The sequence below is a fragment of the Sphingomonas crusticola genome (assembly GCF_003391115.1).
GTDB lineage: Bacteria > Pseudomonadota > Alphaproteobacteria > Sphingomonadales > Sphingomonadaceae > Sphingomonas_I > Sphingomonas_I crusticola.
In genome coordinates this window covers 2307844-2362646 of record NZ_QTJP01000001.1, presented here as the reverse complement: position 1 = coordinate 2362646, position 54803 = coordinate 2307844, and the positions used below count along the sequence as shown (strand labels likewise).

The following is a 54803-nucleotide window of genomic DNA, read 5'->3' as shown; positions in this document are numbered from 1 at the left end:
GATGTCGCGGCGCTTGTGTTGGGCGCGGCCAAGGAGGGTGGACCCGGCCTGCTTGTCGCCCATTTCGCCGGCGCGGATGCCGGCAAGATGAGCTGCCCGGTGATGATCATCCCCGGCTCGCTCAGCGACGAGGCGATCGACCGGCTGAGCTGAACGGGATAATGGCCATGCTAGCCTTTGCGCGCTTGTAGGCGGAACATCCCTTCCATATGCCGGAGCCAATATGGCGCCCGGCTTCGACCCCCTTGAACTGCTTAAATCCGCCAAAGGCGGGCATATCGTCGCGCTTGGGCTGCGCCACGTCGCCCATGGTGACGATTGGTGCGAATTCGCACTCGATTATGACCGCCGCCTGGTGTCCGACGCGACCAGCGGGATCCTTGCCTCCGGGCCCATCGTATCGTTGATGGACACAGCCGCGGGCTTTGCGGTGTGGACGCGCCGCGGCACGTTCGCACCACAAGCCACGCTCGATCTGCGGCTCGATTATCTGCGGCCCTCGCATGTCGGCGAAGCGGTGATCGGCCGCGCCGAATGCTATCGGATCACGCGCCGCATCGCGTTCGTGCGCGGCGTCGCCCACGATGGCGACCCGTCCGATCCGGTGGCGCACCTTGCCGGCACCTTCATGCTGTTGGGCGATCCGGCATGAGCGCCGTGACCCTGCTGCCTTATGCGGATTTCCTGGGCATTCAGGTCCATGGCGAGCGCGATGGCGCACCCTTGCTGGTCATGCCCTTCTCGGAAGGGCTGTTGAACCTGCAGGGCAGCCTGCATGGCGGCGCCGTCTCCGGACTGCTCGAAATCGCCGCGATCGCGGCCATCGACGCGACGCTGGAGGATCGCGAGCAGGCGCGCGCGATCTTCAAGCCGATCACGGTTACCGTAGATTTCATGCGCCCCGGAGTGCCAGCCGACGTCTATGCCTGCGGGGAGGTTGTGCGTGTCGGCGGCCGGATCGCCAATGTCGCGGTGACCGCCTGGCAGGGCGATCCGGAACGCATCATCGCGGCCGCGCGCATGAACCTCGCGATCGGCGCTCCGGGAGGACAATGATGCGATATTGGATGCTGCGGTCCGAACCCGATTCTTATGGGTGGGACAATCTCGTGCGCGACGGCGCCACCGAATGGAACGGCGTCCGCAATTATACGGCGCGCAATTTCCTGAAGGAGATGCAGCCGGGCGACCAAGCGCTGTTCTACCATAGCAACACCGAAAAGGCGGCGGTCGGCATCATGGAGATCACCCGCGCCTGGCAGCCCGATGGTGACGACGGCAAATGGGCAAGCGTGGCGGTCAAGCCGGTGCGCAAGCTCGCCCCGCCGGTGACGCTGGAAACGATCAAGGCGACACCGGGTTTGAAGTCGCTCGAGATGCTGCGCCAGTCGCGTCTGTCGGTAACGCCGGTACGGGATGACGAGTGGGCGGTCCTGCTCGATCTAGGCAGCTGAAGTTGCTGCCGCACGAAGGCGTGTGGGCACGGATCGGCCCTTCCCGGATTCACGGCGTGGGCGCGATCGCGATCCGCGCCATCGCCCGCGGCACCAATGTCTTCGCCAACGACCAGCGCGACATCATCTGGTTGCCTATGGAGGCAATCGCCGCCCTGCCCGCCAACTCGCCCGAGCGCCGCTTCTACGAGGATTTCGGGATACGCGCGGGCGCGCTGATCGGCTGCCCGGCCCATTTCGATCTGCTCAGCGTCGGCTGGTATTGCAACGAGCCCGCACCTGGCGAAGATGCCAATCTTGAGGTGACGGGCGATTTTCAGATGATCGCCGCGCGTGACATTGCAGCGGGCGAGGAACTGACGGTGCTCTATGCGAGCTTCAGCCGGGCAGACTAGATGACGCCCGGCATGAAGCGCTTAACGCGCGCAGCATAGGCCTCATAAGCCGCACCGAAATGCGCGCGCAGCAGCTTTTCCTCTTCGCCCACGCGCAAGGCAGTGCCGATCCAGTAGAGCGGTACCGCAAGCACCAAACCCCAATAATGGCCCAACGCCGCTGCCACCGCGAGCAACCAGGTAAACAAGGCGCTGTAGATGGGATGGCGGATGTAGGCGAACGGCCCCCAAGTCACCAATTCGTGATCGGACCGGGTCCTCGCAACCAGGCTCCAATTCCGTCCCATCGCCCGCTTGGACGCGTAGAACAGGCCACAGGTAGTCGCCATCAGCAAAAGAACGAACGCTGCCTGCTCTACTGCAGCAACCGAAGTAGCGGGCAACGTTGGTTTAACTGGGCCGAAGCCGACTGCGACAAAAGCCAGAATCTGAACGGCGATACCCAGGATCGAGCGCCGCGATCGGCCGCTCTCGTCGGCGGATGATGGTCGCTTATCCCGCACCAGCAGGAGCAGCAGGAACAGGAGCCCGCCCACCAACAGGATGACGATCGCGGGGATGCCAATCGGCTGCTGGTGGACGTTGATCATTGAAGACCTCCCCGGACGCCGCATCAGAGCCGGCGCCCGGGGTCAGGTCAATATCTTAGGCGGAGGTCGTCGCGCCGCTTTGCTCCGAGCCCGCGCCGCCAAATTTGCCGGCGAGGTCCTTGGCGGAATTGAGCACCTTGTCGCGCCGGTCCTTGCTGCTGAGCAAAGCCGCCGCCACGCCGCCCAGCGCCAGCCAGCCGAATGTCGTCAAACCACGCTTCTGAGTTACGTTATTAGCCATGATACGCCTCCATACTTGCCGCCAATAAACGGCGGTGCCCGCGGGGGCGTTCCGCAGGAAGGGCTAAACGCCTAGAAATTCCAGACCACCCGAAAGCGGCTCAGCCGCATAATCGACTTGCAGCACGCGCCGCCGCGCCGGCTTAACCGCGGCGGCGGAGGCGTGAAGGATTAAGGTAGCATATAGCCAGACGTCGCCCCGCTCTGCCAGGCACGTGCTTATGACGGATCGGGAAACCGCCGACTCGATATCAGCTTCGAGTATTGCCCCCTGCCGATGGCTGCCCCGCGCGATGAGCAATGGCGCGTTGGTGTCGGGCACGGGGTCCAAGTGAACGCGAAGCGTGACCATGTTCGCGAGCACCGAGGGCGGGGGTGCCACGTGGATCATTCCCTCTTTGTGGGTCCATGCACTGTATCCGGGCATCTCGCGGCGCTCGCGCACCACGATCGTGCGATCCTGATGCCAGCCGAGTGCCCAATTGGTCTTCTCGGTCTTATCGAAGAGGATGGCACGCACCGGAAAGCTGCCCAGACCCAATATCGACGCGGCAATGCTGCCGATCGGCCTATCGGCACGGAGGCATTGCCCGAGCGCATCGCGGTCCCGCAGTCTTACGCCGGCACGCTCGTCCGGCAATCCCGCCAATGCGGCCTCGATCTGCTCCAGGGCAGGTTCGGACAGCGCGCGGCGAAACAGCAGCGCGCCGTCTTGGTCGAACGTCAGGTTGCCGGAAGCGCTCAGGCGGCCTGCTTGGCCCGGCTCGCGCGCTTGCGCTCGTGCGGATCGAGATAGCGCTTGCGCAGACGGATGTTCTTGGGCGTGACCTCGACCAGCTCGTCGTCGTCGATATAGGCGATCGCCTGCTCCAGCGTCAGGCGGCGCGGCGGCGTCAGCCGGATCGCGTCGTCCTTGCCGCCGCTGGCGCGGAAGTTCGTCAGCTGCTTGGCCTTCATCGGATTGACTTCGAGATCGTCATTCTTGGCGTTCTCGCCGATGATCATGCCCTCATAGAGCTGCTCGCCGGGGGCCACCATCATGATGCCGCGTTCCTCGAGCGGGCCGAGCGCATAAGCGTTGGCCTCGCCCGAGCCGTTGGAGATCAGCACGCCGTTCTTCCGCCCTTCGATATTGCCCTTGTAGGGGCCGTATTTCTCGAACAGCCGGTTCATGATGCCGGTGCCGCGCGTGTCCGACAGGAACTCGCCATGATAGCCGATCAGGCCGCGCGACGGCGCCGAGAAGGTAATGCGGGTCTTGCCGCCGCCCGACGGACGCAGGTCGGTCATCTCGCCCTTGCGGTTGGCCATCTTCTCCACGACCGTGCCCGAATATTCCTCGTCCACGTCGATCACGACCGTCTCGTACGGCTCCTCGCGGCCATTCTCGCCATCCCGGAACAGCACGCGCGGGCGGCTGATGCTGAGCTCGAAGCCCTCGCGGCGCATCGTCTCGATCAGCACGCCGAGCTGGAGTTCGCCGCGACCGGCGACTTCGTAGCTGTCCTTGTCGTCCGATTCGGTGACCTTGATCGCGACGTTGGACTCGCCTTCGCGCAGCAACCGGTCGCGGATCATGCGCGACGTGACCTTCGTCCCCTCGCGGCCCGCCATGGGCGAATCGTTGACGGCGAAACGCATCGACAGCGTCGGCGGATCGATCGGCTGCGCATGCAGCGGCTCGGTCACGCTCGGATCGGCGATGGTGTTGGCGACGGTCGCCGTGGTGAGGCCGGCGATCGAGATGATATCGCCCGCTTCCGCTTCGTCGACCGGTACGCGCTCGAGCCCGCGGAACGCCATGATCTTGGACGCGCGGCCGGTCTCGACGACCTTGCCGTCGTTATCGAGCGCGTGGATCGGCATGTTCGTCTTGACCGAGCCGGAGAAGACCAGGCCGGTCAGAATGCGGCCGAGGAAATTGTCGCGGTCGAGCAGCGTCACGAGGAACTTGAAGGGACCATCGGGATCGGCGCTCGGCGGCGGCACATGCTCGACGATCTTCTCGAACAGCGGGGCCAGTGTGCCTTCGCGCGCTTCGGGATCGTCGCTGGCATAGCCGTTGCGGCCGGACGCGAACAATACCGGGAAATCGAGTTGCTCGTCGGTTGCTTCCAGGCTGACGAACAGATCGAACACCTCGTCCAGCACTTCCTGGGTACGGGCGTCCGAACGATCGATCTTGTTGACCACCACGATCGGCCGCAGGCCGAGCGCCAGCGCCTTGCCGGTCACGAACTTGGTCTGCGGCATCGCGCCTTCGGACGAATCGACCAGCAGGATCACCCCGTCGACCATCGACAGGATGCGCTCCACCTCTCCGCCGAAATCGGCGTGGCCGGGCGTGTCGACGATGTTGATGCGGGTGTCGCCATCCTTGCCGTGCCACTCGACCGAAGTGCACTTGGCAAGGATCGTGATGCCACGCTCCTTCTCGAGGTCGTTCGAGTCCATCGCGCGCTCTTCAACGCGCTGATTGTCGCGGAAAGTACCGGACTGACGGAAGAGCTGGTCGACCAGAGTAGTCTTGCCATGATCGACGTGCGCGATGATGGCCACGTTGCGAAGGCGCATGGTGGTCTTTCGTTTTTGGTTTTCGAAGTCGGCGCGCCTGTAGCCGAATTGCGGCGCTGCAACAACCCGCACCGCCGAAAGGATCGCGTGAAAGCGGTTGGCGTTACCAAGCGGAGGCAAGAAAGGCGGCTGTCAGACGTCGATCTGAAGCGTGTCGCTTGAATAATACAGTGATTGCCCCCTATCTTGTCGCCAACGGGAGATTTCACTTGGCCACGACCGCGACCGATACGAAGACCGACGAGCTTGTGCTGACGCCACCCGCGCCGGTGCAGGCAATTGCGCCGGCCAAGGCGGCCGGGCTGGTCCCCCTCGACGATTCCACCAGGACCGAGCTCGACAAACGCGTCGGCGCATTCGTCGAGGAGCTCGCGCAACTCGATTCGAACTCGCCCGAATTCGGCAAACGCGTCGATACGATCTCCAATCTTGGCCAGAAGGAGATTCGCGACGCGGCGAGCCACTCCAACCGCTTCCTCGACCGGCCGGTGCGCGCAATGGACGGCGAAAACGGCGTCGGTGCCGACCTGGCCGAGCTCCGCCGCACGATCGTGGATCTCGATCCGGCCAAGAAGGGCAATTTGCTCGCCCCGCGCAAATTGTTCGGCGTCATCCCGTTCGGCAACAAGCTGCGCAATTATTTCGACAGCTATAAAAGCTCGCAAAACCACATCTCGGCGATCCTCGTCTCCTTGAAGAACGGCAAGGACGAGCTGCTCAAGGACAATGCCGCGATCGATACCGAGCGCCAGGCATTGTGGGCGGCGATGGGCCGGCTGGAGCAGATGATCCACTACGCCCAGACGGCGGATAGCCTGCTGGAGGACAAGGCCAGCGAGCTCGACGCAAGCGATCCCGCCAAGGCAAAGGCGATCCGGGAGAGCGCACTGTTCTACGTCCGCCAGCGCCATCAGGATCTGCTGACCCAGATGGCGGTGACGGTGCAGGGTTATCTGGCGCTCGATCTGGTCAAGAAGAACAATGTCGAGCTGATGAAGGGCGTGGATCGCGCGTCCACGACCACGGTGGCCGCGCTCAAGACCGCGGTAACCGTGGCGCAGGCGCTGGTCGGGCAGAAGCTGGTGCTGGAGCAGATCACCCAGCTCAACACCACCACCGCCAACATCATCGATTCGACCGGAGACATGCTGCGCAACCAGACCGCGCAGATCCACCAGCAGGCGGCTTCCGCGACGATCCCGATCGAGACGCTCAAGCGTGCTTTCCAGAACATCTACGACACGATGGACGCCGTCGACCGCTTCAAGCTGGAGGCGCTCGATTCGATGAAGACCACCGTGACCAGCCTGTCGTCGGAGGTCGAGAAATCGCGCGGCTATATCGCCCGGGCGGAAGGTGCGGCACAGGCGCGGCTCACCTCCGGCGGCGGCACGCCCGCCGAAGACCCGTTCAAGGCGATCTGATGCCCGATCCGAATCGTGTGATGGCCGATGCGGAAGCGCTGCTGCAGCGCGTTTCCCCCGAAGGTCGCAGGCTTGCCCAGCGCGCCCGCCAGCGCCGCCGCCGTGCGCTGATGAAGGCGCTCGGTCGCGCGATCGCCGCTTCGGTGGTAATCATCCTCGCGGCAATTGCGGTCGGCTTCGTTTTTCCGATTGGGCAGATGGGCTTCCTCGCCGCCCTGATCGCGCTGGCGATTGCATGGGTCGCGATCTTTGCGATGAGCCACGAGCCGGAGGAAACCGCGCAGAGCCTGGCGGTGAGCGACATCACGTTGCTGCCGCAAAAGACCGAGGCATGGCTGCAGCGTCAGCGCCCGGCATTGCCCGCGCCGGCGCAGCGGCTGGCTGACGGCATCGGCCTCAAGCTTGAAGCTTTGGCGCCCCAGCTGATCAATCTCGATCCGCGCGAGCCGGCCGCCGCCGAGGTGCGCAAATTGCTCGCCACGGAGCTGCCCGAGTTGATCGACGGCTATACCCGCGTACCGGTCGGGCTACGGACCGACGACCGGCATGGCGTTGCGCCCGACAAGCAGCTGATCGAGGCACTTGGCGTGGTCGACAGCGAGCTCGCGCGCATGAGCGCGGACCTTGCGACCGGCGATCTCCAGAAACTGGCCACACAAGGCCGTTATCTCGAACTCAAATATAAGGACGATCAGAGCCTCTGAGCCGCCGCGCCGCCGGCCTTAGATGATCGCCTGCACCAAGCCGAGTTCCAGGGCCTCCTGCGCGCTCAGATACCAGTTCGACGGTGTCTTCTGGAGCAATTGCTCCATCGTCAGCTGCGACCCCTTGATCAGGTTCTCGAAGCCTTCGTTCTGGATCGAGATCGATGCTTCGATTTCATGGAGTGACGCGCGCACGATCTCGATCGCGCTGGTCAAAGGACCTTCGATGGCGAGCTCCTTATGCATTTGACGCTCGTGAATCATGAGCCGTGTGCCGCGGGCGAGGTAGCGGTTCTCGCGTGCAAAGAAACTCATGAGCGTGACGCCGGCCGAATAGACCGCCGTCTTGCCGAGGAAAACGAAGCTTCGCGCGTCGTCATGCTCGCTATGGTAACGCATGTCCTCGCCGATCATGCGGGCAATTTCCGGATCGCCGCCGAGCGTGGACAGCTCGATCGCGATCACGCCTTCCGCGGGAGCCTTGTCGAGTTGCTCGCGGAACTGCGCATACATCTGGTCATCGACCGTGCCGGCGAGCAGGATGGCCGGATTGAGGAAGCTCTTGGGATCGAGGGTATCAGTCATTTTCTTCAGCCTGAGGGATTGGGTGGCGGACGTGAGCGCGTCCAACCCCTAGCCGCTGGAATGGTTGCTAACGCCGCCGCGCCGCAAACCGGGTAATCGCCATTATCTCCTCCTCGACCAGCGCACTGCCTGGGTAGCCGGGAGATTTTACCTGGCGTTCCGCTTCGGCGAGCCGAGTCAACGCGGTAGCGAGCCCATCCGGCGTCCACCGGGTGAGCTGCCCCTGAATGATCGGCTTTTCCTTCCAGAAGATCGCCCGGCCAGCGGTTTCCATCACCCGATCGATACTTTCACCTTCGGCCATCTGGCCGCGCAGCTGCGCCAGCTGCAGGGCGCGGCGGGCAAGCGCGCGGATGACCGGGATATCCTCGATCCCTTCGCTGGCAAGACGCGCGAGTTCGTCGTCGGCATGCTGCGGCTGGCCCGAGAATACGGCGTTGGCGAGCTTGGACAGATCGCCTTCCTCCATCGCCGCGCCGACCGCTTCCAGCGCCTCATGCTCCAGCGGCTTGGGCCGATCCGGCGCGGCATCGACATAAAGTGCCATCTTTTCCAGCTCGCGGCTGATCAATGCACGATCGCCGTTACAGGCGGCGGCGATACGTCCGGCGACGTCGTTGCGGATCTGCAGGCCCAGTTCGCGCCCTATCTCGCTGACCAGTGTCGCCGCGTTGCGCCCCTCCGGGACGTAGCTCAAATGCGCCAACGCTGCCGGACTGCTCTGGACAAGCTTCACCAGCTTGGAATCCTTGCGCAATGCGCCTGCGATCGCCGCTACCGGATTGCCGGCGGCAGGCGCTTCCAGCAGCGCCTGAACTGCCTCGACCGCATCATCGGTCGCGGGATCGAGCCGGATCCAGTTCTTGCCGCCGAACAGGCTGATCGCCGCCGCCTCATCCGCCAGTCGTGCCGGATCGCTCTTGAGCGCCGACGACGTGAGGTCGATCCGCTCCGCGTCCGGCCCCACGGCAGCGCCCAGCCGGTCAGCAAGCGCACGCGATCCGGCCTCGTCCGGGCCGTACATCAGATAGAAACGGATGCTCGGATCGGCGCTGTCGAGCGCGTGGCGGAACCGGGCTTCTTCCGGCTTCATTCCGCGGGCGGATGGCGCCGGGCATAGAGCGCGACCTGAGCCACGATCTGCTCGGCGACTTCGCCCGACAGGCGTTCGAGCGCGGTCTGTTCAGCCGCGATCACCGCATATTCGGATGTCACGACATCGATCCCGGCATCCGACTGCGCCGTGTTATCCAGCAGCACCGTCTGGTTCGATGCGTCGATCAGTTTGAAGCGCGCGCGCAACGTGCGCCGCTCGCGCGTCACCGTATTGTTGCTACGGATGCCGAAGCCGGTGATCTGATCATCGAGCAGCACGTCCAGCCGGTAACGCGAGGCACCATGGCCGCTGGCGCCGAGCCGATCGACCAGCGCGTTACGCATCAGCCAGCCCTGCTGACCCGCAATCTGCCCGACCTCGATCCCGCTGAGTGTGCGCGCGACCGACCCATGGCTGCCGCCGGCATACATCGGCTGTAGCCCGCACCCGGCCAAGGTCAGGCCGATCGGCAGCAGGAAACCAAGGCGCGCGAGCCGTTTCATGCGACGATGTTGACCAGCCGGTCGGGCACGACAATCACTTTCTTCGGCGCCGCCCCGGCGAGGAACGCCTGGACCTTGGGCGAAGCCAGCGCTGTGTCCTCCATCGCGCCTCTTTCCAGGCCCTTGGCAACGGTGAGCGTGTCGCGCAGCTTGCCGTTGACCTGGATCGCGACCGTAACCTCGTCCTCGACCAGCATCGCCGGATCGACCTCCGGCCATGGCGCATCCGCCACCAACCCGTCGCCGCCGATTCGCGCCCACGCTTCCTCCGCGAAATGCGGCACCATCGGCGCCGTGAGCCGGATCAGCGCCCGCGCGGCATCGTCGCGCGCGGCCGAGGGCTTGGCCTTCTCGATCGCGCCCACCAGTTCGTAAAGCTTGGCCACCGCCTTGTTGAACGAGAGCGATTCTACGTCGGCAGCAACGCCTGCGATCGCCTGATGGAGCTTGCGGGTCAGCGCGGCATCTTCGCCCGCACCGCCCCCCACAGCCGTCGCGCGCCACAGCCGCTGGACGAAGCGCGCGCAGCCTTCAATGCCCGACACGCTCCACGGCAAGTCGCGCTCGGGCGGGCTGTCCGACAGCATGAACCAGCGCACCGCGTCGGCGCCATAATGATCGAGAATCGGCGCCGGATCGACGGTGTTCTTCTTCGACTTCGACATCTTCTCGACGCGGCCGATCTTGATCTCCGGTCCGCCATCCTTGAGGAAGACTGCGTTTTCTCGCCGGTCGATTTCTTCGGGGCTGAACCAAACAACCCGTTCCCCAACGCCGTCTTCGATAGTCGTATAATAGGTTTCGTGCGTTACCATACCCTGCGTGAACAGGCCGGTGAACGGCTCAGCAATGTCGAGCCGGCCGATATGTTTGAGCGCGCGCGTCCAGAAGCGGGCATAGAGCAGATGCAGGATCGCATGCTCGACGCCGCCAATATATTGGCCGACCGGCAGCCATTGTTCGGCCACCGCGCGGTCGAACGGCTGGTCCTTGGGCTGGCTGGCGAAGCGGATGAAATACCAGCTGGAATCGACGAAAGTATCGAGGGTGTCGGTCTCGCGCCGCGCCGGCTTGCCGCAGTTCGGGCAGTCGACATGCTTCCAGGTCGCGTGGCGGTCGAGCGGATTGCCCGGAATGTCGAAGCTGACATCCTCCGGCAGCACGACCGGCAACTGATCCTTCGGCACCGCGACCGGGCCGCAGCCTTCGCAATGGACGATCGGGATGGGTGTGCCCCAATAACGCTGGCGGCTGACGCCCCAGTCGCGCAGGCGATAGACGGTCGTGCCGACGCCCCAGCCCTCGCTTTCGGCACGCGCGACGATCGCGCTCTTGGCCTCTTCCGAGCCTAGACCGTCGAGGAAGCGCGAATTCACGATCACGCCGGGATCGGTGTCCGCCTCGTCGGCAATTGGATCATTGGCATGATCCGCCGACTTCGCCACGACGCGCGTCACCGGCAGCATATATTTGCGCGCGAAATCGAGGTCGCGCTGATCGTGCGCGGGCACGCCGAACACTGCGCCGGTGCCATATTCCATCAGCACGAAGTTCGCCACGAACACCGGCAGCTTCCACGCCGGGTCGAGCGGATGTGCCGCGCTCAAGCCGGTGTCGAAGCCCTTCTTCTCGGCGGTCTCGATCTCGGCGGCGGCGGTGCCGGTATGACGGCAATCGTCGATGAATTCGTTGAGGCCGGGGGTGCTGTCCTTCAGCGCCTGCGCCAGCGGATGATCGATCGACACCGCGACAAAGGACGCACCGAAGATGGTGTCGGGCCGGGTGGTGAACACCTCGACCTGTGGCAATGGACCGCCGTCCAGTTCGAACTTGAAGCGCAGCCCCCTGGATCGGCCGATCCAATTGGCCTGCATCAGCTTCACCTTGTCGGGCCAATGCTCCAGGCTATCCAGCCCATCGAGCAGTTCGTCGGCAAAGTCCGTAATCTTGAGGAACCACTGGCTGAGCTTGCGCCGCTCGACCAATGCACCCGAGCGCCAGCCACGCCCGTCAATGACCTGCTCGTTGGCGAGCACGGTCATATCGACCGGATCCCAATTGACCGCGCTTTCCTTGCGATAGACCAGGCCCGCCGCATACAGGTCAAGGAACAGCGCCTGTTCCTGCCCGTAATAATCCGGCTCGCAGGTGGCCAGTTCACGGCTCCAGTCGAGCGCGAAGCCGAGCCGTTTCAGCTGCGCCTTCATCGCCTCGATATTGGCACGCGTCCAGGCGCCGGGATGGACGTTCTTCTCCATCGCCGCATTCTCGGCGGGCATGCCGAACGCGTCCCACCCCATCGGATGCAGCACTTCCATACCGCGCATCCGGCGATAGCGCGCGAGCACGTCGCCCATCGTGTAATTGCGCACATGCCCCATGTGGATGCGCCCCGACGGATAGGGGAACATCTCCAGCACGTAGCTTTTTGGCTTGGGGGACGCGTCGTCGGCGTGGAAGGTGCCGCGCGTCTCCCACTCCCGCTGCCAGCGTGCGTCGCTGTCGCGGGGTTCGAACCGCTCACTCACGATATTATCAGCCGTTCGCGGCGGCGTTGCGTCTCAGGTCGCGCGCCTTCTGGAGAATGATCTCCTCAAGCTTGGCGTTAGTCGCCGCCTGGACCGCCGCGTCGACCCACTGGCCATTCTGGTACACCTGGCGCGCGGTGGCGACGCGGACCACGTCGGCGCGCAATGCGGCATCGAGGATCGAGACCGAAACCTTCATTCGCTCGGTCGGCACCGCCGGATTCAGGTACCAATCCGTAACAATCACGCCGCCGTTGCTGTCGGTTTGCGCGATCGCCATGAACGACAGCGTCTCGAGCGCGGCCCGCCAGAGATAGGCGTTGACGCCAATGGTGGTGACATTGACCGGCGCCATCTGTGGCTGTTTCGGCTTCTTGCGGGCATCGGCCGCGCCGGCGAGGCTGGCGATCATCAGAAGGCCGATCAGGGGGCGGGAGGAAGGGATCATACGCGGGGAAAACCTTTGCGGTCGGGCTGGCGGCGCCGTTATAGAAGCTCGTCGCGTACCCGCAAGCCGCGTGCGGCGGGCTGCGCATGCCTGGATTTGCGGCAGCTGCGCCATAAAATGTGGAGCCTCTGCAACATACCGAAATGAATCGGCAATCAAACCGGAACAGAGTTGCGCGTGAGGGGTAGCGGCTTCCTGTAACGCGACCCATATGGACCGGAAATGAAAACGAATCGCGGGAGATTTGGAAAGTGGGGAAGCGCCGTGGCGCTTTTCGCCCTGCTTGCCGTGCCCGCAACATCCGCCGACGCCAAGGTCCGCAAGCATAGCCGCGCCCCTGCGGCGGCGCTTGCGCCGGGTTTCAGCGCCTTCACCCCGGCCGCCGCCGATCCGCGCCTCGCGGCTTTGTTCGCGCGCAGCGGCCTTGGCGCTACCAATTTCAATGAGGGCGCATTCCGCTTCACGCCGTCGGGTACGGGCGCCAGCAAGCGTGCGATCACGGTCGCAGTCCGCTCGCGCTCTTTCACGCGCCAACAGGCGGCCAAGAGCATGGCGCTGCCGAGCGACGGCCTTGCCCCCTCCGCTTACAGCCTGGGCGCCTCGATCGGCTGGAAGCGCTTCGCTTTGTCGGGCGACGTTCAGAAGGTCGATGGCGGCCTGTTACCCAATGGGCATGAGTCCGCCGATCTGGGCCTGATCTTTTCGGGCAAGCGCTGGGCCACCGAGCTTCAGGTCGCCGGCGAACGCGCCTCCGGCGCGCGCATCCCTGCAGCCACCGGGCTCGACGAAAGCTGGTCGGTCGGTGTCGGCGGTTCCTACGCGCTTACCCGCCGCTTCAACGTGACCGGCGGCGTGCGTTACAAGACGCAGCGCGACCAGTTGCAGAGCCTCACCGACGACCGCCGCGACAGCCAGGCCGTCTATCTCGGCACGACCTTCAAATTCTGATCCGGCGAAAGCCGGTTTGACATCATGAACGCGTCGATACCGGCCCAGCCATAAGCCCCTAATTGCGCCAGCCTGCGGAAGGCGTGACCGTTCATCCCGCCGAGCGCGATTACCGGCACGCGCGCCCCCCTCGCCCATAATCCGAACCGTACGGCGCCCAGCCCCTTCGCGGCGGGATGTGAGCGGGTTGCGAACACGGGCGACAACAAGGTCGCATGCGCGCGCGCCGCTGCCACTTCGCGCGGGTCATGCGCGGGTGCGGTGCGCATAAGCGGCCGGGACGCACGCAAATGCCGCGATCTCCCATGTGCCCCGTCCGCGCGCCACGCCGCTGCTTCGCGCGGGGTTCCGGCCAGGATCAGGACCAGATGCCGTTTTCGCACGATCTTGCGCACGCGCTCGAACAATGCCCTGCGTTCACCCGCGCCATAATGGCGAAAGATCACGCCGCTCCCGCGCGGCAGTCGACCAAGCGCTTCCCACAGGCCTTCGCCCATACGTTCGTCGGTCATCAGCCACAGGCGCGGGAGAGGCTGGCGGGAGCGCATCGCGCTCGCCTATAGCGCCGCCATGCTCCCGACCGATACTCCCGCCACGCGCCTTGCCGCGGTTCGCGAAAAACTGGCGCGCGCCGCCGCTTTGGCCGGGCGCGGGTCAGGCGCGATCGAACTGATCGCAATTTCGAAGACACACGGCGTGGAAGAGATCACACCGCTGATCGAGGCCGGCCAGCGCAGCTTCGGCGAGAATCGCGTGCAGGAAGCGCAGGGTAAATGGCCCGCGCTCAAGGCGGCCCACCCCGATGTCCGCCTTCATCTCGTTGGCCAGCTTCAGTCGAACAAGGCGGATGACGCCGTCGCCCTGTTCGACGCGATCCACGCGCTCGACCGGCCGAGCCTCGCCAATGCGTTGGCCAGGGCGATGGAAAAGGCGAACCGCACCCCCACCCTGTTCGTCCAGGTCAATATCGGCGGCGAGGAGCAGAAGGGCGGCTGCGCGATCGGTGACCTGCCCGCGCTGCTGGCGCATTGCCGCGCGCTCGGTTTAAATATTGCCGGGTTGATGTGCGTCCCGCCGGCCGGCACCGAAGCCGCACCCTATTTTGCGTTGCTGGCCAAATTGGCGCGCGACCATGGCCTGAGCCAGCTCAGCATGGGTATGTCCGGAGATTATGAAACGGCAGCGATGCTGGGTGCGACCTGCGTCCGCGTCGGCACGGCCCTGTTCGGCGCCCGCACCTAACGCAATGCGCTAGCGGATCTCGAGCGCATCACCCGGCGCCAGCGCCGGCAGCAACTTCAGCAGCTCGGCGCGCGCAACCGCGACACAGCCTTCGGTTGGCGCACCGTCGCGCCAGCAATGCCAGAAGATCGCGCTGCCCGCAGCGGGAACCGGCGGCGCGTCGTTATGACCCAGCACGACGATGACGTCGTAGAGCCCGTCCTCGCGCCACAGCCGCTCGGCCGAGAAAGGATGGGGGTGACGCACCGGCCGATTGTAGGCCGGGTCGGAAACCCCGTCGGACCAGCCGTCGTCGGGCCGCAACCAGCGCCACGGCAGACGCAACCCAGCGGGCAGAGCTACCCGGTCGGGTCGCAGCAATAGGCCCCGGATCGGCCAGAGCCCGATAGGGCTGGCGCCGTCACCTTCGCGCTTGGCTGCCGCCGCCACCAGGCCGCTTTTGCCGATACTGCATGGGATGGACTGCCCTTCGACATGCAGAAGCCCGGCCGTGCCGTCGGCTACCAGCTTCACAGCAGATGGCCGGTGCGATCCCGCTTCACGTCCAGATAATGGGCATTATGCGGATTGGGCGGGAGTTTGTGCGGCACGCGCTCGACGACCGTCACCCCCGCCGCTTCCAGCGCCGATACCTTGGCGGGATTGTTGGTGAGCAGCCGGATCCGGTCCTGTCCCAGCAGGCGCAGCATCGCGGCGGCAATGCTGAAATCGCGCGCATCGACGGCGAAGCCCAACCGCAGATTGGATTCGACCGTGTCGAAACCCTGATCCTGCAAGGCATAAGCGCGCAGCTTGTTGATCAGCCCGATCCCGCGCCCTTCCTGGCGCAGGTACAGCAATATGCCCCAGCCGCTCTGCGCAATCGCCTCGATCGCGGCGTGAAGCTGCGGCCCGCAATCGCATTTCAGGCTGCCGAGCACGTCGCCCGTGAGACATTCGCTGTGAAGGCGTACCAGCGGCGGCGTGCCATCGGACGCGCCGATCACCAAAGCCACATGCTCCGCAGCGTCGGCCGGCGAGCGGAAGGCGATGATCTCGCTATTCTCCGCGCCCCCCACCGGAAGGCGGGCACGCGCGACGATGGCAAGATCGTCCTCACGCTCGTGTGCCGCAATGTCGGCAGCGGTCACCTGCGCGGCGGCCTCTCCCGCCGCCCGCACGAAGAACGCCGGCAGCAGCCCGGAAACGCGCGCCAGGGTCAACGCGGCCGACGCGGCCTCGACAGCCGCAACGGCTCGCGTGCGATATGGACCCTTGAAGGGATTGGCGAGATCATTGGCGGGATCGGCCAGCGCCAGCGCCGCGGGCAGATCGAGCCACGGCACGCGTTCGATCAATACCGGCTGACCCGGCGTGGCGGCATCGCGCTGGTTGGCGAGCTTGAGGATCGCGCCGCGCTCGGCCGAAAGCAGCAGCTCGGCCGTACCATCCGGATCGAACGCCGCCAGGCGAGCATCGTCGGCGCGCTCGACTGCCAACAGCACCAGGCCGCCGTCGCTACCATCGATCCGAACCGGCCAGCCGCGCCGCAGCGCGTCGATCGCCCGGGCCGCATCGCGCGGATCGCTCACACCGCGAACTCCGTCACGAGCGGCACATGGTCCGATGGTTTCAGCCAGTTGCGGCACGCCTCGTGCACCACGTGCTTCGTCGCCTTGGCCGCAACTTCTCGGCTTGCCCACATATGGTCGAGCCGGCGCCCGCGATCGTTTACGGTCCAGTCGGGTGAGCGATAGCTCCACCAGGTGTGCAGTCGTGCCGGCGCCGGGTAGAAATGGCGGCCGAGATCGACCCAGTCATGCGCCGCTTGCAGCCGGCCCAATGCATCGACCTCGACCGGCGTGTGGCTGACGACATCGAGCAACTGCTTGTGGCTCCAGACATCTTCCGGCAGCGGCGCGACATTGAAATCGCCCACCAGCAAGGTCGGCTCGCTCAGGCAATCCGCCCATTGCGTCATCCGCTCGAGGAAGGCGAGCTTCTGCGCGAATTTGGGGTTTACCGCCGGATCGGGGATGTCGCCGCCGGCGGGAACATAGACATTCTCCAGCCGGAAGCCCGCCTCCAGCCAGACACCGACATGCCGCGCCTCACCATTGTCCTGCCAGTCGAACCGCCAGCAATCATTGTGCGCGTCGCGGAAGGGCTGTCGCGACAGGATCGCGACGCCGTGATGCATGCGCTGGCCATGGAGTCGCTGGTGGACATAACCCATCCGCTTGAAATCGTCGGCCGGGAAGACGTCGTCCGCCGCCTTGGTCTCTTGCAGGCACAATATGTCGATCTGCTCTTCCTTGAGGAAGCGTTCGACGATGCCGATCCGCGCCCGCACCGAATTGATGTTCCACGATGCGATCTTGAGAGCTGCCATGCTCGGCATGTAGCGAGCGGGAGGCGGGGATGGAAGATTGACGGCGTGGGGCTGGATGGAGACGGTGGCGACGCGCGACGGGCCGAGGGACTTAAGCTCCGGACGCGCGTTGCTACCCGACGCCCACGGTGGGCTTCATTCGAAAGATTGCGATGGCCAATTTCATGTTCGCGACCGGGATCGAGAATAGCATCCCGACCATTAACAATGGCCGCACCCGGGTCGATCAGATGGAAGTCTGCGGCCATTACCGGCGGTGGCGCGAGGATTTCGACCTCGTCGAGGATATGGGGATCCAGTATCTCCGCTTCGGGCCGCCGCTGCACAAAGCCTTCCTCGGCCCCGGCCGCTACGACTGGGAGTTCGCGGATCTCACTCTGTGCGACCTCAAGTCACGCGACATCACGCCGATCGTCGACCTCTGCCATTTCGGCGTGCCGGACTGGATCGGCAATTTCCAGAACCCCGATTTCCCGATGCTGTTCGCGCGTTATGCCGCCGATTTCGCCGAGCGCTATCATTGGGTCCAGCTCTACACGCCAGTGAACGAGATGTTCGTCTGCGCGGTCTTCTCGGCGCAATATGGCTGGTGGAACGAGCAGCTCTCCAGCGATCAGGCGTTCGTCACCGCGCTCAAGCATATCGTCAAAGCGAATGTTCTGGCGATGCAGGAAATCCTCAAGCGCCGCCCCGACGCGATCTTCATCCAGAGCGAATCCTCGGAATATTTTCATGCAGACAGCCCCGCTGCGATCGGCCCGGCCGAGATCATGAACGCCAAACGCTTCCTCAGCCTCGATCTCAACTATGGCGTCCGGGTCGACAGCGAGATGTACGAATATCTGCTCGATAGCGGCATGACCAAGGAAGAATATCATTTCTTCCTCAACAACCGCCTCAAGCAGCACTGCATTCTCGGCAACGATTATTATTGCACCAACGAGCATCGCGTGCATCAGGACGGGCGGACCTGGGCCTCAGGCGAGGTGTTCGGCTATAGCGAGATCACGCGCCAATATTACGGCCGCTATGGTTTGCCGGTGATGCACACCGAGACCAACTTTCGGCAAGGGCCCAATGGTGACGAGGCGGTCAATTGGCTGTGGAAGGAATGGGCCAATGTGCTGAGGCTGCGCAATGTGGGCATCCCGACCGTCGGCTTCACTTGGTATTCGCTGACAGATCAGGTGGATTGGGACAGCGCGCTGCGGGAGCAGAATGGCAACGTCAATCCGCTCGGCCTCTATGACCTCGATCGCAATATTCGTCCGGTCGGCAAAGCGTATCGGCAGCTCATTCAAGACTGGCGCGATGTGCTGCCCGCGCAGAGCGTTTGCCTAACCGTACCGGTCGTGCCGCCGTCCCATGCCGGACGCATCGATGCGCGCGAGCAGGAACGGCGCGCGGACCGCATGCTCCATCGCACCCCGGCGGCGCCGCAGCGGGAAGAGATCGGACGCTGACACCGGCTTGAAAACGCACAGACCGGCAAGCCTGCGCTAATCTACCGCAACGACGCCGGGGCGGCGCCAGGCCAGCACGCGCGCATGGCCCAGTCGCATAAACTCTTGCTCATCCTGCTACCGATCATCATCCTCGGCATCGGCCTGGTAGGTCGCGCAGTGTCTCACCGATTGCGCGAGCAAATCCGGCAGAGGCGGGAGGACGGCTCCCCGGGGCCGCACTAAGCGGCGAGGCTTAACTTGGGATCGCCGGCCTGGTGAGACGGAGGAACATTGCTCGTCCCCCCTTCGCCCGGCTGATGCGGATGTGCCTGCGCGTAGCGCGCATCGCATGCCGCCTCGTCCGCCGTCTGCGGACGCAGATAGGAAATGGAGAAGTGCCGGCCGAATGTTTCATCGCCCTGCATACGTAAAGTTGCCTGACTGTCCGCGGGAAGTCGGTCGCGCAAGGCAATGAGCGTCTCGATCATCGCGTCGAGCGACGAATGATCGGGAACGTGGATGAAGTCGCGCACTCTTCTGGTCATATCGAACCCCCCCGGGTTTCCTATGCGGGTGGATGGTAAGTCAGGGTCTATAAGGGCGCAACATTGTATTTTTCCTGAATGCCGCGGTTAGGCGGCAGACAGATTCTTGAGGGGCGTCAGGCGGCCATCGGCTGAGCGCAGGCGTCGCAATCGATCATCTTGTCCAGCAGCGCGTCGGCCGATTTGCAGCTCGAGCCATCGACGATCGTGATGCCGCGCTCGGCACAATCTCCGACGAGCAGTCCGTACGCGTCACCCGACGCGATAACTGCCCATGGCCCCTCCGCCAACACCGCCGTCGCGCCAGCTTCATCGGCTGGATCCGCCAGGCGGTAGGCTAGGCCGCGGTGGCGGCAGACGGTCGCGAGCTCGTCGAGATCCTTTCCGGCTAGCAGCAGGGACGGCGTGAACCTCTCGACCCGCGGAATATGGCGATCCCGCATGGGAGCCGGCCGTGCGACCGACGGGTGGAGCAGCCGCGATTTGCGCCGCCACCATCCGGCACCTCTCGCGGCAGGGTGCGTCTCCTGCTGCGCCACCAGCGTCTTCAGCAGCGCTGCAAGCGCGGTGGGGTGCGGCATCCCCCCGCTGACGTCAAATACACCCGGCTCATACTCGCCGGACGCGGTCAACAGCGTGTTCCAGCCACGGTTTCCGAACATTGCCCAACTTGTGACTGCGCCGATCTCGATGCCCTCGGCGCGCAGCTCGCGGGCGGTCTGCCACGCATCGGCCACCCAGCGCATCTGCTCTTCGCGCGTGCAGCCATTATGCACCTCGGTCACCGCCAGCGGGATGCCATAGCGTGCCCACGCTTCCCGCAATACGCCGCGCAACCCGGGCGGGGGCGGGTCAAGCACGCGTACGGCCTCGGTGTCGGCGAACGTCTTTGCTCCGTTGCCGCCGCGCAGGTGCGCCGGATAGCGCTGTATCCGATGATCGAGAAAGCGATCGCTGGTTAGATAATGGTTCACGCCGATGACGTCGGGCGGACACGGCGCCTCCGCGATCGAACGCAGGCGCGGTTCAAAACCGTATGTGCAAAGCCGCCGCCACAGCGGGTGGCCGGGCACAACGCGGCCGCATAGCAGATCCCAACTCATCCAGCGCCGCACGTTGTCAAATGCGGCCTGATCACCCATCGCGGCGGTCGCATAGGTCCTGCCCAGATCGTCCGTCTGTATCAGCCTCGCTGCCGGATTGACGGCGCGTACCGCCGTCATCGCCAGCCGTACGCCATCGATCTGGTTGAGCAAGGCGAGCCAGAAGCTGCGTTCGTCGCAATGATGCGGGTACCACAGGCCGTACAGGGCGGAGAAGCGAGCGGTCGTCACCGGTTCGTTGACCGGCGTCCAGTCCTCGATCCAGGGGTAGCGGGCGGCCACCGCCCCCGCGAACTGCGCGAGCCCAGGCGCGAAATTGTCGGCCAGAAGGTTCGTGTAGGCGGGTCCGCTGCCATGGTGGACCAGACCGGCGATCGGCCGCATGCCAAGCTCGCATATCCGGGCAAGTCGGGCATCCGACCAGCTCCAGTCGAAGCTATCCGGCCGGTGCGGCGAAACACGCTCCCACAACACCGGATAGCGCAGCGCCGAGATGCCAAGCTCCGCGAAAAGGTCGAGGTCAGGCAGCCGGTCGTGATGACCCGTCTCGCGCAGCTGATCCCGGAAATGGTCTCCGACACGATTGACCGTACATTCCGGTCCGCCCCAAAGTTCGAGCGTGTCCATTGACGTCTCCGATCCCTGGTTGTCCGTAACGGAACAACGAGAGCAAAGTTGCGCAATTCTTGAATTTGCGGAGAACATTGATCTACATTAATAAATACATGTTAAATCAGCACTTTATTACTTGTTGCTGCGGAACCCCCGTCGGATCGCACCGTTAAGTTGGTTCATTCCCCAGCAAGGTGTCCGACACATGCAGCCTACGCCAATCTCCGCCCAACCCGGCCCCGACAGGGGGAGCGGGAACGCCGGAGTGGTAGGTGCAACCATCCTCTGCTTCAGCCATTTGCGATGGGATTTCGTGTTCCAGCGGCCCCAGCATCTGATGGGCCGCTTCGCGCGGGAAAACCGGGTGATCTTTTGGGAAGAACCGCGGTTTCGTGCGGATCTCGCCGAGGCGCGGCTGGATATTCGGCGTTGCGAACAGACCAATGTCACGGTGGTAGCGCCCGAACTTCCGGAAGGCTCCGGCCATGAGGACACCCTGCGCCGCCTGCTGGACAGCTTTCTCGCCGGCGAGGATGGCCCTGTCGTCCGTTGGTATTACACTCCCATGATGCTCCCATTCTCGGAGCATGTGGCAGCCGATTGCGTCGTCTATGATTGCATGGACGAGCTCGCTAACTTCAAGGGAGCGCCGCCCGAATTGCTGCCGCTGGAGCAGAAGTTGCTATCGCAGGCAGACCTGGTCTTTACCGGAGGCTATAGCCTCTATGAGGCCAAACGGGACCGTCATCCCAGCATCCATCCCTTCCCCTCCAGCGTTGAGGTCGACCATTTCGCCCAGGCGCGAGGTAAGTTGATCGAGCCCGACGACCTGGCGGATCTGCCGCACCCGCGCTTCGGCTTTTACGGCGTCGTGGACGAACGGATGGACCTCGCGCTGCTCGAAGCGATGGCAGACGCGCGACCGGAATGGTCGATCGCGATCGTCGGACCGGTGGTCAAGATTAGCGAGGGCGATCTGCCCCGTCGCCCGAACCTCTATTATCTCGGCGGCAAATCCTATGCCGAGCTGCCCGCTTACCTGCGCGGCTGGGACGTGGCGCTGATGCCGTTCGCGATCAACGAGGCAACGCGTTTCATCAGCCCGACCAAGACGCCCGAATATCTCGCCGGGGGATTGCCGGTCGTGTCCACGCCGATCACCGACGTCGTGCGCCATTATGGCGATGTCGACGCGGTAAAGATCGCGGGCACGGCGGACGAATTCGTTGCCGCTTGCGACGCCGCCTTGGCACTTCGCCAGGACGATGGCGCTTGGCGCGTCCAGGTTGACGCGCTGCTGGCGCAGATTTCCTGGGATCGCACCTATCGCCAGATGGCGGAACTGATCGGCGACAGGGTGGCTCGGGCCCAGCATGTCCAGCCGATCGTGTCTCCCACGGTTTGGCCGGCCGAGCGGCCCAAGGCTTATGACGTAATGGTGGTTGGCGCCGGCTTTGCGGGCGCCGTCATGGCGGAACGGCTGGCGGCGGGATCGAACAAGAAGGTCCTGGTGGTCGATCGACGCCCGCACATCGCTGGCAATGCATTCGACCTACTCAACGAAGATGGCCTGCTGATCCACCAATATGGGCCGCACATCTTCCATACGAACAGCCAGGATATCGTCGATTATCTATCGCGCTTTACCGATTGGCGGCCGTACGAGCATCGTGTCCTGGCAAGCGTCGATGGCATGTTGGTGCCGATCCCGATCAATCGCACGACGCTCAACATGCTCTACAAGCTTGAGTTGAAAACCGACGAAGAAGCCGCGGCCTATCTCGCCTCACGCGCCGAGCCGGTCGACGTTGTCCGTACGTCGGCCGACGTGGTCATCTCGGCAGTGGGCCAGGAGCTCTATGAGAAATTCTTCCGTGGCTATACGCGCAAGCAATGGGGCATGGATCCGTCCGAGCTCGACAAGGCGGTAACGGCGCGCGTGCCGACCCGCACGAACACCGATGATCGCTATTTCAACGACAGCTTCCAGGCGATGCCGCTTGAGGGTTACACGGCGATGTTCGAGCGCATGCTGGATCATCCCAACATCGATCTGCTGCTCGGCGTCGATTATTCGGAAACACGCGCAGCCTATCCGCACGATCACCTCGTCTTTACCGGCCCGATCGACGAATATTTCGGCTATCGCTTCGGCAAGTTGCCGTACCGCTCGCTCCACTTCCGCCACGAAACCTTGGACCAGGAGTGGCTGCAACCCGTGGCGGTGGTCAATTATCCTGCCGAGGATGTGCCCTACACCCGCATCACCGAATATAAATATCTGACGGGTCAAACTGCGCCAAAGACGAGCATCACCTACGAATATCCGGCAGCGGAAGGTGATCCTTATTATCCCATCCCGCGCGAGGAGAATCAGGCGCTGTTCAAGCGCTATGAGGCACTCGCGATCGCCCAGCCCGACGTGACCTTCGTTGGAAGGTTGGCGACCTATCGATATTATAATATGGATCAGGTCGTGGGCCAGGCGCTCGCCACTTATCGGCGCATGACGGCCGAGGATCGTCGCACGGCAGCGCGCGTCTCGGACCAAGTGGCTGCCTGACGATAACAAGGCTTGGGAAGGCCGGATCGGGGAACGAGGATGGACAGGCCAACGCAACTGCTCGCGGGGCGGGTCCTTCTCTTGTCCCCACCTGACAGCTTCAACGCTGCTTATATCCGCCGCTCGCTGCAGCTTTGCGGCGTTCCTGTACTCACGCCACCTGGACCTCCGACCGAGGCGTTCGCCAACTTGTCGCCTGACGACTGGGCTTCGATCACCGCTTGCGTGGTGGTCGACCTCGGGCGTGCGATGTTTGCAGACGTCTCTCCGAAACAGCGCGATGTGCCGTTTCTGTTCGTCGGCTATGAACAGGGTTCGTGGTTTCCTGGCCCTTATTCATGGTTATGCCCGCCTTTCGCTTCCTATCAGGTGGTCGACGCGTTGACCGCTATGGTCAAAGCCGCGGGATCGACCATGGAAGCTATGATGGACCTGGCTACCCTGCCCATCGCTCCCCTAGCCAAGCCTGACGGCGGCGGCGCCGCTCCCAAGAAAGCACGGCAAAAAAAGCCGGCTGCCTGACGTCGGAAAGGCGGCTGCTGCGGCGTGAGCCGCTCCAATCCAGCGATCTAAAAAGGAAGGGCCCCCGCTCCGGGGGCTGGAGCGAGGGCCGACCTGGCGTTCGTCACGCAGGTGGGGTGCGACGCTCGTCCCGAGCAACAGGGGGGAATCCCGGGAGCAGCGTCGCAGCCGCAAACTTCATTTAGGCCAGCATTCCTGTCCCGAAAATGAATGAACCACTCAACGACCGCGGCTTACCGGGCGCGGGTCGCGCCAGAGGAACGTTTTATCGCTGACGACGCCGCCAAATTGCTGTCCGGACAGGATTGTGGTGGTGCGGTTGCCCTGCGCATCGAGCACCTGCCAGCCGGCGAGCGTGAGTCCGCCGGGCGCGCCGGCCTTCTCGGCAAAGCCGATCGTGATCGTTCCAAATTCGGGGTGTTTCGGGTCGCGCCCTTCGATGACGATCCGGCCGTCCTGCATACCAGGTACAATATGCGCGTAACGCGATATGTCCTTGGAGGGATCGAGCAACAAAGCGAGCGGCGAATCCCCCACCTTCCAGCGCGAGACCTGATTGACCTTGTAATCGATGAAGGTGAACGCCTTGCCGTCGCTGACAATGAGTAGCGGCACGCCTTTCTGATATTGAAAGCGGATCTTGCCCGGCTGCTTCAGCGTGATCGTCCCCGTCAAGGTGCGGCCGGTGCGATCCGTCTGCGCGAAGCTCGCGGTCATTGTGGACACCGCGCGCAGATGCGCCTGCACTTGGGCGAGGCCGCCGGTGGCAGCCGAGGCGGGTGCGGTAGCGACAAGCGCCATGACGAGGGCAATGCGAAACATGATGTCTTCCTGATGGGCCAGCCTTGAACTCGGGCTGAATTATTTCTTGCGCGGTTTGGGCTTCGGCCGGGCCATGGCCCAATCGCGCGAGGCCGCGATCTGATCCAATACCATATCCGGATTATCCGTCGCGTAGCGGACGAGCAGCGCCGCATAGCCCTCATAATGCGGCGTCTGCCAGAAGGTGTCGGGATCGATCTGTTTCAGCATCTCGATCTTGTCGCGATCCATATGCAGGCAAAAGCTGCCGGGATCGTGGCTTGGCGAGAGGATCGGCCGATCGTTCGCCTTGACCGCCGGCGCGCCATAATAAGTTGTGAGCGTCGTGTCCGGCAGCGCCAGCGCGTGCGCGACCACCGCCTCCCAATCGAGGCTCACCCCTGCCGCTCCTCACGCAATTTCTGCCAGTAAGCCAGCCGCTCCCCGATCTTGGCTTCGAAGCCGCGCGGCGTCGGCGCGTAGAAGGTCTGCGGGTTCATTTCCTCGGGCCAGTAATTGTCGCCGGAAAACGCCTCGTCGGCATCGTGATCATAGGCATAACCCTTGCCGTAACCGATCGTCTTCATCAGCTTGGTTGGCGCGTTGAGGATGTTCTTGGGCGGCATCAGCGATCCGGTCTCCTTGGCCGATCGCGCCGCCGCCTTCCAGGCGACATAACCGGCGTTGGATTTTGGCGCGGTCGCCAGATAGATTAGCGCATTGGCGATCGCCAATTCCCCTTCGGGCGACCCTAGAAAGTCATAGCTGTCCTTGGCCGCCAGGCATTGCACCAATGCTTGCGGATCGGCGAGACCGATATCCTCGCTTGCCATGCGTACCATGCGCCGGAGCAGATAGAGCGGCTCTTCGCCCGCCACCAGCATGCGGGCGAGATAGTAAAGCGCCGCCTGCGGATCGGAGCCGCGCACCGCTTTGTGAAGCGCCGAAATCAGGTTGTAATGACCCTCGCGGTCCTTGTCGTACACCGCGACCCGCCGGTGCAGCAGGGCCGCGAGGCCGGCCGGGTCGAGCGGCTCCGGTAGGTTTATGGAGAACAAGGTCTCCGCTTGGTTGAGCAGGAAGCGTCCGTCACCATCAGCGCTGGCAATGAGCGCGCCCCGAGCATCGGGGTTCAGCGGAAGCGGCCGCGCCTCGATCGCTTCCGCGCGGGCGAGTAGCTTTTCCAAGGCCGGCGTATCGAGGCGGTTCAGGATCAAAACCTGCGCGCGCGACAACAAGGCAGCGTTGAGCTCGAACGAGGGATTCTCCGTCGTGGCCCCTACCAGAACGACCGTCCCATCCTCGACATAGGGAAGGAAACCGTCCTGTTGGGCGCGGTTGAAGCGGTGGATTTCGTCCACGAAAAGCAGCGTCCGCTGGCCGGCGCGGGCGAATTCGCGCGCTTCCGCGAAGGTCTTCTTGAGCTCCGCGACGCCCGAAAACACCGCCGAAATACCAACGAAGCGCAGTCCCACTGCGTCCGCGAGCAGTCTGGCGATGCTCGTCTTGCCGGTTCCGGGCGGTCCCCACAGCACCATCGACGACAGTCTACCGGCCGCAACCATACGGCCGATCGCACCTTCCGGACCGGTTAAATGCTCCTGCCCGATCACTTCATCGAGCGCACGCGGCCGGATCCGGTCAGCAAGCGGGGCGCCCGCGGCAGGTTCGGAGGGCGCAGCGCTAGGCAAGGCAGCGGGAAAGAGGTCGGCCATCGCCGGAATATAGGGTGCGGCGGGCGCCATAGCCACGCTTCACCCAAATCGTCTTGAATTGCGTCAAGATATATCTTAGATCCGATTCGATGATACAGGAGATTATAAAAATGCGATTTGGACACGGCTATGGCCGCTGGCTTGGCGGTGGCTTTGGACCGGGCGGCCGCGAGCATCGCGGCGGCTGGGGCCATCACGAACGTGGCGGCGGACGCCGACGCGTATTCGACGGCGGCGAGCTGCGGCTGGTATTGCTGGCCTTGCTCGAGGCGCAACCGCGCCACGGCTACGACCTCATCCGCGAGATTGAGGAGCAGACAGGCGGCAGCTACGCGCCGAGCCCCGGCGTGGTTTACCCGACGCTCACCATGCTCGATGAGATGGGCCATATCGACGAGGTGAAGGAGGAAGGCGCCCGCAAGCGTTATGCGATTACCGACGCCGGCCGAGCCCACCTCACGGAGAAGCGCGGCGAGGTCGACGCGTTGCTCGAACGCCTGTCGCGCATGGGCCAGGAGGAAGGCCGCACCGGCGCTGCCCCGATCAAGCGCGCAATGATGGGTCTCGGCATGGCTCTGCGCGATACGCTGGGCGCGGCTCGCGGACGCGAGGATCTCGTCCACGACGTGGCGGCAATCCTCGACGAGGCGGCACGCAAGATCGAACGCCTCGAGAAATGACACGTCTTACGCTGCTGCGGCAGCGGCTGGGCATTGCGCCGGCTGCGGCCGCAATCGAACTCTATCCCCGGGAGATCCGAAATTTGACCCAAGTATTTGCCGCCGAAGCTGCCGTTCCGACGGCGAGCGGTAGTCGATATCTCCAGCAACTATGCAAGCACTGGACCCACAATCTGACGGTCGAATTCACGCCGGACCACGGCACCGTCGTCTTTCCGAAGGACGCGCGCGGCGCGGACCATCCGGGCGACGCACTCGTGACGTTCAACGCCCAGCCAGATGCGCTTCTCGTGCGGATCGACGCCACCTCGCCGGAACAGCGCGACGGACTGAAGGGTGCGGTTGCCCGCCACCTCGACCGCTTCGCCTTCCGCGAAGCGCCGCTCCCGTTCGACTGGCGCGATCTTTAAGCAGGCGCGACTGCGGCGCCGATCGGCGCCCTGCCCACCATTCCCTCTTCGCCGCGGGAATAGGTGCCGACCAGAAGCCCGGCGGCGAGAACACGGCCCTGCAATGCCCTGACCAGCTCGTCCCGGCCGGGGTTTGGGCCGAGCACGGGCGGATCGCGCAATGCGAACAGCTGGAAGACATAATCGTGGCTGCCATGGCCGGTCGGCGGATCGGGCGGAAGCCAACCTTCGCTGAAGAAGCTGTTGTGGCCGACATCACTGCCGTCCATCCCGCCCTTTCCGTCGCTCGCGATCGCCCCTTCGGCCAGGCGCCGTACGTCGGCCGGGATGTTCCACACGACCGCGTGAACGAGCGGCTGGAGCGCGGGCGCGTCGGGATCCTCGACGATCAGCGCGAAGCTGGTCGTCCCCTCGGGGGGATCGCGCCACACGAGCGGCGGCGACACGCCCTCGCCATCCGCCGTGAAGCGTTCAGGAAGGCGCGCTTCGTTGGCGAAAGCGGGGCTGGCCAATTCCAGGCTGGCGGAGCCAACGTCCAGATCGGGATCGACGATTGCCAGTTTCGAATGGCCGGCCCGGACATTGTGCAGCAGCGCGCCGAGCCAGTGGGGAACATGTTCGAGCATGGTGCAAACTCCCGTTTGCGGCTTAACGACCGGCTGACCGATGGGGTCCGCCGCATTCTTGCATATCGCCCGAGGTGACGCACGCTGCCAAGTCCGGCTAGAGGACTGGCGTGGGCCGGCTTACCAGTTTCATGGCGCGGATAAGACAGCGTCCTCTCCTAGCCGCAGCGCTGACGCTGGCGGTGATCCTCGCCGTGGTATTGCTGATAGCATGGTTTTTGCGTTTCCACATTGCGGCCGCGATCGTCGACCGCAAGCTGGCCACGGCCCAAGTGCCCGCATCCTACCGCATCACCCGGATCGGCCCCTTTCTCGAACGGATGGAGGATGTGCGTCTCGGCGACCCGGCCAAGCCGGATCTCGTGGCCGATCGGATCGACGTGGCGATCGGCTATGGCTTTTCAGGACCGATCATAAGGCACATCACCGTGGATGGCGTGCGGCTGCGGGGCAGTTATGATGCACGCGGTCTCAGCTTCGGCGCGCTGGATCGGCTGCTCCCGAGCGCCGGTGGCAAGGCCGGACTGCCGGATATGCCGCTGTCGATCCATGACGCCGCACTCGCGCTCTCAACGCCTGCGGGCGCGTTGAGCGTTGCGATTACGGGCGAGGGCAATCCGGCGCGGCGTTTCCGGGGCAACGCCAGACTGGCCGCGCTTTCGCTGCGTGCAGGCGGCTGCGTTGCGCGCGACGTCGCCGCAATGCTCGAGATCGCCAGCAATGACGGCAAGCCCGATGCCAACGGCCCGGTGCGGATTAGCGGACTGATCTGCCCGCGACAGAAACTAATGCTCGGACAAGGCGTCGCGCAGATCGCGCTCGCATCGGACGCGCGCTTCCAACGGCTGATGCTGGATGCCAATCTGGCGGGCTTTGGCGGCCACGTGCAGGCCGTGCAATTCGCCGCCATCAAGGGCGCCCTATCCGGATCGCGGTCGGCGAGCGGGGTGGGCGCGGCGGTTAAGCTCACCCTCAAATCCGCGTCCGCTCCTGACTATGCGAAGGCCCGGTTCGCTTCGATGGGCATGGCAAGCGGCACGCCACTCGACGCTCTGGCCAACCGTGCGATCTCCGGCTTTGCCACTTTGCTGCGTCAGGCCGAGGCCACCGCCGATCTCAACATCACGAGCGGGCCGCAACAGCCGCTGGAAGTGCGTCTCCATCGCGTTACGGTGGCCGGAACCAACGGCGCACGATTGGTGGCGACCGAGCGCGCCGGGTTATCCTGGACGCGCGCCGGGCTACGGCTCGACGCTGACATCGCCAGCTCAGGCGATGGGCTGCCGGCGCTCGTCGTCAGACTACACCAGGCAACAGCGGGCGCGCCTTTGTCCGGAATTGCCGTGCTTCAGCCCTACCGGGCGGGCACTGCACGGCTTGCGGCGACGCCGGTGCGATTCACATGGGACGGCGCGCGCGCGGATTTCCAGACTATCCTGACGCTGGACGGACCGATCCCGGGGGGTTTCGTGCGCGGCCTGGCAATGCCGGTGGAAGGCTATGCCGATATGGCGGGTGCGTTGGCCCTCCGCCCGGGCTGCCACACTATTAGCTTTCGGCAGCTGCGGCTGAGCTCATTCAATTTGGACGCGGCGAGCGTGCCTATCTGTGGCCAGCCTCTGATTGCACGCTCTGCCGACGGCGTTCTGCACGTCGATGCACGCGCCGAGCGGATCCGGCTGGCGGGTCACACCAGTGACGGCGCGCCGGTCACGCTGGCGGCGACACGCCTGCGCCTTTCCCGGCAGGGGTTCGCGGCACAGGATGTGGCGACCACTTTGGGAGCGCCCGCGCAGCCGACACAGTTGGCGATCGGCATGCTCGAGGGACGGTTCCGCAACGGCCAGCTGGCTGGAACCTTCGCGGAGGCCGGAGGCGCGATCGGCAACGTGCCGCTCGAAATCACCGACTCCTCGGGCGCGTGGACGCTGGTTGGCGACACATTCAAGCTAAGCGGTGCCTTGCGCGTGGGCGATGCCGACAAGTCGGCGCGCTTCAATCCGCTCATCACCGACGACGCCGCGCTGCGCCTGCGCGATGGCATCGTCACTGCGGCGGCGACGTTGCGCGAACCGGCGACGCACAGCGAGGTGGCCCGCGTGTCCCTTAACCACGATCTATCGGCCGGGGTGGGTCAGGCGACGCTTACCGTGCCGGGCATCCTCTTCGTGCCCAAGGGATTGCAGCCTGAGGCGCTGACGCCGCTGACCCTGGGCGTGATCGCCAATGTCGCCGGCGTCGTTTCGGGAGACGGCCGGATCGACTGGAGCCCCAAGGGCGTCACCAGCCGCGGCGATTTCGGGACGGACCGGATCGACCTTGCCGCGGCGTTCGGTCCGGTGACGGGCATCAAGGGCCGGCTTCACTTCACCGATCTGCTCGGCCTGGTCAGCGCGCCCCATCAGGAGGCGACGATCGCAGAGATCAATCCCGGCGTATCCGTCACCAACGGCGTCGCCCATTACCAGTTGATCGGTCAGAACCGGGTGCGGATCGAGGATGCGCGCTGGCCGTTCGCGGGCGGCACGCTGCGGCTGGAACCGAGCATTCTCGACTTTTCCGCCAGCGCCGAGCGGCACCTGACGTTCCGGATCGAAGCGCTGGATGCTGCGGCGTTCATCCAGCAGCTCGATTTCCCCAACATCTCGGCGACGGGCACCTTTGACGGCGCGCTGCCGATGATCTTCGACCAGTCGGGCGGCAGGGTCGAAGGCGGGCTGATCAAGGCGCGCGGCAGCGGCACGCTGGCTTATATCGGCGAGCTGTCCAACGCGCAGTTGGGAACGATGGGCAAGCTTGCTTTCGACGCATTGAAGGCGATCCGTTACTCCGCGCTCGACATCAGTCTCGACGGGCGGCTCGACGGCGAGATGGTGAGCCGCGTGCGGTTCACCGGCGTGCGGGAGGCGACGCCCGACCAGAGTTTGGTCACGAGGCTGATCCGCAACCTGCCCTTCCGCTTCAACATCGCGATCCGCGCGCCGTTCCGCGGACTGGTCGGATCGGCGCGCGCCTATATCGACCCTCGCCTATTGCTGACGCAGGTGCCGCCGCCAGCAAAGCCAACCCAGGCTGAACCGGGCATTCAGCCCCCCGCAACCGGAGACGTGCGATGAACAGCCCATGCTTGACGCTCAAGCGTTCGGGTGCGAGCCCTTGGCCGATGACGCGGTGGCCCTTTCTCTGTTGTGCCGGCCTGATGCTGTCAGGCTGCATCACGGTAAAGGCTCCCGACAAACCGATCGAGATCAACCTGAACATCAACGTGAAGCAGGAGGTCGTCGTCAGCCTGAAGAAGGATGCCGAAGACTTCATCGCCTCCAATCCGGACCTGTTCCCGAAATGACAAAGCACCGTTTCTCCATCTTCGCCGCCCTGACCGGTCTGTCGCTGCTCGCTGCCGCACCCGCGCTGGCGCAGAGCGCGGCAGTCGAAGCGGCCCTGGCGTCGGGCACGGTCGGCGAGCAGGCGGACGGGTATCTCGGCTTCGCGCGCCCGCCCTCCCCGGCCCTCAAGGCGGAGGTGGATGCGATCAACATCAAGCGCCGCCAGGGTTACACGCAGGTGGCGCAGGCCAAGAATGTCCCGATCGAGGCGTTCGCGGTGTCGGTCGGCTGCAACACGCTCGCCAAGCTTAGGCCCGGCCGCGCCTACAATGTCGGCGGGGTCTGGGCGGTGAAGGGCGATGCGCCGATCGCGCTGCCCAGCCAGTGCGGCGGCTGATCCACTAGCCTGAGCGGCGTCAACCGGCGCCGAACCTTTTGCCCATCACGATGAGGTCGCCGGCCTCGAAGCCGAGCGCCTCATAGAAGCCGACCGCCTGTTCATTGGACCGGCGCACCATCAGGCGGATGACGTGGGCGCCCTGCCCGCGCAACCAATCCTCGGCGGCGGTGACGATCGCGCGGCCGAGGCCGGTGCCGCGATGGCTGTTGGCGACCGCGACATAATAAAGCCAGCCGCGATGGCCGTCATAGCCCGCCATCACCGTCGCCACGATCCGTCCGGCAGCGCGCGCGGCGAGGATGGTGCCGGTCGGACAGGCCAGCGCCGCGGCGATGTCCGCATGCGCATCGTTCCAGGGATGCGAAACCCCGGCTTCAGCCCACAGCTCGATCGCCTGTTCGACGTCGTCGGGGGAAAGCGTGCCAATCTCCGGGTCGGCGGCGGCCGCGCGCGTCATCCCAACCGCGCCAGCGCGGCGCGGAGGCGTTCGGCTTCGGCGGCCTTGGCGTCATGGTCCTCCCGCGCCTTGGCGACCGCTTCGGGCTTGGCTTTCTCGACGAAGGCCGGGTTGTTGAGGCGGCCGGCGAGGCCGTCGCGCTCCTTCTCGGCCGCCTCCGCACCCTTGGCGAGGCGGGCGCGCTCGGCGGCGAGATCGATCACGCCTTCGAGCGGCAAGGCGTAGGTCGCTTCGTCCACCACGACCTGCGCCGCGCCGGTACCGGCAAAGGGCGAGAGCTGGATCGAATCGAGCCGGGCGAGGCGCGACAGGACGGCATGCTGGCGGTCGAGGCGGTCGATCGTCTCGTCGGAGACGTCGCTCGCGAAGAGATGGAGGCGCGCGCCGGGGGGCACGTTGAGCTCGCTGCGCGCGGCGCGGATCTCGCTGACCAGCTTGATCAGCCATTCGACCTCGGCCGAAGCGGCGGGATCGATCGCGCGCGCGTCGGCCATCGGCCAGCGGGCGAGGATCAGATCGTTGGGGCGATCCGCGAGCGCGTGCCACAATTCCTCGGTGAGGAAGGGCATGAAGGGGTGGAGCAGGACCAGGATCTGGTCGAGCACCCAGCCGGCGACGGCGCGGGTTTCCTGGGCTTCGGGGCTCTCATTCCGTTCGCCCTGAGCTTGTCGAAGGGCTGCGCTGCTTTCTTCTGCACCCGACGTAGAGAAGGACGGTGCTTCGACAAGCTCAGCACGAACGGTATTTCCAATGACAGGCTTGATCAGTTCGAGATACCAGTCGCAGAAGCTGGCCCAGACGAAGTGGTAGATGGTGTTGGCGGCCTCGTCGAAGCGGAGGTCGGCGAGCGCGAGGTCGAGCGCCTGGATGGTCTTGACGGTCTCGGCGAGGATCCAGCGGTTGACCGCGAGCTCGGCCCGGGGCGGCTCCAGCGTGGTCGATCCGCCGATGCCGTTCGACTGGGCAAAGCGGGCGGCGTTCCACAGCTTGGTCGCGAAGTTGCGATAGCCCTCGACGCGCTTCTCATCGAGCTTGATGTCGCGGCCCTGGCTTTCCATCGCCGCGAGCGTGAAGCGCAAGGCATCGGCGCCATATTTGTCGATCAGGCCGAGCGGATCGACGGTATTGCCCTTGGACTTGGACATCTTGGCGCCGTGGGCGTCGCGGACGAGGCCGTGGAGGTAGAGCGTCTTCCACGGCTTCTCCCCCATGAAATGCAGCCCCTGCATCGCCATGCGCGCATCCCAGAAGAAGAGGATGTCGAAGCCGGAGATGAGGACGTCGTTGGGGTAGTGGCGGGAGACCAGGGACTTGGTGTGAACAATCTCCCGTTCGCCCTGAGCCTGTCGAAGGGCTGTACTGCTTCCTGCGCCAGACGAAGAGAAGGACGGTGCTTGCCTCTCGGCGACCTCCGGTTCGACAGGCTCAGCACGAACGGTGTTGGAGTGCCCCGGCCACCCTAATGTCGCGAAGGGCCAGAGGGCGCTGGAGAACCAGGTGTCGAGCACATCCGTGTCGCGGGTCAGGGGCTGGTCGCCGGCCAAGGCCTGCGCCTCAGCCTCGCTCTCGGCGACGTAGACCTGGCCGTCTTCGTCATACCAGGCGGGGATCTGGTGGCCCCACCAGAGCTGGCGGCTGACGCACCAGGGCTGGATATTCTCGAGCCAATTATACCAGGTCTTCTTCCAGGTTTCGGGGACGACGCGGATGTCGCCGGAACGCACCGCTTCGAGCGCGGGGCCGGCGAGCGTCTTGGCGTCGACATACCATTGATCGGTCAGCCACGGCTCGATCACCGCGCCGGAGCGATCGCCATAAGGCGTCTGGATGACGCGATCCTCGACTTTCTCCAGCGCACCGGCCTCGTCCAGAAGCTTGACGATGAAGTCGCGGGCTTCGAACCGGTCGAGGCCGACAAGATCGGCAGGAACTCCGCAGCCGGGAGGCGCCACAATCCGAGCCTCTGCATCGAGGATGTTCCACATATCCGACGTTTGGATGTCAGCCCGTCGGGCGACCTGAAAGTCGTTGAAGTCGTGCCCGGGCGTGATCTTGACGGCGCCCGATCCGAGCTCAGGATTGGCATGTTCATCGGCGATGATCGGGATGAGCCGGCTCGTGATCGGCAAGCGGATCATCTCGCCAATGAGATGCTTGTAACGCTGGTCGTCAGGATGGACTGCGACGGCCATGTCGCCAAGCATGGTTTCGGGCCGCGTGGTCGCGACCGAGATATAGCCGGGCCGATCCTCCAGCGGATAGCGGATGTGCCAGAACTTCCCATTCACCTCCCTGGTCTCGACCTCGAGATCGGAGATGGCGGTGCGGAAGTGCGGATCCCAATTGACCAGGCGCTTGTCGCGATAGAGCAGGCCCTGATTGTAGAGCGCGACGAAGACGTGGAGCACGGCGCGCGAGAAGCCCGCGTCCATCGTGAAGCGCTCATTGGCCCAATCGCAGGACGCACCGAGGCGGCGGAGCTGGCGGGTGATCGTGCCGCCGCTCTCCGCCTTCCATTCCCACACCTTGGCGATGAAGGCGTCGCGGCCGACCGAGGCGCGGGTGATGTCCTCGGCGGCGAGGTTGCGCTCGACCACCATCTGCGTGGCGATGCCGGCATGATCGGTGCCGACCACCCACAGCGCGTCCTTGCCCTGAAGGCGGGCGTGGCGAACGAGGATGTCCTGCAACGTCACGTCGAGCGCGTGGCCGATGTGGAGCGAGCCGGTGACGTTGGGCGGCGGGATGACGATGGTGAAGGGCTGCGCATCGTCGCGCGCGGGGCGGAACAGGCCGCCCTCCTCCCAATGGCTGTACCAGCGGGATTCGATGGCGGCGGGATCAAAGGTCTTGTCGATGGTCATGGCGCCGGTGGCCTTAGAGGGAGTGCGGCGCCGATGCGAGAGGGCCGCTACTCCGCTGGGCCGGCCCAAAAATAAAAAAACACCAGAAACGAACTTGATGATTGCGGGGACGGCGGTGCGGCGGCCGAGGCCCGGCGCGTTGACCAACCGACATGAGAAAGAGCGACATCGTACGCAGATGGCGTAATTAACTTGACTTTTCCTCGCGATTGTGTACGCTTTAAACGTACTTTAGTCAAGCGGAAAGGCGGGATGCGATGGGGGTGAGCGAGACGGACGAGGCAGCCCGGCGGCGCGAGATTGCGGCGCAGGCGGTGGACCCGTGCGTGACGAGTTCGGCGGTGGTGGCGGCGTTCTGGGACGAGACGGGCGGCGCCGCGATCGATCCGCAGGCGGGCTATGAGGCGGTGCTGGAGCAGGTGCAGGCGGCGCGCGACGGCGGGCTGGCCGGCGCGGAGACGATGCTGATGGGACAGGCGATCGCGCTCAACGCGATCTTCGCCGAGATGGCGCGGCGCGGCCAGGCGGCGCTGGGCCGGCCGGGCATTGCCGCCGAACGCTATATAAGGCTGGCGGTGCGGGCGCAGGCGCAGTGCCGCGCGACCGTGCGCGCGCTAAGCGACATGGCCAACCGGCCGAGCAGCGAGACGGAGCCGCCGCGGCAGATCACGCGGATCGAGCGCATCATCGTGACCGCGCGCGAACCCGGCGCGGCGCGCGACATGGACTTGGGCGACGACGGGCCGGGGGACGATTGGGCGGCACGCAACATGATGCGGGAGGCGTATGGCGAAGGGTTGGACGCCTGAACGGCGCGCGGCCTATGCACGGATGATGAAGGCGCGCCAGGCGTGGGCGCACTCGACCGGGCCGCGGACGGATGAGGGGAAGAAACGGTCGAGTGGCAATGCGGCGGGGAATGGGTGCCGGCAGCGGCTGGAGGCGGAGCTGGCGGGGGTGGAGGAGTTGATGCGCGCGTGGGAGGTGGAGAGGCGGGTGATTTGAGGGCGTAAACAGTTGCGATTGGCTTCCTGGGCGCTAGGCTGATTTCATGCCTCTGCTTTCCCTTTACGACTCCGCGGCGGACAGTGTCGACATGCTTAACATTGAGCAGGTCGTGTCGACCGCTGGCGACGGGATTTTAAAAGATGATTCCGTGTGCGCCCTCGAAATTCGTGAGTACTTTAGTAAGATATCGACCGAGAAGATAGCTCTATACATTGATCATTGCCTGTCAGTTTCGTTCAACCGAAGCGGCCTAGTTCTACAAGATCTTGTCAACGAGCTCGGACGACGCCTCGATTACAGGGTCACCAATGGGAGGTATCAGGGTGTTCAGGGACAAGTCGGATTTGACGGGCTTTGGCTTTCCCCCGAACAACATACCTTAATCGTCGAGGTAAAGACTACTGACGCATATCGGATCTCTCTCGACGCGCTGTCCAACTATCGATCGAAGCTCAGCGAGCAGAGTAAAATCACCTCGCAATCCTCGATTCTTATCATCGTCGGACGGCAAGATACGGGAGAGCTCGAAGCGCAAATCCGAGGATCCCGTCACGCCTGGGACATCAGGGTGATTAGCGCCGAAGCACTGATCAAATTGGTCCTCCTGAAAGAGAATACGGAATCAGATGAAACCGGCCTCAAAATGCGCAGCCTGCTCACGCCCATAGAATATACTCGGTTAGACCGTATGGTCGACGTGATGTTCACGACTGCTGTTGACCTGGAGGACGATTCCGAGCTCTCGCATCAGGCGGTAGAAGGCGCTTCCACAACGGATTTGCCGTCGGCCTCTGCACCTTCAGTACTCAAACAAAAGATCGCTGCCAAATCAGCTTGGGAATTTACCGATAGTCAGCTTCTTCAAGCCAAACGCGAAGATATGGTTAAAGCGTTAGCTCGATTTGAAAGCACCAACCTAATTCGCAAGAGTAGAGCACTTTATTGGAATACGGAACATAGCGTCCGAGCCGCGTGTACTGTGTCGAAACGCTATACCGGCAAAAACCAGGCCCCATACTGGTATGCTTATCACCCCCAGTGGGATGCGTTCCTAGGAGAGGTCGATAAAGGCTATTTTGTTTTGGGCTGCATGGACCGCAGCACAGCGTTTGCGATCCCTCACAAAACGATAAGTAAGTTGCTTCCCCTATTGAACACTACCGATAAAAACCCACGAGGCACCTACTGGCATATCCATCTAGTGGAGCAAGCATCGGGGCTAGCCATTGCTGTGCCAAAGGGCGAACCCATCTCTCTGAAGCCGTTTGAAATAGTCTTAGCCAGGTTTGATGGAACGCAAAAGCACGTGAACGCGCCTGCTGAAAGCTAGGGTGTGGCGCCGCGCAGAAGGGGAAGCCATCGTCTTCACTCCTTCGCCCAAGCTCAATCTGGATCGCCCCCCCCCGGCCAACAGTGGCCAGAACGCGCCAGCCAAGCGTGGCAGGGCGGTAGGTCGACGGCGATCGCCGTGTGGTGCGAAACCGGCAATTGAGCGGGGGTCGAGGAGCGGCAACACCGGTGCAATTATCTTGCGCTTCTGCCATACACGATCATGTAGAAAAACATCGAGACCAACTTGGGCCTGATCACAAACGCACGTGCAGAGTTTCACGCGAGCCTCCGGCAAAAGCTATTCGTGCTGGACGAGGGCGGCAAGCCATCGAACGCAGACAAAAAGCAGCCTAATAGCACCGCTATAGCAAGGCACTTAGCGCAAACGTTAGCTGTCAAGGAGGGCCCTGCCCTAAGTCCCCAAGCGGCTGGTGGGGAATTCGAAGCGTTAACAACCTTATACCTCCAGAAAACCTTTCTGGAGCTGGGTGCGTTACGACCCGGTGACTGGGAGGTTCATCACGTGAAGTCGCGTAGTGGAGTTTCCATCGCGCAGTACGAGCAATACTCGCATCTTGGGCTCATAGAGAAAGCTGCCGAGGATAGGCCAGAGATCCGCGCCCTCTTGGGTTTGAACTACAATATCGCATCAGACGTAGTGATCTCACGGAGGCCGGAGGCGGATAGCGCGATCAATGCAGCAATGGCGTTAGTCGATAGCGTAACAGCCAACCGAGCGTCGCTTCGAGCGTCGAGTCACTCAAAGCCTAGCCTGCATGCTTGCATCTCTTGCAAATGGACTATGCGGAGCGACCGGGCGCAAAATGCACGATCAGAAGCCCTCAATCTCATTCGAAGCCGCCGGGGACGCGTGCCGCACATCGTAGTGCTAACAGCCGAACCCACGCCGAGCCGACTGGCCTCGCTCGCTCTGGGGACGGGCGATATCGACTGCGTGTATCATATTGCTCTGCCCGAGCTTGAGGCAGCGGTAGAAAACATCGCGCACCACAAGCAACGCGATTTACTTAAACTCATGATAGAACAGCAGCGACTCAAGGACGTGGCGGATTTGCCGCTCGATCTTGCGATATGAACCACAAACTGAACATGTAATTTAAACGTGGTTGACCATATTAGCCCCGAAGCTCGCAGCAATAACATGCGGCGAGTTAGAGGAAAGAACACCAAGCCAGAACTCTTGGTACGAAAAATCCTACATAGGCTCGGATATAGATTCCGGCTGCACCGTAAGGATTTACCGGGCCGACCCGACATTTTTCTGCCGAAATACAAGCTCGCGATTTTCGTACATGGTTGCTTTTGGCACGGTCATACGGGGTGCAAAAGAGCGAAGCTGCCCGAGACGCGTAGAGAATTCTGGACCACGAAAATCGGCCAGAACCGGCTCAGAGATTGCATGGCGGTCAGCAGCTTGCAGACGCTTGGCATCGCGACAGTGACAGTATGGGAGTGCGAGCTTAAGTATCAGGACAAAGTCACAAAGCGCATTGACGGCGCCACAGGGCGGGACAGCAGGGTAGATGGCGAGGCGACCGAGGGAGAAGGCTCCCGACAAACTGCGGCGAGATCTGATTGACCTCCTGACAAATTTCGAATGGCATTTGGAGCATTCAGAACTGCGACAGCAGGTGCGTAACCTAGTTCCGGCCAATCATCTGTTACGCGATCTTGGAAGCTCACTCTTGCCAGAAGGAGGCTATCTCTCCGCTAGAGACCGCATCCTAGCTTATCTGCGGCTATTTCCCGGCATCGTCATCGACGGGGACGAGCTAATGGTTGTCGCTGGCATCAGCGAATATGCCCGCCGAATTCGGGAACTTCGCAAGCAAGAAGGTTGGCCAATACTCTCCGGAATCACCGCGAGCGAAATGCGGGATGAGTTTGAAGAAGGTCGCGTCGAGGGCGAGTACGAGGACCTATCGCTGCCGCAAATGCTACCTTCGCAGTATCTTCTCCTGGAAGACTCACAAGACCGCGACGCGGCATTTCGCTGGAATATGGCGAACCAGATCCGGCGAAGTACCGCCAGCACTCGTGACAAGCTTCTACGCTTTTTCAGAGAAAATGTCGGTCAGCGTGTAACATCCGAGGAGCTTCGGTATGTAGCAGGCGATGCGACCGAGTGGGCGCGCCGAACGCGTGAATTGCGAACTGAGATGGGCTGGCCGGTGATGACCAGGAATACCGGCGATCCAACGCTGCCGGTTGGAACGTATGTGTTGGAACGCGATGAGCAGGCACCGCTTCATGATCGCCACATTCCGGAAGTTGTTCGTCGCGAAGTTATGCGAAGAGACCATTGGTCCTGCCGCTGGCGCGGTTGCGGATGGCCAACGGGTTTCCCGCCCCAAGACCATCGTTTTCTAGAAGCTCATCACATCGAGCATCACGCTGAAGGCGGGGCAAACTCCGTCGAAAACCTCGTTACGCTTTGCAATTTGCATCATGACGAAGTGCACCGAGCGGGCGTCCTTGACGTCGAATAGTTAGGCAGCAGCCCGCATTCGGCCGTCGAGTATTTGACGCACCAATTGTCCAATCGCGCCCGCTAACGGCGGTGGAACTGCGTTTCCGATCTGCCGGGCGATGTCGATCTTCGTCCCTTCGAATTTGAAGTCATCCGGGAACCCCATCAATCGCGCCGCTTCCCGGTGCGTGATAGGCCGGTGCTCATCAGGGTGAAGGTAACGACCCTTTTCGGGCTTAAAGAACTCCGTGCGAATTGTGACGGACGGCCGATCCCACCACAACCGGCCAAAAAGGTCAGTTCCACCGGAAGTTTTGCGTATCCAGCAGTCAGGCGTAATTTCCGGGGCGTTGCGTTGTAAATCGAAACGATTGCCGCCGGGCGGAACCGCGCGATAGCGAGCGGCACTCTTTGACGTCGGGTTACGACCAAAATGAAGGTCCAAGGGTGCTTTCACGCGGCGGATTTCGGTGCCCACGGGATTTGGCAAGTCGGCAATAGCGTCCCACACAGTTCTCCAGGGCGGTAAATTCTTCCCTGACTTAGGAGCTGCATGTGTAGCTAACGGAGGAAACGTTACTCCGGCGACCAAATCGCGCCGATATCCCAGAATAACCGTCCGTTTACGAGACTGCGGCGCACCATAATCAGCAGCCAGCAACACCTCGCTGACGACGTCAAATCCCATTTTGTTGGCGTGCTTTTCGATCTCCGAATATTCCGGTGAAGAACGAAGCTCAGCCACGTTCTCGATCACGAAAACGGAAGCTCCGCAACGCTCCACCACATCTAGAAACGGCAGCCATAATTCTCTGCGACGATCTCCGGCGCGCTGCTTATTTAAAAGGCTGAAACCTTGGCAGGGCGGGCCACCTACAACCACATCCGCCGCAGGGATCGGCCTGTCGGTTTCGAGCCAATGTTCAATATCAGCGCATGTAGCATGCGGGCCGAAATTACGCCGGTGGGTCGCTACTGCTGATCGATCGATGTCGAGTGCCCATACACTTTCGAAACCACCGCAGAAGCGATTATCGGTAAAGCCCAGCGTCATACCGCCAGCGCCTGCGAAAAGATCGATAAGGCGATAGCTCATGATGCCCTCAGAATGCGTGCCCGAGCGTTTCCCACGCCACAAGCGTACCGTATCACACCGGCCAGCTTGCGCAAGTGTTCTCTATACGTTCTTGTGGCGGTGATACATCGTTCAGAAGGACAGCTCCGCGGGCGTGTCGTGGCCAATCGCAAGAGGTCATCATGCCGCAGTTTCTACAGGCCATCAACGCCACTCCCGGCCAATCCTGCGCTTAACTCGAAGTCGTTTTCAGCCACGTCCCACAAACGGCATCTTGGTCGCCATCACGGTCATGAACTGGACGTTCGCGTCGAGCGGCAGGCTGTCCATGTAGGCGATCGCTTCGCCCACCAGGGTCACATCGAACACCGGCTCGACCGCGATCGCGCCGTTCGCCTGCGGCACCCCCTTCGTCATCGCGAGCGCCATGTCGGTTCCGGCGTTGCCGATGTCGATCTGGCCGCAGGCGATGTCGAAGGCGCGGCCGTCGAGCGACGCGCTTTTGGTCAGCCCGGTGATGGCGTGCTTGCTGGCGGTGTAGGGGCTGGAGTTGGGCCGGGGGCTGTGCGCTGAGATCGAGCCGTTGTTGATGATGCGGCCGCCGCCGGGCCGCTGCGCCTTCATCACGCGGAAGGCGTTCTGGAGGCACAGGAAGGCGCCGGTCAGGTTGACGTCGATGACCGCGCGCCAATCCGCGTAGGACAATTGGTCGAGCGGCACGCCGGGCACGTTGGTGCCGGCATTGTTGAACAGGAGATCGACGCGCCCGAAGCGATCGACCGCGGCGTCGAACAGCGCGCGGACGGCGTCCGGATCGGTCACGTCGGTGGGCACGGCCAGGGCTTCGCCGCCTTCGATTTCGACCTGCGCGCCCACGGCCTCCAGCGTCTCGGCATGGCGGCCGGCGAGCGCGATGCGGTAGCCGCGCGCGGCGAGGGCGAGGCTGGCGGCGCGGCCGATGCCCGTTCCGGCGCCCGTGATCAGCGCTACCCGTCCCGCCATGTCATCCTCCGCAAGCAGCCCCGCCGCAGGAGCCGCCCTGGCAATTAGCGCCCGGCTTCGGCGATGCTAGGCGAAATTACCCAATTGCTCAGCCGCGTCGTCTTCGGCGGCTTGCTCCTTGCCGTCCTGTGTCGCGGCATCGCCGAACTTGTGCGCGTCGGGATTGGCCGGCGGCGTCCCGGCAGCGTCGGGCAAGGGGGCGATCGGCTTTTCGGGATGTTGGGTCATGACGGCTCCTGCCTAGGCTATGCGGAACGCATCGAAAATGCATTCGGCCCCGGCATGCGTCGATCGCGGCCGACCGGGGAACCCCGCCTCCGGCCGCTGCGCGGCGCGCGAGGTCCCCCGGGCTGCCCGTTACAGGCCGTCGACGCTCTTGCTGACGAGGATGTTGACCGCGACGCGGCGGTTCATCGCCTTGCCTTCGGGCGTGTCGTTGGGCGCGGCGGGATCGGCCTTGGCCATGCCGGTGGGGGTGAGCATGCGATAGGGTTTCCAGCCGCAGGCCTGCTGGAGATAGTTGATGACGCGGCCGGCGCGCTTCTCGCTCAGCTCCTGATTGTAATCGTCGCCGCCGGTGGAATCGGTGTAGCCGACGACCAGCAACAGGGCGTTTTCGGTCTGCTGGGCGGTGCTGGCGGTGTTGCAGAGCTGGGCCTTGTCCTGCTCGGACAATTGCGTCTTGCCGGTGTCGAAATGCACCTCGGTGGTGCCCTTGATATTATATTTGTCGATATCGCCGAGGCGGCCGCGCAGGGATTCGGTCGCCGCGGTCTGCTCCTCGAAGCGCTGGCTGGTGCCGTTGCGGATCATGGTGGCGGTCTTGAGATCGCTGTTGCGGAAGCTGATCCGGCTGGCGACGAGCTCGCCGCCCGGGCCATCGCCCGCGCGCCAGGTCTTGACGGTGACGGGCAGGCCGTTGAGCAGCGAATCCTGCGCGAGCTTGCTGCGGATGCCGAACAGGCCGCCGCCAGCGCGGATCTGGGTGGCGTCGTTGACGGCGATGATCGTGGCATTGCCGTCGGCGGTGGTGACCTTCAGCCGCTGATCGTTGCGCGCGGTGATGACGCCCTTGATATCGGGCCCTGGCGTCCTGATGCCGTTGACGACGACATTGGTGTCGGGCGCGTCCTGCTGCTGCGCGAAGGCGGTTGCGGACGCGGTCAGGGACGCGGACACGGACAAAGCGACGAGCAGCGCGCGGGCGCCCGAGCGGGTGGACGTGAAATGCATGGAGCCTCTCCTCTCAGATTGCGGCCCGGTTCGTGTCAGGCCCACCTGTCCCGCGGATGAATAAGGGCGGCCGGAGCGCGGCGAGAGCGGGCGATCCGGGCCGGCCGTGCGGCGAAGCGAGGAGGTTGTCGGCAAGGAAGCGCCCGAAGGCCGCGACCGGCACGAGCCTTGCGGACTCGCGGCGGCCTTGGCAGGGCGGGCGCCTGGCCGACGCGGAACCCCGCGCCGTGGCCGACAGAAAGACGCCGCCGCAGCCCGATGCCATCGACCACGGACACTTTGGACGACCTCGGCTGGAAGCCTTATTTCAGCGATCAGGTTTCGCGCGAGGAGGCGGCGCACGCGCATCCCGTGCGGGTGATGGCGGTCCATCGCGGCAAGATCGCGATCAGCGGTGCGGGGGGCCAAGGGTTCATCGCGCCGAACATCGCCGGGGCCAGACCGGGGGACGATCATCCGACGGTCGGCGACTGGCTTTTGATCGACGGCGCCACCGGGCAGGCGATCCGCGTGCTGCAGCGGATGAACCTGTTCAAGCGGCGCGCGCCCGGCAATGCGCGCAAGGAACAGATGATCGCGGCCAATGTCGACACCTTGTTCATCGTCGCATCGTGCAACCAGGATTTCAGCGTGGCGCGGCTGGAGCGTTATCTGGTGCTGGCGCACGAAGTCGGGGTGAATCCGGTGGTGGTGCTGACCAAGATCGACCTGGCGGAGGATGCGGAGAGCTATGCGGCGGCGGCGCGCGCGATCGAGCCGGGGTTGCGGGTCGAAGCCGTCAACGGCCGCGATCCGGCGAGCGTCGCGCGGCTCGCATGCTGGTGCGGCCAGGGCGAGACGGTGGCTTTGCTCGGATCGTCGGGGGTCGGCAAGTCGACCCTGGTCAACAGCTTGCGGGGCTCCGACAGCATCGCCACCCAGGCGATCCGCGCCCGCGACGCGACGGGGCGCCATACGACGACGGTGCGCGAGATGCACCGGCTGGCGCGCGGCGGCTGGCTGCTCGACACGCCGGGCATGCGCGAGCTGCAGCTGACGGATGCGGCGGCGGGCATCTCCGAAGTGTTCGACGATTTCATCCTGGCGGCGGAGAGCTGCCGCTTCTCCAATTGCGGGCATGGCAACGAGCCGGGCTGCGCCGTGCGGGCGGGGATGGCCGACGGCACGCTGACGGCGGCCCGCTTCGATCGCTGGCGTCAGCTGGCGGCCGAGGAAAATCCCACCCCCCTTTATCCCAAGGCGCGGCGCTAGCTTTACTTAGACGCGCGGGCCGCGGTGCGGTAGGCGGCGTGATGATCGACATGCACCAGGACGAGATCGACGGGATCGAGATTGCGACGCTGGGTGCGTTCAAGCCGTGGGGCTTGCACAAGGACGAAGGCGGCGACGGCGCGAGCTATCCCGAACATAGCGGCCGCATCCTGGACGTGAAATCGGGGCAGGAGGCCGGCCTGCACTATTTCATCGACTTCATGGCGCCGCGTATCAGGACGCCCGGGGTGATCGCCATCGTGCCTTCGAGCGACCCCACCAAGACGGGGCCCGGCATCCGCAAGCTCGCCAAGCGGCTCGCGGGGCTGACGCCTCTGTACGACGCTACCGCGGCGCTCATCCGCCACACCAAGATAGCCAGGCTGGCGCCGGGCGTGCGCCGCGACATCCGGGTGCACCTGGATTCGATCGCGGTGAAATCACCGCAGCTGATCGTGGGCGAGCGGGTGTTTCTGCTGGACGACGTGCTATCGAGCGGAAATTCGATGCTCGCCTGCCGCCGGCTGCTCGAAGATGCCGGCGCCAGCGACGTGATCTGCATGGCGTTGGGCCGTATCGCCGATTAGCATCGCGCCGGATGAATGACGGGGGCGCCGCTCAGATGGTCGGAGAGGTGATGGCGAAATCTTCTGGCGCAACATCGGCCGAGCAGGAGAAGCCGGCGGAGCTGTTGGTCGCGATGACCGGCAAGGCGAGCGCTGCGAAAGCGGCGGAAGGCGACGCGCCGGTCTTCGCGTATATCGCCAGCCTGCCGCAGCCACAGCGGGACATTGCCGAGCGGATCGACGCCTTGGCCGCGATTGCGCTGCCCGGACTGCAACGCGCGATCAAGTGGGGCATGGCCTATTACGGGACCGATGGCGGCTGGTGCTTTTCGTCCGGCGCGTTCGTCGGGCATGTGAAGCTGATGTTCATCCACGGCACCGAGCTCCAGCCCGAGCCGCCGGTCAAACCGATCGGCATGGGCAAGTCCACCCGCGGCGTGGAGCCGGCATCGCTGGCCGGTCTCGACGAACGCCAGCTCATCGCATGGATCGAGCAGGCGGGGAGGATCCCGTTCCTGAGCGCGAACAAGCGGCGGGGTTGATCCGCGGCGCTGCGCTCCGAAGCCGGTCGTGCCGCACCTGTCGCACCGCCGCCGGTTCGACGATCCACGGCGACGCCGCTTTTGCCGAAAGTCTGGAACATCCGCACGCCAGGCGCGCTCCAGCCGGGTCATTGCGCATCCTGCCGGTGGCAGGAAAGGACCATCACCCATGTCGACGCCCGAGGATCTGAAGGAAATCTATACGGACGAGCTCAAGGATCTGTGGTCCGCCAACGATCAGATGAAGCGCGTGCTCAAGAAGATCGTATCTAAGGCGAGCGACGCCACGCTCAAGGACATGCTGACCAAGTCGCAGGCCGGGATCGAGAAGCATACGGACATGCTCAAGGAGCTGATCGCCGGCCAGGGCGAGAAGGTCTCCAAGGAACATTGCAAGGGCATGGAAGGCCTCGTCACCGAAGCGACCAAGCATGTGATCGAGGAGGGTCCCAAGAAAGGCCCGCTGCGCGACGTGATCATCATCGCGCAATATCAGCGGATGAGCCATTACGGCATCGCCGGCTTCGGCACCGCCGCCGCATTCGCCAAGGCGCTGGGCCTGACCGCGGACAACAAGAAGCTGCGCGACGCCACCAAGGATATTTATGGCGGCGACGAATATATGACGCGGCTCGCGGAGACGAGCGTGAACCTGAAGGCCGAAGCGACCGCCTGAGCCCAAGCCCGCCGGTTCGCGCCGGCGGGCATTTGCAAAGCCACACTCCGAGCAGGATGGCTCACCACCGCCGCGCGGCGATGAAGTCGATGAATGCGCGCAGCGGGGCGGGCGTGTGGCGGCGGCCGGGATAATAAAGAAACGGGCCGGAGAAGCTCGGCCACCAGGGTTCGAGCACGGGCTCGAGCGCGCCGCTGTCGAGGTGCGGGCGGAGCCAGTCTTCGAACAGGGTGAGGATACCCACGCCGGCGATGGCGGCGTCGACCGCGAGACCGGTGGCGGCGCCGACGCGGACGATGAGCGGGCCGGTCGGCTCGACGCGCACGGTCTCGCCGTCGCGCTCAAATTCCCATTCGGTCATGGCGCCGCTGGCGAAGCGGCCGCGCAGGCAGGCATGGTCGAGCAGATCGCGCGGATGATCGGGGCGGCCGCGACGATCGAGATAAACCGGCGCGGCGGCGGTCGCGAAACGCTGAATGCGCGGGCCGATCGGCACGGCGATCATGTCCTGCTCCAGCCGCTCGTCATAGCGGATGCCGGCATCGCAGCCGGCGGCGAGCACATCGACGAAACCGTCCTCGGCCACCACATCGAGCAGGATATCGGGAAAAGCGGCGAGGAAATCCGGCACCAGCCGGGGCAAAACGAGCCGTGCTACCCCGACCGGCACGTTGAGGCGCAAAGTGCCGGCGGGGCGATCGCGAAAGCCGTTGACCACGTCCAGTGCGGCAGTGACCTCGCTGAGCGCGGGGCCGAGCCGTTCGAGCAGGCGGGCGCCCGCCTCGGTCGGCGCGACACTGCGGGTGGTGCGGTTGAGCAGGCGGACGCCGAGGCTGGCCTCGAGCCGGCGCACCGCCTCGCTGAGGCTGGAGGCGCTGCCGCCGCTGGCGCGCGCGCCGTCGCGAAAGCCGCCGGCGCGGGCGACGGCGAGGAAAGCGGTGAGATCGTTGAGGTCGGGCGCCATTGTTCGACTTTCGGGACAGCCTGTGCCGATTGGGCCGACTTATAGCCGCAATCGCCCTGCCTTAGATATCCGATATCAGAGGAGATTAAAGCATGACCGACATCAGCAAGGCAGGGACGTTCCGGCTCGGCGACGGCAATGTGAACCGCATCGGCTATGGCGCGATGCAGCTTGCCGGACCGGGTGTGTTCGGGCCGCCCAAGGACCGCGCCGGCGCATTGGCCGTGCTGCGCGAGGCAGTAGCGGCGGGCGTCGACCATATCGATACGAGCGATTTTTACGGACCGCACGTCACCAACCAGATCATCCGCGAAGCGCTCCATCCCTATCCGCAGGATCTGACGATCGTCACCAAGATCGGCGCAATGCGCGGCGCGGACGGATCGTGGAATCCGGCGATGGCGCCGGAGCAGCTGACCCATGCGGTGCACGACAATCTGCGCAATCTGGGGCTGGACGCGCTGGATGTCGTCAACCTGCGCATCATGGGCGGGGCCGATCACGGCCCGGCCGAGGGATCGATCGAGGCGCCCCTGACCGTGCTCGCCGAACTGCAGCGCCAGGGGCTGGTGCGGCATATCGGGCTGAGCAACGCCACCGCCACTCAGGTTGCCGAGGGCCGCCGGATCGCCGAGATCGTCTGCGTCCAGAATCTCTATAACCTCGCCCATCGCGACGACGATGCGCTGGTCGACACGCTCGCCGCCGACGGCATCGCCTATGTGCCGTTCTTCCCGCTCGGCGGCTTCACCCCGCTGCAATCGGACGCGCTCAACCGGGTTGCAGGCGCGCTAGGCGCGACGCCGATGCAGGTGGCGCTGGCCTGGCTGCTGCGTCGGGCGCCGAATATCCTGCTGATCCCGGGGACATCGTCGGTCGGGCATCTCCGCGAGAATCTGGCGGTGGCGGAGCTGGCCTTGCCCGAGGAGACGATGGCGGAGCTGGACGGGATCGGCGCGGGCCGCAAAGCTGGCTAAAAAGCCGTTTTATAATCGCGCGGCATCAAGCACCGCCTGCGCAAAGGCGGCGGGTGCTTCCTGCGGGAGATTGTGGCCGATGCCACCGGTGATCAGGCGGTGGGCGTATCTTCCGGTGAATTTGGCGGCATAAGCGGCAGGATCGGGGTGCGGCGCGCCGTTCGCGTCGCCTTCCAGCGTGATGGTCGGGACCGCGATAGTAGGAGCGGTCGCGAGGCGGGCCTCGAGCGCGTCGTAACGCGGCTCGCCGGCGGCAAGGCCGAGGCGCCAGCGGTAATTGTGGATGACGATGGCGACATGATCGGGATTGTCGAGCGATAGGGCGGATCGATCGAAAGTCGCGTCGTCGAAAGCCCACTTTGGGGAGGCCGTCTGCCAGATGAGCTTCGCGAATTCGTGACGGTTGGCCGCATATCCGGCGCGCCCGCGTTCGGTCGCGAAATAGAATTGGTACCACCAGGACAGTTCCGCCTTGGGTGGGAGGGGCTTTGCGTTCGCAGCCTGGCTGCCGATGAGATAGCCACTGACCGAGACCAGGGCCGCGCAGCGCTCCGGCCATAAAGCGGCGACGATACAGGCGGTGCGCGCGCCCCAATCGAAGCCAGCAAGCAGCGCCTTCGGAATTCGCAACGCGTCCATCAAAGCGATGACATCGACCGCGATCACCGCCTGCTGCGCGTTGCGGGGCGCATCGGGGCGGAGGAAGCGCGTGGTGCCGTGGCCGCGCAGATGCGGCACGATCACGCGATAGCCGGCCCTGACCAGCAGCGGCGCGACCTCCACGAAAGCGTGGATATCGTAGGGCCAGCCGTGGAGCAGGATGACCGGCATCCCGTCGGCCGGCCCATCCTCGGCATAACCGATGCTGAGGTCGCCCGCGTCCACCCGTTTGAAGGCGGCAAAGCGGGAGGGGCCGGTTACCGGGGTGGACGAGGGAGGCGCGGCGGCGGACGGCGTCGCGAAGCCCCACCGGGCGGCTGCGAGCGCTGCCGCCGCTGCGCCGAAAAAACTGCGGCGATCGCCGGCGAGGCCTTGATCGTTGCGTTCGACATGCTTGCTCATCAGGCGATCGCCTTCCATCAACCGTTGCGGAGCGGGCGGAAGGTGGCGCGCAGGTCGTCGGTGAAGAGTTGCGGCTGTTCCCACGCGGCGAAGTGCGTGCCTTTGGGGTGGCGTTTGTAGTAGACGAGGTTGGGATAGGCCTTGCGCGCCCAGCTTTCGGGCGCGGCGTAAATCTCCTCGGCGAAGGCGCTGACCCCCGTCGGCAGCGCGACGCCTTTGGGCGCGAAGAAAGCGAGCTTGCTCTCCCAATAGAGCCGCGCCGAGGAGACGGCGGTATTGGTCAGCCAGTAAAGCGTGATATTGTCGACTATGTCGTCGCGCGTCAGGCCCTCGCTGGCGCCGTCGAAGACGCGAGCGATCAGCTTGTAACTGCGAATATCGTGATCGAGGATCCAGGCGGCCAGGCCGACCGGCGAGTCCGCAAGCGCGTAGAGGCTCTGCGGCCGTCCCGCCATTTCCTGGGCATAACCGAGGCCGTGCGCATAAAAGTCGACGAGCTGGTCCCACGCATATTTCTCGTCGGTCGACAGCCCGGCCGGCTCGGGCCCGGCGGGAAGCAGCTTCGCGATGTCGTCGGGCACGGTCGCGGCCATGTTGGTGTGAATGCCGACCAGCCCGGCCGGCTTCTGCAGCGCCATCTGCTCGGTCACGGCATTGCCCCAGTCCCCGCCCTGGGCAACGTAACGGCTATAGCCGAGCCGCGTCATCAGCGTGCTCCAGGCGCGCGCGACGCGCTGCGGATCCCAGCCGGTCGCGGTCGGTTTGCCCGAAAAGCCGTAACCGGGCAGCGACGGAATGACGACGTCGAACGCATCCGCGGGGGTGCCGCCATGCGCGGTCGGATCGGTAAGCGGACCGATCACCTTGAGCTGCTCGATGATTGAGCCCGGCCAGCCATGGGTGATGATCAGCGGCAGCGCGTGGGGGTGCTTCGACTTCACCTGGATGAAGTGAATGTCGAGCCCGTCAATGTTGGTGACGAAGTTTGGATAGGAATTGAGCTGTGCTTCCGCGCGGCGCCAATCGTGATGATGCTGCCAATAATCGGCGAGCTTCTTCATGGTGGCGAGGTTGACGCCCTGCGAGGTGTCACCGACCGTCTCGCGCTCCGGCCATCGCGTGGCGGCGATGCGACGTTTGAGGTCAGCGAGATCCTCGTCCGACGCCTGGTAATGGAACGGCCGGATCGAGGGATCGCCAACCGACCCCGGGGCGAGCGCCGCGCCGGCAACGGCAAGGCTGGCTGGGACCCCCGCATCGGCGCGGGTGCGTTGCGGTGCCTGTGCCTGTGCCTGCGCGGAAAAATCGACAGTGGGGAGTGCGGTGGGCGCAGCGGCGATGGGCAAGATCGCGCCGATCGTCCCCACCAAGGTCGAAGCCAAGAGCTGACGCCTCCCGATCGTCGGGCAAAATGCGGTCATGATCATTCTCCTGATCAAAGCGAGCAGGAATGATGGGTTGGCTCGACGGGCCAAGGGATACGCGTACGCGCTACAGCTCCTGCCGCAGGCGCAGCGTGCGCCCGCGGCAGCGAGTCGGTCAATTGCGATTGATGCAGGCTAGTCCGCTTCGGAGCGAAAGGCCCTGCTGCCGGTCAGTCCTTGCCGATCTCGCGCCAGCTTTTCTCGCTGACCTCGACATTGTGCTTCTTGGCGGCGGCCTTGATCCGTTTCCACGCTGCGTCCCGTTCGTCGTCGCTGACGCCCTTTACCTGGTTGAAGCGCGCAATCGCGTTGCGGACATGCGCGGCGTTTTCAAGCGGCTCCTTGCGCTCTTTCGGAAAAGCGAAATTTCCCTTGTCGAGATCGTTGCGATCGTCCGCGGTGAGTTTTGCCATGATCAACTCCGGCTGAGATGTAGGCAATGAACGAGCGAGCGGGGCCAAAGTTCGATCGAGCGCATCGCCCGGGAGGGACATAGCCGAGACCAGATAACCCATGTTAAGCCACTGATTTATTATTCTAAAATGACCGGCCGAAGCGGAACGGTGCGCGCCGGAGCTCGTTGCAGGCACGATCAAAACAGGAGTTGGGTTATGAAAAAGTTGATGCTTGCCACGAGTATCATCGGCCTTGCCATGGCGGCCGTGCCGGCGGGAGCGCAAATGGCCGGCGGTGCCGGCACGCTGAGCGCAAGCGACGTCGGCGCGGCGCCGATGACGGGGACGCCTTCGGCCAATTATGTCGCATGGGCTGCCGATGGCGATCTGTACGAAATCCAGTCGAGTCAGCTCGCGCTGAGCAAGAGCAAGAGCGACGGGGTCAAGCAGTTCGCGCGCGAGATGATCGCCGATCACCGCACGACCACGAAGACGCTAATGGCAGCGCTGCCGCAGACCAGTCCCAAGGTGCCGAAGCCGCCGATGAAGCCGTCGGATGCGACCGCGGCGAAGCTTGCCGCGCTGCGCGACGCGTCGGGCGGCAGCTTCGACAGCCTGTACATGCAGCAGCAGACGCAGGCCCACCAGCAGGCCTGGGCGCTGCACAAGGGTTATGCAACCGACGGCAGCGATCCGGCGCTGCGTCAGGTGGCAAGTTCGGCGGTGCCGATCATCGAGAAGCATTTCCAGCATCTCAAGAGCATGCCTGCCGGCATGTAACGAAGAGGAGCCGGCTCGCTCGCGGGCCGGCCCCCATTGGCCATCAAACCGGTTCGCAGCGCTTGAGCGTCTGCGCGGCGGCATCGAACGCCTTCCACACCGTACCCGCCAAGGCGCCGCCGACACTGCAGCGCCGAACGCCTAGGCGCGCAAACTCGGCGATACCCTCGTCGAAATCGTGAACGACCACATTGACGGGCTTTGGCGCGACCGCCGCCACCAACTCGGCCACGGCGCCGGGATCAAGAATGAACGGCACGAACAGGCAATCGGCGCCTGCCTCCGCATAAGCGACCGCGCGCGCAATGCTGGCGGCGGGAGTCATGCCGGGCACGCGGAAATTTTCGTTGCGGCCGATCAGCATGACCGCCGGATCGACCGCATCGATCGCGGCACGGGCGGCCGCGATACGATCGACCGCCAGACCGAGATCGTACATCCCACTGCCCGACCAATCCTCGATCGAAATCCCGGAGACGCCGGTCGCGAGCGCTCGTGTGACATTGGCAGCAACCTCGTCCGGCGCATCCGCGAAGCCGTTCTCGAAGTCGGCGTTGACCGGCAGATCGGTCGCCTCCACCAGCAGTCGAAGGTGGGCGAGCACCGCCTCAAGGCCGAGCTCCCCGTCATTCTTGCCCGCCGCCCAGGCTGCCCCGGCACTGGTCGATGCGATCGCACGGAAGCCGAGGCCGCTCAGCCGCACGACGCTGCCCGCGTCCCATGCATTGGGAATGACGAAGAAGCCGTTTTCGTGGAGCGCGCGGAAGGCCGCACGCTTTTCGGCGATGGTCGGCATCGACCCTATCCTCCTCCAACCGCGTTATGCGCTATCGATACATATCAGCTGAGCTTGTTCTTGCACGGGAAAGCATGCGGAGGACAACCACAGGCCTCCGCATGCTCCCTGTGCTGCGCCAAAAAGCGCAGTCAGCGCGATGACGCGACGGCCTCGCCCTTGCGGGCGACGTTCGCGAGCACCGCATCTCGCAGCTCGCGCGCCTCGGCGAGCTTAGCCCGGTGGCAGTTTCGGGCCGCAATCTTGTTCCAGACATCGGCGCTCAGATCGTCGCCGCACACCTTGCTCACCGCCCTGTTGAGGCGATGATCGAGCGCCTTGATGCCGGCGGCGCTGCGCAGATCCAGATCGTGATAGGAAACATGGACGGCGGCAGGCACATCCTGGGCCGTTGCGATGCCTGGCAGACCGACCGCCAGGAGGATTGCGGGGATGATCTTCAGCATGATGCCTGTCCTTCATTGTCGGGAGCGACGGCCGTTCATTGGAACGCCGCGCGTCGGGAATCCAACAAAGCGATGGACGTGATTCACAAGCCAGCCTTATAGTATCGCATGTTGCAGATTCCGCCGCTGGCAGCTGTTCGCGTGTTCGAGGCAGCCGCGCGCCACGGCAATTTCAGCCGTGCCGCGGATGAGCTGGCGATGACGCAGGCGGCAGTAAGCTATCAGATGAAATTGCTGGAAGAGCGGCTCGGCGCGCCCTTATTCGTCCGCAAGGGGCGCGGCATGATGCTGACCGAACTGGGCCGCCGGATCGCGCCCCAGGTGAGCGAAGCCTTCGCGACGCTCGGCAAAGCCTTTGCCACGGCGCGTTCCGAAAGCGATGCGGTGCTTAGCATCACCGCGCCGCGCACCTTTGCCACCAACTGGCTGGCGGGGCGGTTGGGCGCTTTCCAGATCATGCGGCCTGAGCTTGCGGTGCGGCTCGACGTTTCCGACGAGATGGTCGACCTTGCGGCAAGCGAGTTCGATGTCGCGGTCCGAACGATGGGGCGCCCGCCGCCGGGGCTGATCTCGCATTTCCTGATGCGCATGCCGGTGACGCCGATGGTGCATCCTTCGTTTCTGGCGGCGCACAAATTGGAGACGCCGGCGGACCTGCTGTCGGTGCCGCGACTGTCGCCGGACGACGATTGGTGGGATCTATGGTTCGACTCGCTGAGCGCGCAGGGCGACCACCGCCAGCCGGGCATACGTTTCGAATCGCAGGTGCTGGACGGACATGCCGCGATCGCAGGTCACGGCGTCGCGATATTGAGCCCGCCCATGTTCCAGGCGCAGATCGACGCGGGCCTGTTGGTTCGGCCGTTCGCGCATTTCGCGGCCTATCGCAACGGCTATTGGCTGGCCTATCCCGAGCACAAACGCAACCTGCCCAAGGTGCGCAGTTTTCGCGACTGGCTGATCGACGCGGTCAAGCGTGCGGCCGGGGACGACCCCTATGGCATATTGGAGCCGTTGGGGGACTGACGCCGACGATCATTGCTGAGCGGTCGCTCCCTCCCCCTTCACCCGCCGGTCGAGGAAATCCTCGATCGTCTTCCAGCGGTGGAGCGATACCGCGGTGGTGAAGCTGTGGGTCTGGCCGGGATAGGCCATCATCTCGAACGGCCGCCCCCCCTGCTGGAGCGCGGCGACCATGATGGTGCTGTTCTCAAACACGACATTGTCATCAGACATGCCGTGCAGCAGCAGCAGCGGGTCGCGGATCTTGCCGGCATCGACCATCGTGTTGGACGCACCATATGGCGGCATGCCAAGATAACGTTCGGTGTAGAAGGTGTCGTAAAGCTCCCACTTGGTCACCGGCGCACCGGATATGCCCGCGGCATAGAGGCCTGGGTCCGCTTCCAGCATCTTGAGCGTCATGTAGCCGCCGTAGGACCAGCCGAAGGTGGCGATCTTGTCAGGATCGACGAACATCTGGGTCTTGAGCCAGCGTGCGCCTGCCGCCTGATCGGCGACCTCGACCTTGCCCATCGCGTGATAAATCGCATTTTCGAACGCGGTACCGCGATTGGCCGAGCCGCGATTGTCGATCTGAAAATAGATCCAG

The 54803-nt window shown here is 64.2% G+C and carries 62 protein-coding genes (2 of these 62 only partly in view); 30 read left to right on the top strand and 32 right to left on the bottom strand.

The window, feature by feature from the left end:
- From DX905_RS11230 to DX905_RS11210, 5 genes are all read left to right on the top strand, one after another.
- Positions 1–153, top strand: partial view of a universal stress protein gene (locus DX905_RS11230; RefSeq protein ID WP_116092505.1) — the 3' end only. The gene continues 303 nt to the left of window position 1, outside the view; the window shows 153 of its 456 coding nt (coding positions 304–456); its start codon lies off the left edge, out of view; the stop codon is at positions 151–153.
- Between the two features lie 70 nt (positions 154–223).
- Positions 224–652 carry a PaaI family thioesterase gene (locus DX905_RS11225; RefSeq protein ID WP_116091418.1) on the top strand — a complete coding sequence of 143 codons (429 nt, stop codon included), beginning with the start codon at positions 224–226 and terminating at the stop codon, positions 650–652.
- A complete protein-coding gene (locus DX905_RS11220; protein ID WP_116091417.1) occupies positions 649–1056 on the top strand; it encodes a PaaI family thioesterase in 408 nt (135 codons plus the stop codon). Before DX905_RS11225 ends, DX905_RS11220 begins: the two co-directional genes overlap by 4 nt.
- Positions 1056–1454 (top strand): EVE domain-containing protein, encoded by a 399-nt coding sequence (locus DX905_RS11215; protein WP_116092504.1) that lies wholly within the window; start codon positions 1056–1058, stop codon positions 1452–1454. Before DX905_RS11220 ends, DX905_RS11215 begins: the two co-directional genes overlap by 1 nt.
- Positions 1455–1456: 2 nt before the next feature.
- On the top strand, positions 1457–1849 hold the full coding sequence (locus tag DX905_RS11210; protein WP_116091416.1) for an SET domain-containing protein: 393 nt from the start codon (positions 1457–1459) through the stop codon (positions 1847–1849).
- Here the strand turns inward: DX905_RS11210 and DX905_RS11205 are convergent.
- The 4 genes from DX905_RS11205 to typA form a co-directional block, all read right to left on the bottom strand.
- Positions 1846–2439, bottom strand: a complete 594-nt coding sequence (locus DX905_RS11205; protein ID WP_116091415.1) for a methyltransferase family protein — start codon at positions 2437–2439, stop codon at positions 1846–1848. The genes DX905_RS11210 and DX905_RS11205 overlap by 4 nt on opposite strands.
- 55 nt (positions 2440–2494) lie before the next feature.
- Entirely contained in the window at positions 2495–2680 is a 186-nt protein-coding gene (locus tag DX905_RS16075; protein ID WP_162875576.1) for a hypothetical protein, read from the bottom strand.
- A 63-nt stretch (positions 2681–2743) separates the two neighbouring features.
- Positions 2744–3406, bottom strand: coding sequence for a phytanoyl-CoA dioxygenase family protein (locus DX905_RS11200; RefSeq protein WP_275896088.1), 663 nt, complete (start codon positions 3404–3406; stop codon positions 2744–2746).
- 14 nt (positions 3407–3420) lie between these two features.
- On the bottom strand, positions 3421–5253 hold the full coding sequence (gene typA / locus DX905_RS11195) for a translational GTPase TypA (RefSeq protein WP_116092503.1): 1833 nt from the start codon (positions 5251–5253) through the stop codon (positions 3421–3423).
- Between the two features lie 209 nt (positions 5254–5462).
- Here typA and DX905_RS11190 point away from each other — a divergent pair, with 209 nt between their 5' ends.
- Together DX905_RS11190 and DX905_RS11185 are read left to right on the top strand one after the other, a co-directional pair.
- Entirely contained in the window at positions 5463–6677 is a 1215-nt protein-coding gene (locus DX905_RS11190) for a toxic anion resistance protein (RefSeq protein WP_116091413.1), read from the top strand.
- Positions 6677–7381 carry a hypothetical protein gene (locus DX905_RS11185; protein ID WP_116091412.1) on the top strand — a complete coding sequence of 235 codons (705 nt, stop codon included), beginning with the start codon at positions 6677–6679 and terminating at the stop codon, positions 7379–7381. The genes DX905_RS11190 and DX905_RS11185 overlap by 1 nt, the downstream gene beginning before the upstream one ends.
- Before the next feature lie 18 nt (positions 7382–7399).
- Here DX905_RS11185 and DX905_RS11180 read toward each other — a convergent pair whose 3' ends face one another.
- The 5 genes from DX905_RS11180 to DX905_RS11160 form a co-directional block, all read right to left on the bottom strand.
- A complete protein-coding gene (locus DX905_RS11180; RefSeq protein WP_116091411.1) occupies positions 7400–7966 on the bottom strand; it encodes an ATP-dependent Clp protease proteolytic subunit in 567 nt (188 codons plus the stop codon).
- Between the two features lie 67 nt (positions 7967–8033).
- Complete coding sequence (gene holA / locus DX905_RS11175) at positions 8034–9059, bottom strand: DNA polymerase III subunit delta (protein ID WP_116091410.1); 1026 nt, start codon at positions 9057–9059, stop codon at positions 8034–8036.
- Positions 9056–9565, bottom strand: coding sequence for an LPS assembly lipoprotein LptE (gene lptE, locus DX905_RS11170; RefSeq protein WP_116091409.1), 510 nt, complete (start codon positions 9563–9565; stop codon positions 9056–9058). The genes holA and lptE overlap by 4 nt, the downstream gene beginning before the upstream one ends.
- A complete protein-coding gene (gene leuS / locus DX905_RS11165; protein WP_116091408.1) occupies positions 9562–12093 on the bottom strand; it encodes a leucine--tRNA ligase in 2532 nt (843 codons plus the stop codon). The genes lptE and leuS overlap by 4 nt, the downstream gene beginning before the upstream one ends.
- 7 nt (positions 12094–12100) lie before the next feature.
- On the bottom strand, positions 12101–12541 hold the full coding sequence (locus tag DX905_RS11160; RefSeq protein WP_116091407.1) for a DUF3576 domain-containing protein: 441 nt from the start codon (positions 12539–12541) through the stop codon (positions 12101–12103).
- A 264-nt stretch (positions 12542–12805) separates the two neighbouring features.
- Between DX905_RS11160 and DX905_RS11155 the strand changes: the two genes are divergently transcribed.
- Positions 12806–13489 carry a hypothetical protein gene (locus DX905_RS11155; RefSeq protein ID WP_240320824.1) on the top strand — a complete coding sequence of 228 codons (684 nt, stop codon included), beginning with the start codon at positions 12806–12808 and terminating at the stop codon, positions 13487–13489.
- Here the strand turns inward: DX905_RS11155 and DX905_RS11150 are convergent.
- Positions 13462–14037, bottom strand: a complete 576-nt coding sequence (locus DX905_RS11150; RefSeq protein WP_240320823.1) for a thiamine phosphate synthase — start codon at positions 14035–14037, stop codon at positions 13462–13464. The two genes, DX905_RS11155 and DX905_RS11150, sit on opposite strands and share 28 nt — an antisense overlap.
- Positions 14038–14059: 22 nt before the next feature.
- Between DX905_RS11150 and DX905_RS11145 the strand changes: the two genes are divergently transcribed.
- Positions 14060–14731, top strand: a complete 672-nt coding sequence (locus DX905_RS11145) for a YggS family pyridoxal phosphate-dependent enzyme (RefSeq protein WP_116091406.1) — start codon at positions 14060–14062, stop codon at positions 14729–14731.
- Between the two features lie 9 nt (positions 14732–14740).
- Here the strand turns inward: DX905_RS11145 and DX905_RS11140 are convergent, their stop codons facing one another.
- Genes DX905_RS11140 through DX905_RS11130 form a run of 3 tightly spaced genes read right to left on the bottom strand, consistent with a single transcriptional unit; the run spans position 14741 to position 17102 of the window.
- The gene (locus DX905_RS11140; RefSeq protein WP_205412317.1) at positions 14741–15238 is read right to left on the bottom strand and encodes a L,D-transpeptidase family protein; all 498 of its coding nucleotides are present in this window, start codon (positions 15236–15238) and stop codon (positions 14741–14743) included.
- Between the two features lie 2 nt (positions 15239–15240).
- Complete coding sequence (ribA, locus tag DX905_RS11135) at positions 15241–16302, bottom strand: GTP cyclohydrolase II (RefSeq protein ID WP_116091404.1); 1062 nt, start codon at positions 16300–16302, stop codon at positions 15241–15243.
- Complete coding sequence (locus DX905_RS11130) at positions 16299–17102, bottom strand: exodeoxyribonuclease III (RefSeq protein WP_116092500.1); 804 nt, start codon at positions 17100–17102, stop codon at positions 16299–16301. The genes ribA and DX905_RS11130 overlap by 4 nt, the downstream gene beginning before the upstream one ends.
- A gap of 152 nt (positions 17103–17254) precedes the next feature.
- Here DX905_RS11130 and DX905_RS11125 point away from each other — a divergent pair, with 152 nt between their 5' ends.
- Positions 17255–18565 carry a family 1 glycosylhydrolase gene (locus DX905_RS11125; protein ID WP_116091403.1) on the top strand — a complete coding sequence of 437 codons (1311 nt, stop codon included), beginning with the start codon at positions 17255–17257 and terminating at the stop codon, positions 18563–18565.
- A 221-nt stretch (positions 18566–18786) separates the two neighbouring features.
- Here the strand turns inward: DX905_RS11125 and DX905_RS11120 are convergent, their stop codons facing one another.
- Together DX905_RS11120 and DX905_RS11115 are read right to left on the bottom strand one after the other, a co-directional pair.
- The gene (locus DX905_RS11120; RefSeq protein WP_162875575.1) at positions 18787–19092 is read right to left on the bottom strand and encodes a hypothetical protein; all 306 of its coding nucleotides are present in this window, start codon (positions 19090–19092) and stop codon (positions 18787–18789) included.
- Positions 19093–19208: 116 nt separating this feature from the next.
- Positions 19209–20822: a glycoside hydrolase family 1 protein gene (locus DX905_RS11115; protein ID WP_116091401.1), complete on the bottom strand. Its 1614-nt coding sequence runs from the start codon at positions 20820–20822 to the stop codon at positions 19209–19211.
- A 298-nt stretch (positions 20823–21120) separates the two neighbouring features.
- On the opposite strand from DX905_RS11115, the gene glf reads away from it, so the two are divergent.
- A complete protein-coding gene (gene glf / locus DX905_RS11110; RefSeq protein ID WP_240320822.1) occupies positions 21121–23370 on the top strand; it encodes a UDP-galactopyranose mutase in 2250 nt (749 codons plus the stop codon).
- 39 nt (positions 23371–23409) lie between these two features.
- The gene (locus DX905_RS11105; protein WP_116091399.1) at positions 23410–23892 is read left to right on the top strand and encodes a hypothetical protein; all 483 of its coding nucleotides are present in this window, start codon (positions 23410–23412) and stop codon (positions 23890–23892) included.
- A 219-nt stretch (positions 23893–24111) separates the two neighbouring features.
- Here DX905_RS11105 and DX905_RS11100 read toward each other — a convergent pair whose 3' ends face one another.
- The 3 genes from DX905_RS11100 to DX905_RS11090 are packed head-to-tail and all read right to left on the bottom strand — an operon-like array spanning position 24112 to position 26408.
- Complete coding sequence (locus DX905_RS11100; protein ID WP_116091398.1) at positions 24112–24714, bottom strand: LolA family protein; 603 nt, start codon at positions 24712–24714, stop codon at positions 24112–24114.
- A gap of 39 nt (positions 24715–24753) precedes the next feature.
- Positions 24754–25092 (bottom strand): hypothetical protein, encoded by a 339-nt coding sequence (locus DX905_RS11095; RefSeq protein ID WP_116091397.1) that lies wholly within the window; start codon positions 25090–25092, stop codon positions 24754–24756.
- On the bottom strand, positions 25089–26408 hold the full coding sequence (locus DX905_RS11090; RefSeq protein WP_116092499.1) for a replication-associated recombination protein A: 1320 nt from the start codon (positions 26406–26408) through the stop codon (positions 25089–25091). Before DX905_RS11090 ends, DX905_RS11095 begins: the two co-directional genes overlap by 4 nt.
- A gap of 110 nt (positions 26409–26518) precedes the next feature.
- On the opposite strand from DX905_RS11090, the gene DX905_RS11085 reads away from it, so the two are divergent.
- Together DX905_RS11085 and DX905_RS11080 are read left to right on the top strand one after the other, a co-directional pair.
- Entirely contained in the window at positions 26519–27088 is a 570-nt protein-coding gene (locus tag DX905_RS11085; protein ID WP_205412245.1) for a PadR family transcriptional regulator, read from the top strand.
- Positions 27089–27171: 83 nt separating this feature from the next.
- Positions 27172–27498 (top strand): DUF2218 domain-containing protein, encoded by a 327-nt coding sequence (locus tag DX905_RS11080; RefSeq protein ID WP_240320957.1) that lies wholly within the window; start codon positions 27172–27174, stop codon positions 27496–27498.
- On the opposite strand, the gene DX905_RS11075 is transcribed toward DX905_RS11080, so the two are convergent.
- On the bottom strand, positions 27495–28124 hold the full coding sequence (locus DX905_RS11075) for a YbhB/YbcL family Raf kinase inhibitor-like protein (RefSeq protein WP_116091394.1): 630 nt from the start codon (positions 28122–28124) through the stop codon (positions 27495–27497). The genes DX905_RS11080 and DX905_RS11075 overlap by 4 nt on opposite strands.
- A 110-nt stretch (positions 28125–28234) precedes the next feature.
- Between DX905_RS11075 and DX905_RS11070 the strand changes: the two genes are divergently transcribed.
- Genes DX905_RS11070 through DX905_RS11060 form a run of 3 tightly spaced genes read left to right on the top strand, consistent with a single transcriptional unit; the run spans position 28235 to position 31847 of the window.
- On the top strand, positions 28235–31240 hold the full coding sequence (locus tag DX905_RS11070; protein ID WP_162875574.1) for an intermembrane phospholipid transport YdbH family protein: 3006 nt from the start codon (positions 28235–28237) through the stop codon (positions 31238–31240).
- A 47-nt stretch (positions 31241–31287) separates the two neighbouring features.
- The gene (locus tag DX905_RS11065; RefSeq protein ID WP_116092498.1) at positions 31288–31470 is read left to right on the top strand and encodes a YnbE family lipoprotein; all 183 of its coding nucleotides are present in this window, start codon (positions 31288–31290) and stop codon (positions 31468–31470) included.
- On the top strand, positions 31467–31847 hold the full coding sequence (locus DX905_RS11060) for a YdbL family probable chaperone protein (RefSeq protein ID WP_116091392.1): 381 nt from the start codon (positions 31467–31469) through the stop codon (positions 31845–31847). The genes DX905_RS11065 and DX905_RS11060 overlap by 4 nt, the downstream gene beginning before the upstream one ends.
- A gap of 19 nt (positions 31848–31866) precedes the next feature.
- Here the strand turns inward: DX905_RS11060 and DX905_RS11055 are convergent, their stop codons facing one another.
- A complete protein-coding gene (locus DX905_RS11055) occupies positions 31867–32307 on the bottom strand; it encodes a GNAT family acetyltransferase (RefSeq protein WP_116091391.1) in 441 nt (146 codons plus the stop codon).
- Positions 32304–35171, bottom strand: coding sequence for a valine--tRNA ligase (locus tag DX905_RS11050; RefSeq protein ID WP_116091390.1), 2868 nt, complete (start codon positions 35169–35171; stop codon positions 32304–32306). Before DX905_RS11050 ends, DX905_RS11055 begins: the two co-directional genes overlap by 4 nt.
- Before the next feature lie 257 nt (positions 35172–35428).
- Here DX905_RS11050 and DX905_RS11045 point away from each other — a divergent pair, with 257 nt between their 5' ends.
- From DX905_RS11045 to DX905_RS11020, 6 genes are all read left to right on the top strand, one after another.
- Complete coding sequence (locus DX905_RS11045; protein ID WP_116091389.1) at positions 35429–35980, top strand: hypothetical protein; 552 nt, start codon at positions 35429–35431, stop codon at positions 35978–35980.
- On the top strand, positions 35958–36176 hold the full coding sequence (locus tag DX905_RS11040) for a hypothetical protein (protein ID WP_116091388.1): 219 nt from the start codon (positions 35958–35960) through the stop codon (positions 36174–36176). The genes DX905_RS11045 and DX905_RS11040 overlap by 23 nt, the downstream gene beginning before the upstream one ends.
- Before the next feature lie 46 nt (positions 36177–36222).
- Positions 36223–37509 (top strand): hypothetical protein, encoded by a 1287-nt coding sequence (locus DX905_RS11035; protein ID WP_116091387.1) that lies wholly within the window; start codon positions 36223–36225, stop codon positions 37507–37509.
- Positions 37510–37755: 246 nt separating this feature from the next.
- Positions 37756–38607 (top strand): NgoMIV family type II restriction endonuclease, encoded by an 852-nt coding sequence (locus DX905_RS11030; RefSeq protein ID WP_116091386.1) that lies wholly within the window; start codon positions 37756–37758, stop codon positions 38605–38607.
- 27 nt (positions 38608–38634) lie between these two features.
- A complete protein-coding gene (locus DX905_RS11025; protein ID WP_116091385.1) occupies positions 38635–39111 on the top strand; it encodes a very short patch repair endonuclease in 477 nt (158 codons plus the stop codon).
- The gene (locus tag DX905_RS11020; RefSeq protein ID WP_116091384.1) at positions 39056–40021 is read left to right on the top strand and encodes an HNH endonuclease; all 966 of its coding nucleotides are present in this window, start codon (positions 39056–39058) and stop codon (positions 40019–40021) included. Before DX905_RS11025 ends, DX905_RS11020 begins: the two co-directional genes overlap by 56 nt.
- Here the strand turns inward: DX905_RS11020 and DX905_RS11015 are convergent, their stop codons facing one another.
- From DX905_RS11015 to DX905_RS11005, 4 genes are all read right to left on the bottom strand, one after another.
- Positions 40022–41098, bottom strand: a complete 1077-nt coding sequence (locus DX905_RS11015) for a DNA cytosine methyltransferase (RefSeq protein WP_116091383.1) — start codon at positions 41096–41098, stop codon at positions 40022–40024.
- Positions 41099–41326: 228 nt separating this feature from the next.
- Positions 41327–42079 (bottom strand): SDR family oxidoreductase, encoded by a 753-nt coding sequence (locus DX905_RS11010; RefSeq protein WP_116091382.1) that lies wholly within the window; start codon positions 42077–42079, stop codon positions 41327–41329.
- 66 nt (positions 42080–42145) lie between these two features.
- Positions 42146–42307, bottom strand: coding sequence for a hypothetical protein (locus DX905_RS16070; protein WP_162875573.1), 162 nt, complete (start codon positions 42305–42307; stop codon positions 42146–42148).
- A 129-nt stretch (positions 42308–42436) separates the two neighbouring features.
- Positions 42437–43312: an OmpA family protein gene (locus DX905_RS11005; protein WP_116091381.1), complete on the bottom strand. Its 876-nt coding sequence runs from the start codon at positions 43310–43312 to the stop codon at positions 42437–42439.
- Positions 43313–43570: 258 nt separating this feature from the next.
- On the opposite strand from DX905_RS11005, the gene rsgA reads away from it, so the two are divergent.
- From rsgA to DX905_RS10985, 4 genes are all read left to right on the top strand, one after another.
- Positions 43571–44563, top strand: a complete 993-nt coding sequence (rsgA, locus tag DX905_RS11000; RefSeq protein ID WP_116091380.1) for a ribosome small subunit-dependent GTPase A — start codon at positions 43571–43573, stop codon at positions 44561–44563.
- 41 nt (positions 44564–44604) lie between these two features.
- Positions 44605–45150, top strand: coding sequence for a phosphoribosyltransferase (locus tag DX905_RS10995; protein ID WP_162875572.1), 546 nt, complete (start codon positions 44605–44607; stop codon positions 45148–45150).
- A 113-nt stretch (positions 45151–45263) separates the two neighbouring features.
- A complete protein-coding gene (locus DX905_RS10990; RefSeq protein ID WP_240320955.1) occupies positions 45264–45671 on the top strand; it encodes a DUF1801 domain-containing protein in 408 nt (135 codons plus the stop codon).
- A gap of 169 nt (positions 45672–45840) precedes the next feature.
- Positions 45841–46347: a DUF892 family protein gene (locus tag DX905_RS10985; protein WP_116091377.1), complete on the top strand. Its 507-nt coding sequence runs from the start codon at positions 45841–45843 to the stop codon at positions 46345–46347.
- Positions 46348–46408: 61 nt separating this feature from the next.
- On the opposite strand, the gene DX905_RS10980 is transcribed toward DX905_RS10985, so the two are convergent.
- On the bottom strand, positions 46409–47311 hold the full coding sequence (locus DX905_RS10980) for a LysR family transcriptional regulator (protein WP_116091376.1): 903 nt from the start codon (positions 47309–47311) through the stop codon (positions 46409–46411).
- Between the two features lie 92 nt (positions 47312–47403).
- Between DX905_RS10980 and DX905_RS10975 the strand changes: the two genes are divergently transcribed.
- Positions 47404–48288 carry an aldo/keto reductase family oxidoreductase gene (locus DX905_RS10975; protein ID WP_116091375.1) on the top strand — a complete coding sequence of 295 codons (885 nt, stop codon included), beginning with the start codon at positions 47404–47406 and terminating at the stop codon, positions 48286–48288.
- Positions 48289–48297: 9 nt separating this feature from the next.
- On the opposite strand, the gene DX905_RS10970 is transcribed toward DX905_RS10975, so the two are convergent.
- From DX905_RS10970 to DX905_RS10960, 3 genes are all read right to left on the bottom strand, one after another.
- Entirely contained in the window at positions 48298–49350 is a 1053-nt protein-coding gene (locus tag DX905_RS10970; protein ID WP_116092496.1) for an alpha/beta fold hydrolase, read from the bottom strand.
- Positions 49351–49367: 17 nt separating this feature from the next.
- Positions 49368–50771, bottom strand: coding sequence for an epoxide hydrolase family protein (locus DX905_RS10965; RefSeq protein ID WP_116092497.1), 1404 nt, complete (start codon positions 50769–50771; stop codon positions 49368–49370).
- A gap of 173 nt (positions 50772–50944) precedes the next feature.
- Complete coding sequence (locus DX905_RS10960) at positions 50945–51187, bottom strand: DUF6582 domain-containing protein (RefSeq protein WP_116091374.1); 243 nt, start codon at positions 51185–51187, stop codon at positions 50945–50947.
- Between the two features lie 198 nt (positions 51188–51385).
- Here DX905_RS10960 and DX905_RS10955 point away from each other — a divergent pair, with 198 nt between their 5' ends.
- Complete coding sequence (locus tag DX905_RS10955; protein WP_162875571.1) at positions 51386–51949, top strand: DUF4142 domain-containing protein; 564 nt, start codon at positions 51386–51388, stop codon at positions 51947–51949.
- A gap of 43 nt (positions 51950–51992) precedes the next feature.
- Here the strand turns inward: DX905_RS10955 and DX905_RS10950 are convergent, their stop codons facing one another.
- Together DX905_RS10950 and DX905_RS10945 are read right to left on the bottom strand one after the other, a co-directional pair.
- On the bottom strand, positions 51993–52745 hold the full coding sequence (locus tag DX905_RS10950; RefSeq protein WP_116091372.1) for an isocitrate lyase/PEP mutase family protein: 753 nt from the start codon (positions 52743–52745) through the stop codon (positions 51993–51995).
- A gap of 131 nt (positions 52746–52876) precedes the next feature.
- Positions 52877–53191 carry a UrcA family protein gene (locus tag DX905_RS10945; protein ID WP_116091371.1) on the bottom strand — a complete coding sequence of 105 codons (315 nt, stop codon included), beginning with the start codon at positions 53189–53191 and terminating at the stop codon, positions 52877–52879.
- Positions 53192–53299: 108 nt separating this feature from the next.
- Here DX905_RS10945 and DX905_RS10940 point away from each other — a divergent pair, with 108 nt between their 5' ends.
- Positions 53300–54217: a LysR substrate-binding domain-containing protein gene (locus tag DX905_RS10940; protein ID WP_116091370.1), complete on the top strand. Its 918-nt coding sequence runs from the start codon at positions 53300–53302 to the stop codon at positions 54215–54217.
- 9 nt (positions 54218–54226) lie between these two features.
- Here DX905_RS10940 and DX905_RS10935 read toward each other — a convergent pair whose 3' ends face one another.
- A protein-coding gene (locus DX905_RS10935) for a S9 family peptidase (protein WP_116091369.1) crosses the window boundary here: on the bottom strand, positions 54227–54803 show its 3' portion. The gene runs 1646 nt beyond the window's last position; 577 of the gene's 2223 nt are visible here — the last part of the coding sequence; its start codon lies off the right edge, out of view; it ends in the stop codon at positions 54227–54229.

Bases quoted from the DNA above. Each gene is read 5' to 3' on its own strand.
- DX905_RS11010 (WP_116091382.1), bottom strand. From the start codon at position 42,079: ATGGCGGGACGGGTAGCGCTGATCACGGGCGCCGGAACGGGCATCGGC.
- DX905_RS11130 (WP_116092500.1), bottom strand. From the start codon at position 17,102: ATGGCAGCTCTCAAGATCGCATCGTGGAACATCAATTCGGTGCGGGCG.
- DX905_RS11005 (WP_116091381.1), bottom strand. From the start codon at position 43,312: ATGCATTTCACGTCCACCCGCTCGGGCGCCCGCGCGCTGCTCGTCGCT.
- DX905_RS11160 (WP_116091407.1), bottom strand. From the start codon at position 12,541: ATGATCCCTTCCTCCCGCCCCCTGATCGGCCTTCTGATGATCGCCAGC.
- lptE (WP_116091409.1), bottom strand. From the start codon at position 9,565: ATGAAACGGCTCGCGCGCCTTGGTTTCCTGCTGCCGATCGGCCTGACC.
- DX905_RS11060 (WP_116091392.1), top strand. From the start codon at position 31,467: ATGACAAAGCACCGTTTCTCCATCTTCGCCGCCCTGACCGGTCTGTCG.
- holA (WP_116091410.1), bottom strand. From the start codon at position 9,059: ATGAAGCCGGAAGAAGCCCGGTTCCGCCACGCGCTCGACAGCGCCGAT.
- DX905_RS10960 (WP_116091374.1), bottom strand. From the start codon at position 51,187: ATGGCAAAACTCACCGCGGACGATCGCAACGATCTCGACAAGGGAAAT.
- rsgA (WP_116091380.1), top strand. From the start codon at position 43,571: ATGCCATCGACCACGGACACTTTGGACGACCTCGGCTGGAAGCCTTAT.
- DX905_RS11115 (WP_116091401.1), bottom strand. From the start codon at position 20,822: ATGGACACGCTCGAACTTTGGGGCGGACCGGAATGTACGGTCAATCGT.
- DX905_RS11125 (WP_116091403.1), top strand. From the start codon at position 17,255: ATGGCCAATTTCATGTTCGCGACCGGGATCGAGAATAGCATCCCGACC.
- DX905_RS10945 (WP_116091371.1), bottom strand. From the start codon at position 53,191: ATGCTGAAGATCATCCCCGCAATCCTCCTGGCGGTCGGTCTGCCAGGC.
- DX905_RS11045 (WP_116091389.1), top strand. From the start codon at position 35,429: ATGGGGGTGAGCGAGACGGACGAGGCAGCCCGGCGGCGCGAGATTGCG.
- DX905_RS11015 (WP_116091383.1), bottom strand. From the start codon at position 41,098: ATGAGCTATCGCCTTATCGATCTTTTCGCAGGCGCTGGCGGTATGACG.
- DX905_RS10985 (WP_116091377.1), top strand. From the start codon at position 45,841: ATGTCGACGCCCGAGGATCTGAAGGAAATCTATACGGACGAGCTCAAG.
- DX905_RS11215 (WP_116092504.1), top strand. From the start codon at position 1,056: ATGCGATATTGGATGCTGCGGTCCGAACCCGATTCTTATGGGTGGGAC.
- DX905_RS11105 (WP_116091399.1), top strand. From the start codon at position 23,410: ATGGACAGGCCAACGCAACTGCTCGCGGGGCGGGTCCTTCTCTTGTCC.
- DX905_RS11085 (WP_205412245.1), top strand. From the start codon at position 26,519: ATGCGATTTGGACACGGCTATGGCCGCTGGCTTGGCGGTGGCTTTGGA.
- DX905_RS16070 (WP_162875573.1), bottom strand. From the start codon at position 42,307: ATGACCCAACATCCCGAAAAGCCGATCGCCCCCTTGCCCGACGCTGCC.
- typA (WP_116092503.1), bottom strand. From the start codon at position 5,253: ATGCGCCTTCGCAACGTGGCCATCATCGCGCACGTCGATCATGGCAAG.
- DX905_RS11035 (WP_116091387.1), top strand. From the start codon at position 36,223: ATGCCTCTGCTTTCCCTTTACGACTCCGCGGCGGACAGTGTCGACATG.
- DX905_RS16075 (WP_162875576.1), bottom strand. From the start codon at position 2,680: ATGGCTAATAACGTAACTCAGAAGCGTGGTTTGACGACATTCGGCTGG.
- DX905_RS10980 (WP_116091376.1), bottom strand. From the start codon at position 47,311: ATGGCGCCCGACCTCAACGATCTCACCGCTTTCCTCGCCGTCGCCCGC.
- DX905_RS11150 (WP_240320823.1), bottom strand. From the start codon at position 14,037: ATGCGCTCCCGCCAGCCTCTCCCGCGCCTGTGGCTGATGACCGACGAA.
- DX905_RS11040 (WP_116091388.1), top strand. From the start codon at position 35,958: ATGGCGAAGGGTTGGACGCCTGAACGGCGCGCGGCCTATGCACGGATG.
- DX905_RS11180 (WP_116091411.1), bottom strand. From the start codon at position 7,966: ATGACTGATACCCTCGATCCCAAGAGCTTCCTCAATCCGGCCATCCTG.
- DX905_RS11075 (WP_116091394.1), bottom strand. From the start codon at position 28,124: ATGCTCGAACATGTTCCCCACTGGCTCGGCGCGCTGCTGCACAATGTC.
- DX905_RS11120 (WP_162875575.1), bottom strand. From the start codon at position 19,092: ATGACCAGAAGAGTGCGCGACTTCATCCACGTTCCCGATCATTCGTCG.
- DX905_RS10995 (WP_162875572.1), top strand. From the start codon at position 44,605: ATGATCGACATGCACCAGGACGAGATCGACGGGATCGAGATTGCGACG.
- DX905_RS11050 (WP_116091390.1), bottom strand. From the start codon at position 35,171: ATGACCATCGACAAGACCTTTGATCCCGCCGCCATCGAATCCCGCTGG.
- DX905_RS10975 (WP_116091375.1), top strand. From the start codon at position 47,404: ATGACCGACATCAGCAAGGCAGGGACGTTCCGGCTCGGCGACGGCAAT.
- DX905_RS10970 (WP_116092496.1), bottom strand. From the start codon at position 49,350: ATGAGCAAGCATGTCGAACGCAACGATCAAGGCCTCGCCGGCGATCGC.
- DX905_RS11225 (WP_116091418.1), top strand. From the start codon at position 224: ATGGCGCCCGGCTTCGACCCCCTTGAACTGCTTAAATCCGCCAAAGGC.
- DX905_RS10990 (WP_240320955.1), top strand. From the start codon at position 45,264: ATGACCGGCAAGGCGAGCGCTGCGAAAGCGGCGGAAGGCGACGCGCCG.
- DX905_RS11055 (WP_116091391.1), bottom strand. From the start codon at position 32,307: ATGACGCGCGCGGCCGCCGCCGACCCGGAGATTGGCACGCTTTCCCCC.
- DX905_RS11100 (WP_116091398.1), bottom strand. From the start codon at position 24,714: ATGTTTCGCATTGCCCTCGTCATGGCGCTTGTCGCTACCGCACCCGCC.
- DX905_RS11065 (WP_116092498.1), top strand. From the start codon at position 31,288: ATGACGCGGTGGCCCTTTCTCTGTTGTGCCGGCCTGATGCTGTCAGGC.
- DX905_RS11090 (WP_116092499.1), bottom strand. From the start codon at position 26,408: ATGGCCGACCTCTTTCCCGCTGCCTTGCCTAGCGCTGCGCCCTCCGAA.
- DX905_RS11020 (WP_116091384.1), top strand. From the start codon at position 39,056: ATGGCGAGGCGACCGAGGGAGAAGGCTCCCGACAAACTGCGGCGAGAT.
- DX905_RS11145 (WP_116091406.1), top strand. From the start codon at position 14,060: ATGCTCCCGACCGATACTCCCGCCACGCGCCTTGCCGCGGTTCGCGAA.
- DX905_RS11220 (WP_116091417.1), top strand. From the start codon at position 649: ATGAGCGCCGTGACCCTGCTGCCTTATGCGGATTTCCTGGGCATTCAG.
- DX905_RS10940 (WP_116091370.1), top strand. From the start codon at position 53,300: ATGTTGCAGATTCCGCCGCTGGCAGCTGTTCGCGTGTTCGAGGCAGCC.
- DX905_RS11205 (WP_116091415.1), bottom strand. From the start codon at position 2,439: ATGATCAACGTCCACCAGCAGCCGATTGGCATCCCCGCGATCGTCATC.
- DX905_RS10950 (WP_116091372.1), bottom strand. From the start codon at position 52,745: ATGCCGACCATCGCCGAAAAGCGTGCGGCCTTCCGCGCGCTCCACGAA.
- DX905_RS10965 (WP_116092497.1), bottom strand. From the start codon at position 50,771: ATGACCGCATTTTGCCCGACGATCGGGAGGCGTCAGCTCTTGGCTTCG.
- DX905_RS11185 (WP_116091412.1), top strand. From the start codon at position 6,677: ATGCCCGATCCGAATCGTGTGATGGCCGATGCGGAAGCGCTGCTGCAG.
- DX905_RS10955 (WP_162875571.1), top strand. From the start codon at position 51,386: ATGAAAAAGTTGATGCTTGCCACGAGTATCATCGGCCTTGCCATGGCG.